Source organism: Spirochaetota bacterium, from assembly GCA_017999915.1.
Lineage (GTDB): Bacteria > Spirochaetota > UBA4802 > UBA4802 > UBA5550 > RBG-16-49-21.
The window spans coordinates 1-56,341 of sequence record JAGNKX010000025.1 but is presented as its reverse complement, the minus strand read 5'-3'; the positions used below and the strand labels follow the sequence as shown (position 1 = coordinate 56,341).

The following is a 56,341-nucleotide window of genomic DNA, read 5'->3' as shown; positions in this document are numbered from 1 at the left end:
TTAAATTTCTGCTTCTATTCCAAAAGAAAGAAAATATCTTTCTAAAAGATGACAATGGAGATACGGTTTTGGATTATTCCATCCTGGGTGGGAATATTGAAATAATAAAACTATTATTAAGTAAAGGTTTAAATGTCAACGGAACAGAAGACGGTAGATGGTCACCGCTTATGTCAGCAGTAAACGATGCATATTCAGGGAAAACATTCCGAAATGGAAGAGAGGAGATAATTAAATTTCTTTTAAAAAATAATGCATCTGTAAACTATCAAGATGAAAACGGGAATACAGCTTTAATGTTGGCCATAGATGGAGAAACCATTTCAATGGAAGTTGCAGAAAATTCATGTGACCTATTCAATGATTCAGAATGTCCAAACTTTGAAATTATCAAACTTCTTATTGAAACCGGTGCTGATGTTAATTTAAAAAACCGCGATGGAGAAACAGCGTTAGACATAGCAAAATCTAATGGAAAGCAAGCTGTGATCGATTATTTAATAGCTAATGGAGCAAAAGGAAAGGATAATAGGGACGATGAACTTTTTAATACATGGTTAAAATTACATGATAAATATCGTCAGGCTAAGAAAAACAAGGATTTGAAAGAGATTATCAATTATTGTGAACAAATAATTGAATTAGATTTAAAAGCTAAATCAATTAAAATTATGGTGCCAATTTTCCAAAAAGACCTTGGCGACGCTTATGCAAAACTTGGAAGAAATGAATTAGCAAAAAACTATTATCTTTATGCAATTGAAGGCCTCAAGAAGAAAAGAGAAAGTCCTTTGAACAAACCAGACGATTGGTTGAAAGATATCGAGGTATTACAAAAAATAATTAATAAACTGGTGTGACAAAAAATCAGCCCCCTCGCTTTAATAGTAGCCGTCGAGGATAAAACTTCTTTAAGGTAGGGAATAGAAAGCAGCTACTTTTGCGCGAACTTCACAACGGGGAACTCTTGTGAATCTTGCCGAGGACACCTGGAGAGAGGGTGAAAACCTTAGAAAACCTGATATTTCTGCAGAGAACTCAAAACAGCTCTATTTGACTAAGTGGCTACCTTCCCATAGCACGGAGGAAGCACGAAAATGAACAACGGACAAACAACGATGAAATAGTACAATCCGGGTAAGCCGTTTTTCTTATTTTCTCCGAGAGAAGGTGTGACCAAAAGTGTGACCAACTAAAAAGCACAGTAAAACATATCATTGCATTTTATTACTAAAACCTGAGCAATATACTAAAAAGTGTTGACGAACAAGCACAAAAATACCTCTCTATACATACAGAAGCACACGCGAAAAAGGGTTCCGCTTCTTCCCAAGCTGGACGTCGTGGGTTCGAGCCCCATCACCCGCTCATCACTTTTTCGCCATCCTCCGGTATCGCTCTTTCAGCCTGAAGAGAAAGAGCTGCAGGTAAAACGATATCCTCGTGCCGTACCCCATCGTCGTTATTACGAGCCCCAGCCCCACGAAGGTGACGGTAATAATGCTGAAGCGCCGCGGGAACTTATCCATCACATTCTTCGCGTAATATACGACCGGCGAGCGCTCCGCCGGCAGCTGTATGGAAACCTTCGCGACGTAGGGCTTTGTCCAGGCGTATGCTCCCGAGCCCCTGGCCCCCACGGCATACTTGCACTTCACGCCGATATAGTAGTCGCCGCTTTTCAGGCCCTTCACCTCGATAATCGAACCCTTGTGGTTGACGCGGTCCGCCGGCTGGATGTTGTCATCATTGATATATACCGAATACCCGACGATCGATTCAGGGCGGATATTGGCGGGCACTATGATCGCCTTGAACGAATTGCCGTCAAAAACCCTCCTGACGTCGAAGGGGAACTGGATCATCACGCCCGGCGTCCTCGCGATGACTGGAACCGGAGTCCCGTATTCCCGATAGAACTTGAAATGCTCCTGGTAGTATTTCTGGAATTTCTTCTCTTCCTCGGCGATCCGGTTGAAATAATCGGGATCGACGGCCCGGTCGAGGGGACCGATGATGAAATCGTACGTTGACACCCTGCTGATCTGGTTGGTCTTGTCCACGGCCGCCACGGTGAAAAAGTAATTCCCATCCTCGATGTCGCTGAACGCCGTCTTCAGCTCCGTGGTGAACTGGTCCGGCATCTTGATCGCGTCCCGTGACAGGCTGTACACGAATCCCTTGATGCGCTCCGGCTCATCGATGGCCCAGGAAAAGGCCGGCGCCATAGACGGGGACGGCTTGCCCTGGGGATGCGTCGGGGAAACGATGACGGGCCCCGGGAGCGGGTTGACCGCCAGCTGCAGCTTGTAATGGATGGTGCGGCTGAAATTGCCCGCCCCGTCGACTGCGCGGATATGATAATAGGATATGCCGTCGGTGATATTATCCGTGATTTTCTCCTGGGTGACATTCGGCTTCATGTTCACGACCGTGGGATTGAAGTCCGGGAGGTTGTTGCGAAGGGCCGCGTATCCCGCTATGCCGGATTCGTCCCGGGGAGGTCTCCACTGCATCACGATATAGGGCAGCCGTGACCATATCCCCTCGGGATTCGTTTCGGAAAAAACGACCGGGGCTTCGGCATACACGTCGGTCTGCTTGGCCATGATGACGTTCCGCTCTTCCCAGAAGACCACGAGGCGCTTCCCGAGGGACACCACGACCGGGTTCCGCGACTCGTACCGGGCCTCGGACACCTCGGCTTCGGGGAGGAAATTCCTTTCCCTGACCGAATACTTGCGGGAATAGATCCGCGCCTTCCCCTCGCGGGTGTCATACCAGAGCACCATGATGTCGTTGCCGGAAAGCCCGATGGCCGGGGAATAACAGTTTGCCATGGTGGAGGATGCCGCCAGCGGCGCATCTTTCCACGACCGTCCGCCGTCGACGCCCTTCTTCATCTTGATGGCCCAGTTTTTTTCATCGTTGTTCTGGTACGCCACGTAGAGATCGTTCTCATGGAGAATCAGGGACGGCGCGTCGTTGTTGCCTATGCTCTCGGTGATCTGCTTCTTGATGCTCCAGGTCCGCCCGTAATCGGCGGACTTCATGAAAAAGAGCTCATCGGAAAAATCCTCCTCCTTCCCCTGCCACACCATGAAAAAGTATTTTCCCGAAATCTGGATCGACGGGAAAAAGGCGCCCCGCATGCTGCTCGTCAGGCGGATCAGCGATCCCGTGGTCTTGAACTGTTCCCCGTCGTCGCTAATCGCGTGGAACAGGTTTATGTTGTCAGCCACGCTGCCATGGTAGAAAAGGTGGAGGCGGTTCCGGTCGTCATAATAGACGCGGGGCAGCATTTCGGTTTCCTTTCCCAGGGAAAGCTTTTTCGGCTCGCTCCAGGTGGCGCCGTAATCCTTCGACGTCGAGAAAAAGATCCTGTTCGTCGACTCGGTGTCGATATAGCCGTGCCACATGACCGTAAGGTGACCCGCCGGGGATATGGCAGCGTGGGGGTTCATCGATGTTTTTGACGTTACGCCGGCGACCCTCAGGGAAGGCAGGAAGGTCACGCCCCCGTCGAATGAAAGGGTCGCGTAGATGCCCTGGGCCCCGCCGGCCCTTCCCTCGTACACGGCGGCGATGATATTCCCCCTGGAAGCGACGGTGATATCCCGGGCCACGATGTTAAATGAAGATACCTGGAAGCTTTTCTCCCATCCTGCCGGGTTCGTCAAAACTTTGCTGCTCTGGAAAACAAGGGCGGCGGCGATGGAGAAAACAGCGAAGAGAAAAATCGCCCAGAGGCATTGCCTGACAAAGGCAATGCGAAAATAAAGATTCAATATGTAGGATCCCAGGTTTCTCATTTTAAAATAATTACTATGCTTGATAGTTTTCGGTGCATTCGTACATCTTCCGCTTTAAAGGGCAAGGAGATGCGGCACATTCTCCGAATAATTGTAAAGTACTATACAGCCGGGACCCCTGTCAAGGTATCCCCCTTTTATGATCGCCATTTTACTAAAAAATATTATGCAATTATATTTATTTGTATAAAAAAATATGGGGCAGGCGGCGGATACACACAGGGTCAGAGCCCCCAACGAGTCAGAGCAAAATGTAATTGCCAACCTTTCCTAATCATTATAAATGTGTTTTTTGTTAAAAATAATCAAAAAAGCGTAACAACAGGGCGGTTATCAAACCCTCTATATGGTTTGGGTGGATATGGAGATCAAAGACATAATCAAATCTGACAGCGACAGGCTCTTTATCGTCGATCCTGAATGCTATATAATTTTTACCGGGGAAACAACGGATGACATTAAGCCGTTCATCCGCATCGGCAACTGGAACGATATGCCCGTTGAGCTGATCCCACTGATCGAGAATATCATTATCACCGACAGCCTTATCGGCAACCCGGCCCATGAGCAGTTCAACATCGACGTGCGCCACCTCCCGGAAAACCGCTATATCGGCAGCAAGGCCGTGGTGCGGAAATACCTCGACTACCAGAAGATTTTCGGCCTTGATCTTACCAACGCCTCCGTGGTCGATATCGAGAAGGACCTGCCGGAGCTCTCAAAGGAGAAAAATATTTCCCACAAGGACCAGTTCATCGGCGTCTTCTACCGGGACGGCAACTTCAAGGTGCTCCTGAACAAGAACATCATCTTCGACCTGAACAAGATCATAGAAAAGCCCATAAGCTGGCAGAAATTCCATGACCTCCTTTCGGAAAGCAACCGGGGCACCGCGCGCTACAACGGCTCGGGTCTCGCCGTGATAGGCCATAATCCCTTCTTTTACAACAGCGGCCATTTCTATTCCTACCTTTTCCCGGCCGACTACCTGGGGCCTTTTTCGCTTCTCGGCATCGATCCGGGCAAGGTGCAGGCGATCCTCCATCCGTCACTCAACCTGACCAACATTTCGAAGCTTTTCAAGTGGCTGAACAACACGGGGAGAAAGATAACCATCTTCGCCAACAGCACCGATATCGATCTGGTGAAGCGTCTCTTTTCCCACGCCGTCATCAGGAAGGACGATTTCAGCGGCCTCGCGTACCGGGGCGACACGGGGATCGAGTTCCGGAATTATCCCGGCACCTTTAACATGAAAATAACCTTCTCCGGCGGCGGGTCCGGCGGAAAAGACCTCACCGCCGCCTACATCAAGGGTTCGGCCGGAGTTCGCGACATCATCAAAGAAAAGCCCGATCTCTTCATCATCTCCTACACGGCCTATGAGGACATTGTGATGCTCCTCAGGTCGACGGACATTCCCGTAGTTATTATCGACGACGGCAACAAGCATATCTCCAGACTCGGCGGCGAAGACAAGATCGTCCTCTCCCGGGGAATCCAGTACGAGTTCAGGGCCTTCACCGGCATCGAGGATCTCACCCGCTTGTCGGGTCTCGGCGACGACATCATTGCCCGGATCACCGGTTCGCCGGAAGAGCTGGCGTCGGAAACGGGCTCCCCCTCAGCCGAAGCCATGACCCCGGAACGGAGGCGGGAGCTCTTCAACCTGCTTTCACTCGTGCGGGTACACCTGTACAATACCGGCGACCGCAAGCTTTCATCACAGCTCAGGGGCATTGCCGGGACCCTCTCCCTTGCCGTGGGCCGGTCCTCCGCTGTCCAGGATCCGTCACGGCACAGCGTGGTCCTGGCCCTGTTCAACGGCGCCGTCTTTCCCTTCGTTATTGATTCTAAGGCCGATGCCGGCCTTCGGCTCTTCGACACCATCGGCCCGGACGGCGACTCTTCCGTACGGCCCGGCAACCCCGGCATGGGGGAGTATTATGACCGGATCATCGCGGACCGCGAGCGTCTCCGGTGCCTGATCGACATATATACGCGATCGGAGCGCTACCATGAAAAGAACATGCCGGAGATCGGCAAGCTCAAAGACGCCATCGGCGAGCGCAAGAGCCAGTACCGCGACGAATCGCTGAGCCTTGATAACGCCTGGTCGCGATCCATCGCCTCATCGGCCGTATTGTCATCGGACGAAGATGATACCGGGACCGGCGCCGCCGCCGCCGTAAAGGGACCGCGGAGCGGAGCGGCCGGATCCCGGCTTGACGCCGACGCCGCGGCCGACAAGGGGATGGAAGGCGCGGGAACATCAGCCCCCGCCATGGCGTCTTCCATAATCAAAAAAATAAAAAACCTTCCGGCTGCCGTGAAAATCGCGCTGCCCCTCGGCCTTATCCTTCTCATTGCGGCCGCGGTCCTTTTACTGCGCCATCCGGCGACGGAGGGAACTGACGGATCCGCCCGCGCAAAAAAACGAGTCGTCACCATCAAGGCCAAGGGGCCCGTGATCGAGAGCCGAGATATCGATACGCGGTACCGTCAGCTCGGGCTCCAGCTGAACATAAAGATCAGGGACAACGATATATACCATTACGCCAACGAGGTTGCCGTGAGAAACGGCTATCATAAAATCGCCGAAACGACCCTGAGGGAGCGAAACCCTGACTGGATATACCCGGAAAACGTGTTCATCATGCTGGACAGCCAGCCCGTGGTAGTGAGCAGGGGGGACACCCTCTGGAACCTTTCCAAGAACAAGCTCATTGAATCCACGATCAGGTTCAACGAGCTTTCGCAGCAGTATAATGCCGCCGACGCGAAGAACAAGGCCCGTCTTATCGGGCAGATGAAGCAGTTCGCATATTCAAAGGAACAGCGTGAGGCCCTGAAAAAGGCCGAAGAATCGCTGTCATCGGCCGCGCGCCAGGTGCCGGCGCGATGATAGTCGACAAAAACAAGCACTACTATGTGGAGCCCGTCGAGATCGAGGTATACCTGAAAAAGGCGGGCAAAGTCCGCACTGTCATCAAGGACCTTTTTGTGGAGCTGATCCCCGTGATCCCCACAACGGATAAAAGCAGGGAAATCTTCGAGCACTTCACAACCAAGGACGAGCCCATCGACCTGATGGAGGTTCAGAACGAGTTCCCCGAGCTGATCAAGGCGATATACGACTCCTATTACCAGAACATGGACCTTTTCGAAAAGCTGTCCATGCACTTCAAGTCCGGGGTGGCCGGCAGCACCGACTCCTGGCGGATGGCCCTCTATTTCACGGAGCTCCTGATGAAGTACGAGCCCACCGTGGCCTCGAAGCTTATCGGGGATTTTCAGACGTATAACCTGAATTACCTCATCATCAAGCTGAACCAGCTCAAGGAGCCCTTCCTGCTGGAAGACTCCACCGTCGCCTACCTGATAAAACGCCGGAACATGACCTACAGGGACCAGCCCCACGACAAGGAATTCGACAAGCTCGTCGAGCTGTGGGAGTACAACGTCAAGGAAAAATTCTATTAGGTGGGATCGTATCGCGGCCGGACTGTATTTAAAACGAAGCGATCGAGATGAAGTCCCCGTTGTTGAGTCCCACGAAGGCGGTATCTCCCACCACGGTGACGGGCGTATTAACGCCGGAGGGGAATCCTTCCCGCCAGTTCAGCTCCCCGGTTTTCACGTCGATTGAAAATACGGCGTTGCCGCAGGGCACGAGAATGCTGTCGCGGGAAACATCGGGCCCGGAGATGATGGGGCCCCTGGTGCTGAATTCCCACAGCTTTCCGCCATCATCCGCCCCAAGGGCATAGATCGTGCCGTCTTCGGAGCCGAAGCAGACCGTATCGCCGGCCAGGGCCGGGGCCGACAGGATCCCCTTTTTCGCCCTGAATTCCCACCTGAGGGAGCCGTCGCGGTTGATGGCGTAGAAGGCGCCGCTGTCGCACCCGGCATAGAGGACGCCACGGTGCGCCCTGGGAGACGCGGAGAATATCCTGCCGTCCGTGGCGAAGGTCCACCTGACGCTGCCGTCGCCTGCGTTGATGGCGTATATGTTCGATCGCGCCGTTCCCACGTACAGGACGCCGCCGTCGCAGGTCATGGAGCTGAAAACGCCTTCCTCCAGGTTCCGGCGCCACAGCTCGCCGCCGCCCCGGGAAAAGGCCTGGACCACGCCATAGCTCGTGGCGATAAAGACCCTCCCCCCGTCAACCACCGGCTCGGAGCCGTACAGGAGGGGCCCTTCGATCTTCTTCTTCCAATTGACGGCGCCGCTCTTCAGGGCGATGGAAAAGAGGAACCCGTTCACGGTGACGACGTATACCGCCGAATCATCCGCCGCCGGGGTCGACCGGGCAACGCTCCCCAGGGCAGTGCGCCAGAGCTGCCCGCCGTTCAGGTTCATCCCCAGCAGATAGCCGTTCCTGGTGGTCGCGACGATCATGTTGCCCCGGTGCACCGGCCGCGACATGACCGTTGACGCGAGATTGGTCCTCCAGCGCAGCTTCCTCCCCGGGCGCTTCTCCTTGAAATCCGCCGCGCCCGGGACAAGGCGGGCGTTGATATTTTTCTTTTCTCCGCTCCCCATGGTCAGTGACTGCTTGTATTCGCCATATCCGTCCGCCACGATGGTGATGACGAGCTTCTTGCCGGGAACGGGATTCAACCGAGCCGTGCCGTAGCCGACCAGCTTTGAATTGACATAGATGGCGCTTCCCAGCGTCCCCGAGGTAATGGCCAGCGAGGGCTTCTCTTGCCCGGGGGTCTCTTTTTTTGACGGCCCTTCCTGTTTTTTCTTCGCCGGCTCCTCCTGCCGTCGCCGGGCCATGTCCTCGCGCTTTATTACTGCCGGCTCATCCCGCTTTTTCTTCCCCGGCGTCTCCTGCTTCGTACGGGCGACCTCATCCTGTTTCTTCTTCGGGAGCTCCTCACGCCGGCGGCGGGCCGCGTCATCGCGTTTCTTCTGCGCCAGTTCTTCCCGCTTCTTCTTCGCCAGGTCTTCGCGCTGATGCTGAGCCGCATCCTCGCGCTTTTTCACCGCCGGTTTATCCTGATTGTTCTTCGCCAGGTACTCCCGCCGTTTCCGGGCTATATCTTCCCCTCTTTTCGCGGCCATCTCCTCGCGCTTTTTCCGTGCCTGATCATCCCCCCGCTTCCCGGCAAGGGCTTCCTTTCTTCTCTTTTCCAGCGCCGCCTGTCTCTTCCTGGCCAGCTCTTCACCGCGCGTCCGCCCCTGGTCAGCCTGTTTTATATTTACAGCTTCCTCCATGGGTTTTTTCTCAGGAAGATCTTCCCGCATCCCGGCCTGTTTCCGCCCCGGCGCCTCCGCCGTCCCTTCAACCGGCGCCGCTTCCTCTCCGGTGACGGCGGGCACACCCGGCGCCGGCGCGATCTCTTCGGCGGATCCGACGATTTGGCCGTTTACATTCACGAAGATACTGCGCGTCTCCCCTTCCCCGATCTGACTGCGTTCTTCGTCAAAGAGGCGCACCCGCCAGAAGTACGCGCCTGCCGCAACGCCCTCCATGACCGCAAAATTTTCCGAGGTGGCCACCGATCCGGCGCCGTCAAGGAATCCCCTGTCCCGGGCCAGCTCGATTGTCCTGACCCCCGTGAAATCCTTTGCCGCGCAGGGGAACCGTATATCCGCGCGTTTCTCTTCACCTCCGGAGCCGCCGGCGCGGATGACCCTGGGTAGGCCGGGGATCACCGTGCCCCCGGGCACCACCAGGAGAGCATTGGTGGCGGAAAAAAGCCCGCCGGTTTCGGCATCGGTTGCGACCCGCCAGTAATACCGCTTCGGCTCCAGGCGTCCGCGAAGGGCGAACACGTTCCCCTTCACTTTTTCCCGTATTACGATGTTCCGGAATTCCCTGTCGGTACCCACCATGAAATCATACAGGCCGACCTGGCTGTCGGCACTCCAGCTGAAAAGGACTTTCCCGGCCTTGCCGGTCATGGATGAGCTCAATCGCCTGCCATCGGGAGGCGCTATGAGGACAGGGGCGGTCAACGCCGCCATGCGTTCGATTTTGAATGATGAGACCGCGCTCACCCCTTTATAAGACACGATGCCGCTGTTATTCGACCTGACACGCCAGTAATAGGTCCCGGCCCCGAGGCCGTCCACCGAGATATCCAGGAGCGTCGTCGGGAGGGACCGCTCGATGGCGGAAAAGGCCGGGCTCCGGGATATCTCCACCGTGTAATCGGTCGCCACCCTGTTTTCCCGCCACCGGAAGTTGATGATGGGAGGCTTTACGCTGTATGATATGACTTCGTTATGCGCGGGATACAGAAGCCCCGTTGGCATGTCGCGAAGGATGCCGATCTTCCTTACTTCGCTGTATTCCTCGGCGCCGATTGCGGCGTTTCGCCCCCGGATCCGCCAGTAAAAGCTCCCCTCGCCGAGTCTTTCCGTCAGGCTGTTCCCGGCTGCGGCCCTGGCAACGGCGCCCCTGGAAAAACCGCTGTCCCGCGCGATCTCCAGGACGATCCCCCCGTCATAGCCCCGCGCGTCAGCCCAGGTGAACGTGACCGGCGCTATCGGGGCGGCGGTCACGATGATGCCGTTATGGGCCGGCGACAGGATCTTGAGATTCAGCTTGACTACCTTCGTCCCGGCATCCTTGGTAACAGTGGCCCGCTCATCCTTTTTGATTGTTTTTTCTTCGCTGCCGGATCTGACCGCGGCGCTCCCCTCGGTGACCGTCACATCCAATCCCTTTTCCCCGGACCCGGACAGCCTGACGCCGCCGCTGTTCATGGAAACAACGGCGTCCTTTGACGTGATGCTTATTTTTGAGGCGGCCTCATCGCCGGCCGCCTCTCGATTGGCCGCTATCGATCCGTGGGAAAAGTCGATATTCACGCCCTCCCCGCTCATCGCCAGGAGTATCAGGCTGTTCTCGTCGATGGCGATCGTGGTACCGTCATTGAGCCTGACGACGGCCTCCGAGAGCTCCGCCGTCCGTATCGAGTCGTTGTCGTAGACGGCAACGTTCCGGGCGAGATCCTCCCATATGACCTGGGAGCCGTACTTGCGCTGGACGACCTCTTGCTTGTAGGTTAGGGTGCCGATCCGCTTCGCGCCGCCCGCGTCCACCTTCCGCGCGTAATCCGCGTAGAGCAGCGCCGAGCACCCGGCGATGATCAGGACGCTGGCGCCGACCGCGATCAGATCGGCCCTGATGTTACTTGAGTATTTCATACTTCACTTCATCGGCCGGGGGAGACTCCGGCTTCCCCTTCATGTCGATGCCGAGGAGGCGCCGCAGCCCGTCGATGTTTTTCGGCGCTTCGGGATCGTCCCTCCTGCCGAGGACCGCGTAGATCTGCTGGGGCTCGGCCTTTCCCTTGACGCGTATTTTCTGCATCGGCTCGACGAGGAACTTGTGCCGTATCTGGGCGCAGGTCTCCTGCGATATGAGGATGTCCGTGCCGAAGGGCTTGTTCAGCTGCTCGATGCGGGAGGCCAGGTTGACCGTGTCCCCGATGACCGTGTACTCCATCCGCTCCTCCGAGCCGATCTGGCCCGCGAGGACCGGCCCGGTGTTGATGCCGCAGCCGATCCGTATGACCGGCTTCTTGGGGCCGCCGCGCCCCTTGTTGAAGCCCATCAGCTCGTTGCGCATCATGAGGGCGCCGTTGATGGCGTTCTCCACGTCGTTCCCGTAGGAAACCGGGGCCCCCCACACGGCCATGATGGCGTCGCCGATAAACTTGTCCACCACGCCGTTGGTGACCTCGACGCAATTGACCATCCTGGTCATGTACTGGTTCAGGAACTCGACCACCTCTTCCGGCTCGAGCTTCTCGGAGATGGAGGTGAATTCGCGGATGTCCGAGAAGAATACGGTCGCGGTCTTGCGCTCCCCGCCGAGCTTGACCTTGCCGCTCAGCACCAGCTCAGCGATGTCCTTGCTGACGAACTTTCCGAAGGTCTCCTTCAGCGTTTCGCGCTCCTCGAGGCCGCGCCCCATGGACACAAAGGACCGTGTCAGCTCCCCTATCTCGTCGCCCGACGTCGGCACGATGTCAACCCTGAAATTTCCCTTCTCGATCTCCTTGGTGGCCCCGACGAGTCGGGTAATGGGCGTGGTCAGGGTCTTGCTGAAAAAGTAGACGATGAGGATGCCGAGGTTGAGGACGATGATCATGATCAGTATATTGCGGCGCTGGATCTGATAGACCGCCCTGAAGGCCTTCTCCTCGCTCACGGTGGCGATGACGCCGAGTCCGCCGAAACCGATCTTCTTGAAGGAGCCCAGGCGGTACTCCCCGTCGTCGTCGCGGTAGCGCTTCTGGCCGTTGTCGAGCCTGCTCTTCAGCATCTCCTCGACGATGGGCAGCCTGATGAAATTTCCGTGTGAGAGGACGATCCTGCTGTCGGGATGGGCGATGACGTCTCCCCTGGCGCTCACCATGAAGGTCTCGAAGATGTCCCTGGTCCTGAAGGCCTGGAGGAACCGGTCAAGCTTCAGGTAGCAGACCAGGATGGACGCCACGGAGCCGTCGGCGTTCTTCTGGAACGGCAGGGCCATGGCCAGTGCCGGGGTATTGAAGCTCTTGGAAACGTTCTGTATGACGGCCTCGCCGCCGAAGGCGCCGAGAAACGCCGGGGCATAGGTTTCGCTGATGGCGTCCACGGCCTGGAGGGTCAGGCGGTTCTCATCGAAAAAAGCCCTGCTGTTGACGGACCTTTCGAAGCGGATGCCGCCACCCGCACGCGTGCCGATGCCGACGTAGATCATGTTACGGTCATTGGCGAAAAAAAGGTCGGTGAAAAGGGCCTTCTGCGGTATCTGCTGGATCATGGTGTTTCCCATGAGGTTGAGTTTTTCAACCAGGGCGGCGCAGTCATTCTGCATTTTCTGCGACGTAATATCGGCGATCTTGTGATTGAGCTCGTTGGCCCGTATCTCGTTGTCTGATTTGAAAAAGTAGGTGGCAAGAAGTATCATCCCGGCAAGGGAGACGATAAGTATCAGCGAAATTATCGATATCAGCTTGGTGCGGATCTTTAAATCAGAGAATAACTCTTTAAACCCGGCGAAGGTATCGGCATCGTTGTCCATAAGGCGGTTTCTATCCTTGTCGATTGCAAACTCCGTGGCGCAGGGGCACAGGCAGTGAACACGTTGAAATCAGTTGAAGAGCCAGTACAGGATATCCAGCAAAATAAACAGTGAAAAGATCGCGGAGAAGGAAAGGACGACGACGAAGAATATCTTCCTGGCCACCGGTCACTCCCCCCGCACCACGTCAAAGACCATCGTCTCTCCCTTCCTCTCAACGACGATGGTGACCTTTGTGCCCGAGGGGCCGCGGAGCATGCTATTGTAAATATGATCGTATTCCAGGCCTTCCAATTCCGCCCCGTTGATCTGCACGATGCGGTCATCCGGGCGCAGTCCTGCCCGGAAGGCCGGACTATCCTCGTAGACGCCGGTAATGACATAGGGCGCGTTTTTCCGCACCTTTTCCTGGCCCACGGGGACCACTATGCCCAGCAGTCCTTTCTGGTCGTTTTTCCTGCAGGAGGGGAGGCCGATGACAACGGCGACGCCCATGAAGAGCATGACCACCGACAATAACATTTTTTTCATAATTCCGGTACCTTCCAGCGCACAGGCTTGGGTAATATCCATGCTCCATCAAAATCATTCATCTCCCGTATAAATGCAACAATTTTTTGGAACATCCCGCGATTCAAAGACAAATCAGGCCACAAAAAAACATTCCCGCCTGGGCGGGAATGTCGGGATCGCGTGGTGATTATTGCGCTTGGTGTGAATATGCGTGTTATTGAATCTTTTTTTCCTCTTTCTTCTCTTCTTTCTTCTCGTCCTTTTTCTCTTTGTCGCCGCTTACGGTTTTATCCTCTTTTTTCTCCGGCGCGACCGTCTTATCATCCTTATGGGTCTCATCAACGCCGGGCCCCTCGGCGCCCTTCTCCTCCGCCTTGTTTTCCTCCACATTATCCTCGACTTTCAGGCTATCGAGGTAACCGTCTATCATCGACTGCTTTGAGAACCGGCCGTAGTTATCCATCAGGTGCACTTTATACTGGTTGTAATCGGTTTTTTCGACCGGGGCCTTGTTGTCAGCCGGCGCCTCCTTGCCGGCCGTACCTTCTTTTTCCGCCGTGGCGGACCCGGACAGCACCTCAAAGGTCGCCACGATGAGCTTGAAGTTGAAGTCGTCTATATATTCGCGCATAACATCCTCGGCCCGGTCGAATTCCCCGTCCAGGAGATACCGCGCGGTCTTGGTCTCGTTGCGGAACCGGACCCGCTTCACCACTTTCGCCTCGTAGCCCTGGACGGCTGCTTCAAAGGCCGCCTTGCCGCCGTCCGTCGCCGGCTCACCCTCTTTGGCCGGCTGGCCTTCTTTCGCCGGCTGCCCCTCCGGCGCCCGGCCCTCCTTTGACGCTTCTTCAGCCTGCTTTGAATCGCCATAGGCCTTTTCAAGCTCGTTGATATAATCCTTGTCGTTCAGGTCCACGAACCTGTTCATGTACTTGTTCTTCGCGTCGCGCTCGGACTTGCAGATCTGGTTGTATATCTTCCTCTTCGTTTCCCTGGTCTGGCTCTCGAACAGGGCAAGGAACGCGAAGCGCTTGGCGCGGCGCGCCATCTTGATGGCATCGACGTATTTGTACAGCTTATACGAGTAGAGCTTGGGATTCGAGGCGTCTCCCACGGTGTAATGTGTCCAGCTTACGGTCCTGTCGCGGTACCCCAGCGTCAGATAGAGGCGGGCCCTGGCGTTCTTCGAACGGATGATGCCGGGAGCGAACCGGTCGAGGATCATCTTCGAATCCTCAAGGTACCTGTTCTTCACCATTTCACGGTATATCTTCTCCATCTCGCCCTGGGACGCGTACACGCGCTTGTAGGAGCGCCGGTAATCCGACTGTAGATAGGCCACATCCGCGTTGAAATGCTTTTCATAGACCTTCCGGAAGTCTTCTTTTTTATCCTCGGCGAAATTGGTAACGCAGACATTGATGAACTCAACGAAGCGCTTGTTCTCCTTCAATATCCTCTCCGTGGTGGTCTGATCTGAAAAAGGAAAAACGGTTGAAGAGGCAAGGATGATCGCGGCGGCGATAAGCGCCGTCCTGATTTTACTTCCTTTTTTCATAATAACGGTTCCCCTGCTGGCATATATTCATACTATTAAGGTATAAATGCACTATTCAATATTTAACACGAAACAGTCTCGCCCTATCCCCCGAAACCGGATGAAGCGCTTCCCGCGCATAGGCTTATAGCAGACTTGTTGCGAAACTTAATAATTGAATACACTTGTTCCCCCCGCCGAAGGCGGGGGGAACATAATGATAATTATGCTTCAAGTCTACTATATATATCGTACGCAATCATTGCAAATCAAATACTTTTATTTTTTTAAGAATACAAAAGTCCGGAAATATTCAGCTTTTGCCATGTTAAAAATGTTTCATGAGACCTTGAGGTGTCCATAACCCCTCGTTTGCCGGGCAGAGCCAAGGCTCCTAATGATAGCAGTATAATTTTAGGGGGGGCATGGAGCCATTCCGGCAAGCAGGCGACACGGATGTCGCCGATTCCGCCGAGTCAACATGGTGCGCTGGCCAGGAGGGCCGAGTGCAGAGCCGCGACAGGATGTCGCATTTGGCTCTGCTTATACGAGGCGGACGAGCGGGATGGCCCATGCCCCCCTAATTTACGACTACTACCGCTCCTAATCGCCATGGAGGTAAAATTTTATATTGACACATAGGGGTTTTTATCTACTATTAACTTTAATCATAATCCCAATATCATTAATAATTACGGACAATCCCATGAGTCAGGATCCAAAGGATTTTAAAGATATCAGTGACAATATAATGATCGTTAAAGGCCGGTTCAAGGCGGCTTCCCAGAATCTGTATGGCCAGTTCCTTCTGATACTCAGGGACAATACTAATTTTGAATCATACAGTTCCGTGGTGTCCACCTATTCAGACCTCTACAACCTCGAACCCCACGAGGACTGGATGAAATACCGCGAGTATATCGCCAATGTAAAGTGGAAGGGGAACTTTAATGCCACCATGACATCCTCGATCATGGACCACTTCAAGCGGTTCTCCGAGGAGATGAACTCCATCAGCCTTTTCTATGACAGCGTCTGCGACTACGACTACAACGCCATGGACATGTCCCTCTACGATGTAATCAACCGCATCATCCATGACAAGAACCTGATCCTTGAAACGGCGATCCAGGAGATCACCCCGCAGGAATACCGCAACAGCATCACCGGGGCTGAAGAGAATGAGCCGCCGCCCGGCGACATCGCCGGCACCGATGATCGCTATTCCGTCGAGGACAACGCGGTCATCCTGCCGGTGAAGCCTATCGTCGCGCCGGTCAAGGGAAAACCGATATACGAGCTGAGGGTCGGCGACAAGCTGATGGTGTACCTTCAGCCCCAATCTGACCGCGCGAACTACTACATCGACATGCTGAACCTGCGCGGTGAGAACGAGATCCTTCCGACGATGGGCGAGGTAATCGACATCAAGGCCGGCTCGGGGAAGAACAATCCCACCGACATACTGACGCTGCTGGCGCCGGGCATATACGGGAAATTCACCGAGATCGAAAAGCAGGTGAAGCTGAAGCTGTACAACCCCGAAACGGACGGCCCCCTCCCCAAGAAAAAGATCGGGCCTGCCGCCGTGAAAAAGACCGTCGGCTCCACGGGAATGACGAAGGGCACCATCGCCATGCTGGTGCTGTTCCTGTTGATCCTGGCCCTCTTTGTCGTGCTGATATTTTTAAGCTGGTAACCGGGACGGTCAACGCGGCATGCCGCGCCGCCGCCGGCGGAGCGGACCGGCGAGGTGCCGCCGTCGCCATCCACACAGGAGTAGAGAATTATGGACACCGATCAGAATAAAGCATATGTCTTGAAGCTCGCCCATGACAGCAACGTGAAATTCATCCGTCTCTGGTTCACCGATATCCTGGGCTTCCTGAAGAGCTTCGCCATCACCATCGAGGAGCTTGAGGACGCCATAACCGAGGGGGTCCGGTTCGACGGGTCTACGCTCCAGGGCTTCATCCGGACGGACGAGCGTGAAATGATCGCGCTTCCCGACGTGTCCACCTTCAAAATCCTGCCCTGGCGCCCGCAGCAGGACTCGGTGGCGCGCATGATCTGCGATATCCACCAGATGGACATGACCCCCTATGAGGGTGATTCCCGGTATATCCTGAAGCAGAACCTAAAGAAGGCGGCGGCCCGCGGATTCACCTTCTACACCGGTCCCGAGATCGAATTCTTCTTTTTCAGGAACTTCAACCAGCCGGAAATACTGGACCGCGGCGGCTACTTCGACCTCACCCCGCTGGACGCGGCCACCGATTACCGGCGCGACATCGTGCTGACCCTGGAGAAGATGGGCATCGACGTCATATCATCGCACCACGAGGCGTCCCACAGCCAGCACGAGATCGACCTACGCCATGAAGACGCGCTCACCACGGCGGACAACATCATGACGTTCCGCCTCATCACCAAGGAGATAGCGCTCCTCAACAACATCTACGCTTCCTTCATGCCGAAGCCCCTGGCCGGACAGAACGGCTCCGGCCTGCACATTCACCAGTCTCTCTTCAAGGACGAAAAGAACATCTTTTTCGACAAGAACAACCCGCACTACCTTTCCAGGACCGCCGAGCACTACATAGCGGGGCTCCTGAAACACAGCAACGAATTCTTTGTCCTCACCAACCAGTGGATCAATTCGTATAAGCGCCTCCACAGGGACTTCGAGTCTCCCACGCGCGCCACCTGGAGCACCACCAGCCATAACGCCATGGTCAGGGTGCCCCACTGCAGGCCGGACAAGCCGAACGCCATGAGGATCGAGCTGCAGAGCCCCGATTCGGCCTGCAATCCCTACCTGGCGCTCTCCGCCATCCTCGCGGCGGGCCTGAAAGGGATCGATGAGAAATACAAGCTGGACCACCCCATGGAGGACACGGACCATCCGGAGCAGTACGATACCCGCGCCGGGCAGCATCTTCCGGAACAGCTCCATGACGCGCTGGCGCACTTCGAGTCGAGCCCCTTCATGAAGGAAATCGTCGGCGAAGTGCTCTTCAACAAGTTGATCGCCAATAAAAGGCTGGAGCTATCACGGTACAACCGCTATATCACCGACTACGAGATCCAGGAATATCTGCCGATTCTGTAATGTGAAAAAGCAAGACGTCAACATCGCACTGATCGGTTGCGGGAGGATAGGGTTCCTCCTTGAGAACGATCCGCTCCGCAACAAGCCCTGCACGCATTTCGGCGGCGCGTCGGCCGCCGGCCTATCCATCACCCACGCCTGCGACATCAGCGGGGAGCGCCTGTCGCGCTTCGGGAAAGCTGCGGGCATCCCCCGGGAAAACCTCTTCGAGGATTACCGGGCCCTGATCAGGGCGGCGCGGCCGCGCCTCTGCGTCATCGCCACCTGGACCGAAAGCCACGAGCGGATAGCCGTTGAGGCGTCCCGGGGCGGCGCGGCAGTGATCGTCCTGGAAAAGCCGATGGCCTCCTCCCTACCCGGCTGCCGCCGCATCATGACCGAGTGCCGGCACAACGGCACCGCCGTCATCATCAACCACGAGCGGCGCTTTGACGGCCGCTACCGGAAAGTGAAGGAGATGATCTCCCGCGGAACGATCGGCGCGGTGAAGACCGTGCACGGATCGATCCTCACCGGCGCCTACGGGGGTCCCTCGGACCCCGGCGAGGGCGGCGGGCCGCTCCTTCATGACGGGACCCACCTGGTGGACATGATCCGCTTCCTCCTCGGCGACATCGCGGCGGTGGAGGGAGAATTCCAGCGAACCGGGCGATCCCGGGGCTTCGAGGACCGCGCCTGCGCCTGGCTCAAGACCGCGGGGGGGATCGACGTGTTCCTGGAGGCGGGCGGCGGGAGGAAGTATTTCGTTTTCGAGCTTTCCATATCCGGCACCCTGGGCAAGATAGTTATCGGCAACGGGTACGAGTCCCTTTTCCTCGGCAGGGAATCGCAATTCTATACCGGGTTCCGCGACCTTGCCCCGGCGCCCTTCCCCAGGTACCGCGCCGGGAACTGCTTCCGCGAGCTCTACCGCGAGGCGAAACGGGCCCTCGGGGGGCATGAGGCCGCCACATCCACGGCCGAGGACGGGTACCGGGCCCTGGAGGCGATTCATGCCGTCTACCTTTCATCACACAAGGGCCGGAAAACCGTATCCCTCCCCGTCGCTCCCCGGTCGATCGACCTCGAAAAAATATTCGGTCTTGCGCAAAAAAGCCTTTGACAGACGATCTGCGCTGTATCAACCTTCCGCCCATGAGAGAAATGATCACCACCATACGATCGCCCCTCATTGATAATTTCATCCGAATAATCCAGAGCCTCGCCAAGCGCGGAAGAAATACCTATCACCGGTTCCTGATCGACCCGCTCTCCGGATGGTCAAGCTCAATGCCCGCCGAATCGCTGGACAGGCTCACGGAACTTCTGGCGAAAGCGCGGGTGGCCAGGAGCAAAAAGGTCCCCCTCCTTTACAAGATGTCCATCGTCAAGTCCGTGGCGCCGGACCAGTTCGACCTGTCCCTGCCGGGCAACCTCTCCATGAATTTCCTCAAGTCGATGAAGGAGGAGCAGCGCGTGGCCGGATCCGACGAGGCCATCGAGTTCGTCAATATTTTGAAAGAACCCTTCAAGGAATACTCGGACAGCGAATTCATCAGGGTGAACAAGAAGTTCGAACAGGAAATCGAGAGCGTCGACGTGGTGGAAGTTGAGAAGCTCATCAAGGCCCATGAAGGGGAAGAGGCGGCCAACAGGGTGGTGGATGAACAGGCCAAGCAGGCATTATCCCGGATACGGGACATGCTCAGGAGCGCCGAGCTTCCCGACATCAAGCGCCAGGTCATCGTGTTCCTCCTCAAATACGCGGATCCTTCGATGCCCAACCGCCACCTGGCGATACGGAACGTCATCGCCCCCCTGGAGCTGAAGAACAAGACCTTCATGAACGATGTGATGGACACGGCGGCGGTGATCATATACCACGAGATACTGAAGGCCATAACCGGGAATAACATGGTCACGGCGGTAAAGAACATAGGGAAATACGCGGTGTTGTTCCGCGGAAATCCCGAAACGCCGAACTACCGGGAAGTCGATTCATTCGAGAAAAAATTCCTGAAGATCATCGAAGAACGAAACCTGTGGGACCGGATACAGTAGCCTATGGAAATGACCATACAACACCCGACGGATACCGTCACCCTCATCAGGCTGAAGGGAAAATTCACCATCGAGGATATCAATCAGTTCAAGGAAAAGACCTCATCCATCGAGAAAGGGCCCGCCACGACGGTACTGATAGGCTTTACGGACCTGGAGTACATCGATTCATCCGGCATCGGTTCGCTCATCCTCCTGATGAACATGGCCAAGAACAGGGGGATCACCATCGTCATCTACGATCTCCAGGATGAGATCAAGAATGTTTTCAGGATATCATACCTTGACAAGTTCTTCAATATAACCACGGCCCCGGAGCTGAAAAAGGAGTTTCCGGGGATACACCTGTGACGGGCGCCGGCGCGGCCCCGATTGAATTCGCCTAAACGAATCCCTCTTCCATGAGTTTTTTCATCAGCGCCCCGTCATTGGAGCGGTCATCGGCCTTTCCGCTCCTGAGCATCCGCTCCACGTATTTCGCCAGGATGTCCACCTCGATATTCACCTCGGCGCCGGTCTTCCATTCCGACAGGACGGTGTTCTCCAGCGTCTCCGGAATGAAATAGAGCGAGAAGCCCTTTTCGTCAGCCGCGACAACGGTAAGGGACACGCCGTCTACCGCAACCGACCCCTTGGCCACGATGTACCTCGTCAGGTCCGTCCCGGCGTCGATGATCACGCCCCTGCCCATGGAATCCTTCTCCACGGCCCTGACGGCGCCGCGGCCGTCTACATGACCCTGGACGAAATGGCCGCCGAAGCGGGAGGACGGGGTCATGGCCCTCTCCAGGTTCACCTTCCTGTTCGCCTTGAAGGAGCCGAGGGTCGTGACCGACGCGGTCACGGATGAAACGAACACGGTGAAGGACGAGCCGTCAAGGGCCGTTACGGTCTGGCACGCCCCGTTGATGCAGATGGAATCACCGACGCGGGTGCCCTCCAGCACCCGTTCGGCCCGCACGGTCAGGCGGAGGCCGTCGCCGGCCCGGGACACTGCCGCGATCGTTCCGATTTCTTCGATCAATCCCGTAAACATTCAGGGCCTCCTCACATCATTTCAAAGTGATACGGTTCCCGGTACCCGGTGTAGATGATGTCATCCTTCACCGGCATCATCGAAACGTCGCGCAACACCAGGGCGTCGGCGATTCTCTCAACGCCGGTCCCGGCCAGGGGCGGCAGTCCCGCCCCGATGATCCTGGGCGTAATAATATAGAAGAACTGGTCAATCTCGCCGGCGTCGAAGAAGGAGCCGGCAAGCCTTCCCCCGCCCTCGAGAAGGACGAACATGACGCCGCGCCGCGCCAGCTCCTCAAGGACGGCCCTGATCTCGTCCTTCGGCGTCGCGGTGTCCACCAGGTGAAGCCTGCCGGCGGCAAGCAGTTCGGCGGCGGCCCCGTCGGACCGCGCGATGGCCTCGCCTTTTTCCCTGCGCTCGAAAAAGAGATAGTTATCGTCGGCCATGATGTTCCACGACGGGTCGACCTTTTCTGGAAGCCCGATGACCACCCGCAGGGGATTGCGCGGCTCCGGTTCGTCCACGGCCGCGAGGGATTTCAAGATAAAATTCTCCCGACCCGCCATGGCCGGCGGCGTCCCGGCGAAGTAGGCCGCCACATCGGCGTCGAAAGAGCCGAGGCGCACGTTCAGGGACGGGTTGTCGCACAGGAGCGTGTTCTTGCCGATAACTATCGCGTCCACCTTGGAGCGGAGCCTGTGGGTCAGCAGGCGGGAGTGCTCCGATGATATCCACTGCGAATTGCCCGTCCGTGACGCGATACGGCCGTCCAGGGTGACGGCGCTCTTGCTCATGACAAAGGGGCGGCGCCGCATGATGAACTTCCTGAAGGGGCGGATGATGTCCACGGCATGGCCGGCCATCTCCTCCATGAAGACTGTCTCGACGCCGGCCTTCGAAAGCTCGGCGATCCCCTTGCCTGAAACTAGAGGATTAGGATCAAGGACCGGCACAAAGACCCTCGCTATTCCAGCCCTGATCATGGCTGCCGTGCAGGGCGGGGTCTTCCTGAAATGGTTGCACGGCTCCAGGGTCACGTACATGTCGGCGCCGCGGCAGTCGCTCCCGGCCGCCGCGAGGGCCGCGGCTTCTGCGTGGCTTGACCCGTAGGGGCCCGTGCCGCCGGCGGCTATGACCCGGTCATCCCTGACGATCACGGCCCCGACCGGGGGATTGGGCGACGTTTTCCCCATGCGCTCGAAGGCTATCTTCAGCGCAAGCTCCATGTAGCGCCTGTCTTTCAATTGTGTCCTATCCCATGCCTGTTAAATATCTCGTCACGGTCGCGGTCGAACCTGAGCTTTTCCGCCATGGATGAACCGACTGATCCGCCCTGGCCCAGGTTGAATCGCTGGGCCGCGAAATATCCCCCGGCGATGCTCCCCGCGTAAAAAAACCCGCCGATGACCCCGGTGAAATAACCGATCACGTCATTGCCGGTGCGGAAGGCGAAATAGGTCATGATGACATCGATGGATATAAGGAGAAAGGCGAAGACGCCGGTGGCATACTGGCCTGCATACATGTAGCCGGCGCCGGGTATGATCCCCAGGACCGCGGCAAGCCACGGCTTTTTGTCGCGGGAAAAGCTTTCCCGGGCCATTCCGATGAGCTCCCGGCAGGCGCTGAAATCGGCCCCCGGCAGGGCTTCGCATAAGAGCGACGCCTCGTTGTAGCGCCGCGCCGCTAGATAGGAAAAAAGCCTCCGCTTCTTCAAGCACCGGTCAAGAAACGGCTCGGAAGCAGGGCTCCATGCGGCAAGAACGGCTTCAGCCTTTCCATAGTCATGGAGCGCCACGGCCGCGTCGTACCGGAACAGCGAGACCGCGGCCGCCTCCAGGGGCGAGTTTGGACGCGACGGGCCGTTTAATATGTCCTTGTACTGTTTTCCCTGGAAGAGGAGGAAGTTCTCGGTAACGCTGAATGCGAGGGGGGAGATATGACCCGGCGCCGTCGACTGGAGCCGCTTCAGCTCCACAAGGGCCCGGTAGTATTCCTTATGACCGACAAGGTAGCGGGTAAAGTCGGCGATCTTACGGCCGCCGTATTCCTGTGCCGATATGGATCCGATACAGGACACAAGCATGAGGAATATCAGCAGCGGGACGCACTTTTTCAATCTGAACGCCTCCTCGTCGGCGGGCGGACCGGTGCCGATCCGCTCCGCATTCAGGCACGCATACCGGAATAAAGCGCCTCGAGACGCGTTATGACCGCACCCTTTGCATCAGTTTTTCCCAGGACAGCACGACCGGCGAAGCGATGTAGATCGTCGAGTAGCACCCGACTATCATGCCGAAGAGAAGGACCTGGGCAAATTCGCTGATTCCCTCGCCGCCAAGGAGGAAGAGGGCGAATACGCTTAAAAGGGTCAGGAACGAGGTAAGGATCGTCCGGGACATCGTCACTGTTATCGAGCCGTTCACGATATCCACCATGGATATTTTCGTTTCTATCTGCGTGTTCTCCCTGATCCGGTCGAATATGACGATGGTGTCGTTGACCGAGTAACCGAAAATGGTGAGCAGGGCGGCGACGACCGAGATGTTGATTTCGATGCCGGCAAAGCCGCAATAGGCGACCGACAGAATGACGTCATGGAGAACCGCGGCCATGGCGCCCACCGAGTACCTGAACTCGAAGCGGTACGCGAGATAGATGGTCATGAGGATGATGGACACGATGATGAGCTTTAAAGCCGACTGCCTGAGATAGCTGCCGACCGCGGGACCGACGTTCTCGGTGCTGAGAACTGACACCTTCTTGAAATTTTTCTCGAGATGGGCCTTGATCCGGTCGGATTCGTCGACGACGATCTTGTATATTACATAGGTCGGCTTCGCCGCGGTATCGACCTTCAGGGCCGAGGCGTCGTACTTTTTCGCCAGGCCGCTCATCTCGTCATCCATCGGCTTGTCGAAGACGATGGGAATGGATATGCCGTTAATGATCTCCGCGCCATCGAAGGTTCCGCGCACCAGGTTTTCCACCTTGTCGTCGGTGTACACGGATTTCTTTTTTTCAGCCGCCTCTTTTGTCTCCTTTTTGAAAATGATATATTCATTCCTGCCGGGGTCCCCGATCCTGCGCGCTTCCGCGTCAAGCCCCGCGATGGCCGCGTTGAGCTTGGCCTCGTCCACCCCCTTCAGGGCGACGAATACGGCGGCGCTCTTCTGCAGCCGGGCCTTCGGGTATTTCTCCTCCAGCGTTTTTCTCATCTTCTCGGCGTACATGAAGGCGGAATCTTCCTGGAGCTTGGTCGTGATGATGAATTCATGGTTGTCGAGTTCGCCGATCTGCTGGACCATCGGGTTGTAAGCGCCGAGGACCTTCCTGATCTTCCCCTCGTCGACTCCCTTCTCGAACCTGGCGATGATCTTCTGCCCGCCGACGAAATCCACGCCCAGGTTCAGCCCCTTGGATATGAGGCCCCACACCAGGAACACCACGAACAGGGTTATCGACAGGCCGTAGGCGAAATATCTATATTTAAGAAATGGTATTGTCCGTTGTTTCAACATGAGCCCCCTTAAATGCTGAGCCGCTTGATTTTTTTGTTCAATGATATCAGCTCGTAAACGAATCGCGTGATATACAGGGATACGAACATGCTGACGATCAGACCGATGGTCAGGGTAACCGCGAAGCCCTTGATGGGGCCGGTGCCGAACTGCGCCAGCACGAAGGCCGAAATGAGCGTTGTCAGGTTACCGTCGAAGATGGCCCAGAAGGCCCGGTCGAAACCGAGGCTCACGGCCATGCGCACCGATTTCCCGTTCGCCAGCTCCTCCTTCATGCGCTCATAGATGAGGACGTTCGCGTCAACCGCCATACCGGCGGTGAGGATGATACCGGCAATGCCGGGCAGCGTCAGGGTGAACCCGAGCCATGAGAGCAGAGCCATCTGGAATATGGCGTTCAGCACAAGGCCGGCGCCCGCGATTATACCGGCCAACCGATAATACAGCATCATGAAGATCAGGATGCCGGTAAAACCGAGGATCGCCGCCTTGACGCCGGCCTCGATGGAGTCCTGCCCCAGGGAAGGACCGACGGTGCGCTCCTCGATGATGTTCAGGTCGACGGGCAGCGCCCCTTCTTTTATGATGCGGGTCAGCGTGTTGACTTCCTCGTAGGTGAAATTCCCGTTGATCATGGCCGATCCGCTGGTGATCTGCACGTTCAACCGCGGCGCGCTCCGCACCTTGTCGTCAATGACGATGGCGAGCTTCTTGCCCCAGTTCTTCTTCGAAGTGACGTCGGCGAACTTGGTGGCGCCCTCGGCGGTGGTCGTGAAATGGACCGCGAGGCCGCCGTATTCATCATTGCCGATCCAGGCCTTGTTGATGTCCGTACCGGCAATTGCCACTTCTTTCTTCAAAACAACCGGGTATTGGGGGATTATTTTTTTGGAGTCCTTCACGCGTTCCCAGTTGTACAGCACCTCGAGATCCCTGGGAAGCTGTATCCCCGCCGTTATATCGGCCAGGAGCTTGTCCTGCTGCTCGACATCTTCAGGCAGCGCCTTCTCCTTGTAATTCTGCCGGAGCCATTCCCCGGCCTTCGCCGTATAGGCGTCATCCACCAGGCGGTACTCCACCTGGCCCGTGGTTCCGATCGCCTTCTTGACGGCACGGGGGTCCTTGACACCCGGAAGCTGTATTTCGATCGCTTCATTGCCGCGCGGCCGAATCGATGGCTCGGCAACGCCGAACTTGTCGATCCGGTTCCGGATCAGCTCGAGGGCCTGCTGGGTCATTTCGGTTTTTTCTTTTTCGGTAAGCTTCTTTTTGTCGACGGACTTGCTTTCGATCTTCGCGAAATCGGCCTGGAGCACCAGGTGCATCCCGCCCTGGAGGTCAAGACCAAGATTCACCTTTTTCGCCAGGACCGCGTCTTCGGCCCAGTGTTTCCGGATCACGGCGTTCCTGACGCCCGGGAAGGTCCTCACGTCGTTCATGACCGCGTCGTTGAGGTTCCTGCCCGTTACCGTAATGGTATTCTCTTTTTGGGTGAGAACATAGGATTCCGGCGGAAACTTCTTTTTGACCGCCCCGATCTGTTCAGCCGTGGCGTCGCCGCTCATCAATATCCGCATCGTGTTCTCGCCCACCGTCGGCAAAATCAGCACGATCGAAAAAGCGATTATCAGCAGGATAAATATCAGTTTATATACCATTCCCCTGGTCATGCAAGTCCCCTGAATCTGTTTATCGTTTAGTTATTATCCGAGAGCCCTTTCTTCGGGATTTCTTTGCTCTTGCCTTGTAAATTATGAAAATCACAAAAAGGAAAATCAACAGGCCCCAGCGGGCGATCGTATCGGTCTTGGCCCCGAAAATACCGCCCCCCTTCGGCTTTTCCTTTTCCTTCGCCGTTATCTTATCATCGGGGATCCTCACCAGGTCCTGGCCGGGCTCTTCCGCCTTGATGGTGATGTCCGGGATCCGGTTGTACTTAATCCCTTCATGATCGATCATGAGGAGGCTGTCGCCGCTCTCCCGGTCAATGTTTCCCTCCGGGATATCTTCCTTTGGCTCTTCTTTCCTGACCGCCTCTTTTTTCTTTTCTTCCGGCTTCTTGTCGGGCTGTTTTTTTGCTTCCTTTTTTTTCGCGGCCGCTTTTTTGGCTGCCCCTTTTTTCAGATTATCGGCGGCTGCTTTTTTATCGGCAGCGGCAGTCCCCTCTTTTCCCTGGATTTTCGCATCCTTTTCCGATGCCGAATCGGTCCTGGCGCCATCGCGCTTTTCAATGGAAGTTGATTCCTTGCCGGACGGGTCGCCTGCGCTCTCCTGCGCCATGGCGCCGACGAACAGGCAGACCGGTATCGATATAATCAGCAGAAGATACGGCAGGTTTTTTTTCATGGCAGTTAGTCTTCTTTAATATTTTATGGAATTTTGTTCTGTATGGCGCTCTTCAGGAATTCGACCTTGGTATTGCCGGATATCTTAAGCACCACGATATCTCCTTCCTTGAAGCTGTCAATGATTCCATACATCCCTCCGGCCGTGATAACCCTGTCCCCTTTCTTGAGGGCGGTAATCATTTCCATCCGCTCCTTTTCCTTTTTTTTCTGCGGACGGATCAGGAGAAAATAAAAGATGGCGATGGTCGCCACCATGAGAATGATGAAGCTGTAATTGCCCAACGCCGATTGCATCCCCTGTCCTCCCTGGGCCGCGCCTTCGGATGCGGCGTATGCTATGCCTGTTAATTGTAACACTATGGTCCTCCCTAAAAAAATTCAGCGACAGTATTCATCAGCAGCCGGAATAATGTCAACAGAAAAAATTGATGTATGGGCGCGGCATGCCGCGCTCCTGCGAGGGTATCCCGTTATTCCGCCAGAATAATGACCGGCGTTCCCAATTGGATATACTGCTCCAGCTCCACCGCGTCCCGGTTGAACATCCTGACGCAGCCGTTCGACGACAGGTGCCCGATGGCGTTCTCATCGTTATTGCCGTGTATGGCGATGCCGTACCCGATCCCCGCCCTTTTACCCTTGACGGCCGGTACGGCGCCTTTGTGCAGGGCCGCGCGGTACCGCTTGCGGTCCTCCCTGTTGGGATAATCTATGCCGTAATAGCGGGGACCATAGGCGTTGTCTCCCAGGTCGACATCCGGCTCCCCGAACCTGGGGTGCCCTTCCTTTGCGCGGAAGTACTTTTTATTCATGTCCCGCAGCACGCGGTAGGACGGCGATTTCGGGTCCGCGTCCATGCTCAAAATCTCGTTTACCGCGTAGACTCCCTCCGGAGTCCTGTTGTCGCCCTCATAGACTTTCCGCTTCATGTCGGGATTGGAGCCGTAACCGACGGTATAGGCGGCGACGACCGCCATGCGCCTGTCGTACACTTCCAGCCTGAAGTTCTTTTTGCTCACGAATATGACGTAACCGCCCTTAAAGGTGGAAAAGGCCTTTCTGACAAGATCTTCCTTGCCGGCGCAGGCGGGCGCCGCCACGATTGACAGCATCGCGAAGACCGGCAGCAGCATACCGCCCATCAATCGAAGGCCCGGACCGCCCGCATTACCGCGCTTCCGGAGCCCTGCGCTCATCGAGTCTCGTGATTTCAAGGATGACATCCTCCGTGACATCGTATTCTTTTCTGGCATAGATCAGCTCATCGCCTATATTGATGATAAAATCTATCTCTTTTTTTTTCGCGACGTTCTTCACGGCCCGGTCGATCTGGGTCAGGAGTATCCCCTTGTAATACCTGCTTTTCCCCCTGAGCGCTGCAAGGTCAGCCGCGAGGGCCCGGTATTCATCCAGGATGGCGACATGGTCGCCGGAGGGCTCATTCAGGTCGCGCTCGATCTCCTTCATCCGGGCCAGCTTCTGGTCCAGTTTTTTCTTCACGTACAGGGCGTCACGGTTTTTGCCGAGGGCGTAGGAATAGACCGCCTTCAGGCTCATGTAGCGCACGACCGGGGGCGGACCGATGTCGCCCTTCTTCTTGAAGTATGAGCAGGAAGAAAAGACCGCTACCGCGGCGGCGACCATGACCGCGGCGTAACGCATCAGAACCTCATGTCGCCTATGGCGAACTGGAAGGTAAGGCCGCCGACGCTCTTGAAGCTCCCGCCGCTGTAAATAAGCTTCCTGCCGAACCAGAAACGCAGCGGCATCATCGGTATCTGGACCCTGAACCCGAAGCCGTAGGAATACCTGAAATAGCTCAGGAGATTGATTTTCCCGAAATTCTGGATATGGTGCAGTTCTTTCGTATAGAGGTCCTGGTACACGATCTTCTGGTTATCCACCGACAGCTGCTGCTCCCAGAAGGGATCGGACCAGAGGGACCCGGCGTCGAAAAAGACGGCGAACCAGAGCATCTGCGGGTGAATGGGAACGCGGAACTCGGCGCCGTAGAGGATGCGGTGGAAGAGGCCCACATTCTGCCACGATTCCGGAAATCTCTTGTCATAGTAGTCCCAGCCGCGCAGCGTTTCGGGCCCGCCGATGCTAAGGCGGTCCTCGGTTTCAAGCCACGTGTCGCGGAGATCGACCGTTCCATTGCTCATATAATAGAAATTCGAGTGCCTCGGCTGTCTTCTGTCGACCTGGCCCCAGCCCATGGGTCTCACGATAAAGGAGCCGCTTGCCCTGAGCTCGAAGACGCAGGGATGGCTCTTCAGGAAGGGGATATGGAACGGCGAAAAATAGAAATATATCTCGGGGTTAATCTTTATGTAGTGGTCAGAGCCGCCGAGGACGTTGCCGCCGGTGAAGTTCGCCGAGAGGTCGATGTTGAACCCCTTCGTCGGATTCAAATAATTATCCCGCGAGTCATGGGCCAGGAAGACGGTGATGCTCCTCTTCTCCTGGAATCCCAGCCTCTGCGAATAGAAGACCTCTTCCGAGCTGTTGCCGGTCGGGTCCTTGACCCTGGTTAACGCGTGGGCCCAGCTGGTGCCGATCGTGTAATGATTCAGGAACCGGTAGCTCAAGCCCAGGGCGTAGCCGACGGCTTCGCGCTTGTAGCTCGCCTCGTTGTCGATGCTGGTGAACACCGTCTGGGTCGACTTCACGTTATAGAGGTTGTAGAAAATGGATGTGTTCAGGCCGATGGGCTGGTTGAAGAGCCACCGTTCCGCGAAGGAGAGGGTTATGGAGGTGCGCTCGGGCCCGTACTCGAACCTCACACCCACCCGCTGGCCGTTGCCCAGGAGGTTGTTTTCAGCCACGTCCGCGAAGATGGAGAACCCCGATGTCGTGCCGTACCCGCCTCCCAGGGAAATGGTCCCGGTGGGCTGCTCCTCCACATCGACTATCAGGTTCATGTATCCCTCGCGGCTCCCCGGCCGCACGTCGATATTGACCTGCTTGAAGAACCCCAGGTTATAGACCTTTTCGCGCGACAGCTGCAGCTTCCGCGAATCGAAGAGGTCGCCCTCCCTGATGATCAGCTCGCGCCGGATGACCTTGTCCTTGGTCTTCTTATTCCCCTTGATGATGATCATGTCAACGTAGGCCTGGCTCCCCTCCTCGATGGAGAAGTCGACGGCCACGAACTTGCGCTTGACCTTTTTGCCCTTCACGACCACTTCGCGCTCCGTCACGGTCCGGTTCGGGACCACCCGGGCGAAGATGTATCCCCGGGACGCATACTTGAAGCTGATGGTCTGCCGGTCCATCTGGAACGTGGTGTCGTTGAACACGGCGCCGCTCCTGGTCTGCTCGAAATCCTTCATGAGCTCCTTGGACGTAAAGACCGTCTCTCCCGGCTTGCCCTGGATCTGCACCGTGTACCTGTCAAAATAATAGATGTCGCCCTCGCCGATCTTGAGGGTGATAAAGATGCCCCGCGTGTCCTTCTTCTCGGGGTTCACCCACTCGTACTCGACGCTCTCCTCGAGTATCTGGGCGTCGAGATAGCCGTACTGGCGGTAATAGGCCAGGAGTTTGGCCTTGTCCTGCTCCCACACGTCCCGCTTGAAATCGCCGTCCTTGAAGAGGCTCTTTTCCGATGTTTCCATGACCGCGAGAAGCTCTTTCATGTTCAGGGCCTTGGGACCGAGGACAGTCAGCTTCCTGACCTTAATCTCTTCCCCCTCGTCGATGATGAACTTGACCACGACGCTGCTGTCGTCGCCGCCGCGCGCCGGCTTGACCTCGTAGCGTACGACGGAATTGAAGAGCCCCTCGTCCTCGTATTTCTTCTTGATGGCCGCGACGCTCTTCTCGAGGTAATCCTTCCGTATGGTCGATCCCTCCTTGATAGGGATGGCCGTTGTCAGGTCGGACTCGGACACCTTGTCGATCCCCTTGAACCGTATCTCCTTGACGACCGGGCGCTCCTTGCAGACGAACCTGAGGCGGACGCCGTCCATGTATTCCTCGACCTCTACGACAATGCTTTCAAAATTGCCTTTCTTGAATATCTTCTTGATGTCCTCGCGGATTTCCAGGGCCTTCAGCGGGTACCCGACCGTGGTCTTCATGATATAGAGCAGGTCGTCTTCGTTGGCGTTCTTCAACCCCTGGAACAGGATTTTCTTGACCATCTTCCCTTCATATTTTGAAGGCTGGGAATAGAGGGCCTGGAACGTTGCAAGCAAAACGAACAATGATAGTATGATCGGGGATATTTTTCTCATTCAAAACCTATTATTCCGGCAGCAGGGCCCGGCTGTTTTCCTGTGCGCAGGTTCATTCGACTGTTGTGCACAGATAGTATGTCAATCGTTTAATGTCAAGAATATATAAGACCGGCTGCCAAATATAGGCACACCATCATGTTTCTATGTGTCAACCCCGATTTATTGGTTACAGAAAGATGCAGCCATACCGGGGAATATCGACGCGAACCTCTTAAGAGTGAGACCCAAGCCCTGGGCTGCCCTCTTATATAATAATCCTCAGTCCGCCGATGACGCTGCGGCCCTGCTCGGGATAGATATAGACGGTGCTGTACCGCGTGTTGTATATGTTGTCGATCCGGCCGAACAGGAAAAACGAGTCGAGCACCCGCACCTGGAGATAGAGGGAGCCCGTCAGCGCGGGGCTCAATTCCACGCGGTAAAAGGGGCTGGTGTGCATCCTCCCGCGGTATCCGGTGCTGAACTCGGTTTCAAACCGGTACACGTTCAGGCGGATGTAACCGTTCCCCTGATGAACCGGCTGGTACGTCACGTAATCGCTGGCGTACGAATAGGTATATTCATATTTTCCGCCCAGCTCAAGGGAGCTTGAGTATATGGCGAAACCGATGGAGGTCTCGCACCGCGCTCCAGCCTGTTCGATCTTCATCCGGTGGGTGGACAGCACAAGCTCGGGAAGGGAAAAGTACGCGTAATACCGGTCGTTGGTGACAAAGGTTCCGGCAGCCTTGATCCTGAACGTCTTCACGTAAAACGGCTTTTCACTGCTGGTCGACACGTCGATGCCGAGGTTAAGCTCGGCGTGGTGGCCCTTGCCCGGCATGAGGTTGTACGCCGGCTTGACATAGCGCCGGTTAAAATAGAAGTTTTCCGGGGTGAACGGAACGAGCTCGTACACGTAGGAGGCGCCCGCCGAGAAATACCTGACCTTCACGGTCGACGCATCGATCCTCCCGGAAACGAAATGCCCGCGGTCGCGGTTGTAGGTGTACTGCGGCCCGAGGCCGAACTTGAAGTATTCCGACAGGTTGAAGTTCCATGTGAACTCGTTGGCGACCCATGAATCGTAATCATAGGGCGCTTTGAAAAAATAATGGGAAAACTTCGAGTTGAAAGCGAGCCGGTTCGCAGCGGACCAGATATACTGCCATCCGAATTCGGCGTTGATCTTGTAAAAATCCGCGGAATGATACGGTTTCAGTGTAAAGACATCGGGAACCTGCGTCGAGTCGAGGCGATGGGTGAAATAGGCGCCGCCGAGATTCAGGTTCCATCGCGTCGGCATCGGCTTGAAATCGTTCTTGATCTTCAGCTCGACCCTGTCCTTTTCCTCCCTGCTGTAGAAGGGATTATTGAACATGCCGTGGGATTCGTTTTTCACCTCGACTTCCGGGGTCATCTTCCATTTTTCGGTGATGTCAGCCTCCCCTGTAAAGCCGATCTCGTTGTCGTAATAGCCCGAATTCCGGTACCCGAAATCGTTGGACCGGTTGAAATTCGAGTTCAACTGGTAGGTGAAATTTTCAAAGCTCTGGGTGAGGCTGCCCAGCCAGAGCATGCGGTTATACTGTCCATAGAGAACCATGGCATCGACATTGAAATTGGCAGGCTTCCGGTCGTTCTTCTTTTCGGCCCTGTCGGAAGAGGCTTTTTTATCCTGCTTCGTATCACCGGTTTCAATCCGCGCCCTCTCTTTTTCGGCGGCTTCCTGCGAATGGAGAAAGGCCGGCGCGGCGATGGCGATGGCGCACAGTAGGATTACCGTTCTTTTCATTACCTGGCACGCAGTAGTTAACAATGGGTTCCCTGAGAAGAATGGCGACGCGGGGCGCTTCAGAGCTCCTTGCGTTTTATGACGGAGCTGCATATTCTGCAAGAGTACGTTTCCTGGGGCGTCCCGGAATCGAGAAAAACTCTCACCTCATACCCGCATGAACACCGGTAGGCATAGCTTCTCAGTTTGATCTCTTTCATAAAGGCATCCTCGTGACAATTAACATATCATTAATATTATCGGAAAAAAGCGGGGATACCTTATCACTTCATATGAAAATGGGGCTGTTTGACACAGCCCCATTCATTTCAATAAAAAACCCTGAAAGGATCAGCCCTTCAGCGCAGCAGCCTTGTCCGTTTTTTCCCAGACAAATCCCGCGTCTTCCCTTCCGAAATGCCCGTAGTTGGAAGTGGACCTGAAAATGGGCCTGTAGAGGTCGAGCATCTGAATGATGCCGGCCGGCTTAAGGTTGAAGACCTTCCGCACCCGCTCGCTGATCTTTTCCTCGGAGATCGTGCCGGTCCCGAAGGTGTCGACAAGGACTGAAACGGGATCGGCGACGCCGATGGCGTAGGCCAGCTGCACCTCGCAGCGGTAGGCCAGCCCGGCAGCCACGATGTTCTTGGCGATGTACCGCGCCATGTAGGCTGCGGAGCGGTCGACCTTGGAGGGGTCCTTGCCGGAAAAGGCGCCGCCGCCGTGGCGGCCCATGCCGCCGTAGGTGTCGACGATAATCTTGCGGCCGGTGAGGCCGGTGTCACCGTGGGGACCGCCCACAACGAAGCGCCCCGTGGGATTGACATATATTTTCGTGTTCTTGTCTATGAAATCGGCCGGGATGATCTTCTTGATGGTCGTCTCGATTACGCCCTCGGTGATCTCCTTGTGGCTTGCCTCCGGTGTATGCTGCGTCGAGATGACGACCGCCTCGACGCGCTTCGGCTTGGCGTCGACGTACTCGATGGTGACCTGCGACTTGGAGTCGGGACGGATGAACTTCAGCTCGCCGCTGCGCCGCACGTCGGCCAGCCTCTTCACCAGCTTGTGGGCAAGGGATATCGGCATAGGCATCAGCTCCGTGGTCTCCGCCACGGCGTATCCGAACATCATGCCCTGGTCCCCGGCGCCCTGCTCGGAGTAGAGGCCCTGGCCCTCGGTGACGCCCTGGGAGATGTCCGGGGACTGGGTATGCACGTAGATCTCGCATTTGCAGGTCTTGGCGTCGAAGCCGATGTCCGCGTCGGTGTAGCCGATATCGGCGACCACCTGCCGCGCCGCCTTGTCGTAATCAACCGCCTGCGACGATGTTATTTCGCCGGACAGCACGATCCTGTCGGTGGTAACCAGCGTTTCCATGGCCACCCTTGATTTCTTGTCGCCCTTGATATGCTCGTCAAGCATGGCATCGGAGATCTGGTCCGCGACCTTGTCAGGATGCCCCTCGGATACCGATTCAGACGTAAAGATATAGTCTTTGCTAACCATTCTACAAACTCCTTTAATAAATATGGGCAGACCTCAACCTCGGACGAGGTCTGTTTTTATTGAGGAAACTTTTAAAAATAAAATCCGGATGTTCCCCCATGGGCACGTTCATGATACAGCCGGAATTATCAAAGCTCGCACTATGATAATTCCCATGTTCAGAGGTGCCCTCGATAATCTCCAGTGGATGCGAGATGTATATTCGTTATTTCTTTACGGGCGTGCCTTTATCGGCATTGCTGTTCAGATCGGGTTTCTTCTCTTCGCCTTTTATCAGGCCCTTGTTCTTTGACTCTGTTTTAAGAAGATCTTTTTTAAGCGAATCCATCCTCGCCGATTCCAGCCCGGCCAGTCCGAGAGAACCGATCATGAAGAGGCCGATCATTATCCCGGTGGCCTTGGTGATGACATCGGCGGTCGAAGATCCGAAGGCGGACTGGCTTGAACCGCCCAGGATGCCCATGCCGGCGCTTTTATCCGACTGGAGCAGAATGAGCACCACCAGCAGGACGCAGAGTATCAAGAATAAGACCGATATGACAGTTATGATAATTCCCATAGAGCCTCGCTACAATTATTTAACACGTATGATGTCCAGGAACGAATCCGCCTTGAGGCTCGCGCCACCCACCAGGACGCCATCTATGTTCTCCTTGATGTGAAGACCGGCGATGTTGTCCGGCTTGACAGATCCGCCGTACAGAATAGGGAGGGCGTCCGCGGTTTCCTGGCCATACAGGTCCTTCACGATCTGGCGGATAAAGCGGTGCGCATCGTCGGCGATCTCAGGCGTGGCGACCTTGCCCGTTCCTATGGCCCAGACCGGCTCGTAGGCAATGACGACTTTTTTCATCTCCGCCGCGGAAACGCCCGCCAGGGCCTTTTCCACCTGCCGCTTTAACACCTCATTGGTCAACTCTTTTTCGCGCTCCTCCAGGAGTTCACCGACGCAGATCATCGGCTCGATATCGTTCTTAAAGGCGGCCCTGACCTTTTTATTCACTTCCTCGTCCGTCTCTCCGAAAACGTGGCGCCGCTCGGAATGGCCGATAAGGATATACCGGCACCCGGCATCCTTCACCATGACCGGCGAAACCTCCCCCGTAAAGGCCCCTTCCTGATCGAAATACATGTTCTGCATCCCCACGGAAATCTTCGATCCGCGGCAGAGCTGCGCCACCTCCTTCGCCCAGGGAGACGGGGGGAAAACGACGACTTCCCGGCCGCCGATCCCGTCAATACCGGCGAGGAGGCCCTTCACCAGGTCAATCGCCTCGCCGCTTTTTTTATACATTTTCCAGTTTCCGGCAAATATTTCACGTCGTGTCATGTGCGCTCCTTTATATGCCCCTCTCCCCGCGGGAGAGGGGTTGGGGTGAGGGTTTTACTTCATGATATACTTGATCAGGTCGAGGACGCGTGTCGAATATGCCCACTCGTTATCGTACCAGCTCAGGACCTTGACGAGGTTCCCTTCGATGACCTTGGTTGACGCCGCGTCGACGCAGGACGAATGGGCGTTTCCGAGGAAATCGACCGATACCAGCTCCTCTTCACAGAAGAGAAGGATCCCCTTGAGCTTGGTGTTCGCCGCTTCCTTGAGAGCCGCGTTGACCTTGTCCACGGTCGTGTTTTCTTTCACAACAGCGACGAAGTCCACCACCGATACGTTGGGGGTGGGGACGCGGATGGCAGCGCCGTCCAGTTTGCCCTTGAGCTCCGGCATGACCAATGACACGGCCTTGGCCGCGCCGGTCGTGGTCGGGATCATGGATAGCGCCGCAGCCCGGGCCCTTCTCAGGTCCTCGTGCGGGAGGTCCAGCAGGCGCTGGTCGTTGGTGTACGAGTGTATGGTGGTCATGTGGCCCTTCTGGATGCCGAAGTTGTCGTGGATGACCTTAACGACCGGCGCCAGGCAGTTTGTCGTGCATGAGGCGTTGGATATGATATGATGGTTGTTCTTGTCATACTTATCCTCGTTGACGCCAAGAACGATGGTGATGTCCTCATCCTTGGCAGGCGCGGTGATGATGACCTTCTTCGCCCCTGCGCCGATGTGCTGGGAGCATTTCGCCTTGTCGCGGAAACGCCCGGTGGACTCGACGACGACGTCGATGCCCTCGGCCTTCCAGGGAAGGCTTGTCGGGTCTTTCTCGGAGTGGATCTTGATATTCTTGCCGTTAACGACAATGGAATCAGCGGTGCTCGAAACCGTCCCGTCGAAAATGCCGAACACGGAATCATATTTAAGCAGGTGCGCGAGCGTTTTTGAGTCGGTGAGATCATTGATACTGACAATTTCGATGTCGCCATAGGCGGCGGGATTGCCGTATACGGCGCGCAAAACGCAACGTCCGATTCGTCCGAAACCATTAATAGAGACTTTGATAGCCATACTTTTCCCCCGTTGGTTTTATTAGAATGGTACCCATGCTGAGAGTGGGATTTTGGAATACGGATTAAACGCTTATGATAAATTGTTAAATAATATCGGATTTGTCAAGTATTTCATTCATTTAAATGGCTCCGGCCGGTCATTTAAGGCAATCGGCGAGAAAGGCGTCCACCGCATCGTTGAAGCCATGGGGATTTTCGAAAAACGGAACGTGACCGCTATGGTCAAAGACGACCACCCGGGCATTGGGGATACCCGAGGCAAGGGCCGTCGTGGAATCGCAATTGATGACCTTGTCACCCCTGTTGGCTATGACCAGAACCGGGATATCGATATTTCCCAGGATCCCGGTGTAGTCCATGCCCCTGCAAATCTCCATGTCGGTAAGGATCACGTTCCGGTCCATTTCATGGAGGCCTTTCCGGGCAAATCCGATAAGCACTTCCATCTTCCGGCTGAACACGGCGCCGACGATCATGTCGGCCAGGGCGTTCATGTCGTCGCGCTCCATTATATCCACCAGCACATCGGATATGGGGAGCACCGCGGAGGTCGACACCAGCACCATCCCGATCATGCCGGAGAGACGGCGGCGGCACGCCTCGAGGCACACGCCTCCTCCCATGGAATGGCCCATGAGAACGTAGGAGGAAATGCCTTCCTCCTTGATGATATCCTCGATGGCATAGATGAAATCGTCAAGGGAGGGCTTCACGCCGTTATATGAATTGCCGTGCCCCGGCAGGTCCAGGGCTATGGTCTTGAACCGGTGGCCGAAATGCCTGATCTGAAAACGGTACAGGCGGGAGTCCCCCACGGCGCCGTGGATAAGTATGATGGCCGGGCCGGGGAAATCTCCCTGCTTGCGGTACGACAGGGTTCCCCAGCGGGACGATGTTGTCAGCTCGTTCTTTCTCATGGATGGTCTATAAAAATGTATGGGATACCTTTGCGGGGAGATTTTCCCTGTCAATCCAAAAAACAGAAATTCCCGCCATCAATGGACGGGAATCGATAACAATGGATGAAACATGCGTCAATCCCATTACCGGTAAAGAGAAACAGGAATGATTAGATTTCTATTAATGCTTTTCCATCATGCTGGTTGCGGGAGGATAAATCCCCATATGGCGTCTCCACACTGCTATGCCAAAGCGGATGCAGCCGCATATGGCCACAAAACTTCCGGCAATGACGCAGATCCAGACAGTGTGATGTATGGCTGTGGGATAATTCCTGACAAAATTCAATACTATCTGATCCATCGAAAGGCTCCTTCACATACAAAATGGATACAACCCTGATGGATGTAAACTAAAATCATGGGGAATTTATGTCAATAGTAAATTTTTGCCGGCAGGAATATTTTGACTCTTGGTTAGTAATGAATTAACTCTGGCACCGTGATTCATTATAACTCATAATTCCGAATATAAATAAAATATAGTAATTCATAAATATGGAAGAAATTTAAAACTATCCTGATATAATGAAGGATCTCAAGGAAATTGATAGGAAGGTTAAACATACATAGGAATTAATATAGAAAAAATATTACATACCGCATGGACGGTTTGTTGATTTTTTTGTTTACCGATAACTATCATTTGGGAAGTCCCTCTGAGCCCCATTATTACCGATAACTATCGGCATCATCCAGACATAAAAAATGATCAAAGTGGAGGATAAATCATTAATGTTATCAAGAAAAGTTGGCCCTGTATTTGTAATCTGTATCCTTATTTCAAGCCTATACTGTCAGGAAGACAAGGGAGGATCAATGATTCCCTTCCTTCTTGGCACAACGTCCTCTGATAATAAAGGTACAGCGGAAACACAGGATTGCACAATGCAAAAGATACCCACCGAGACGGTCATTGATGGCCTGATTGTGGACGAGGAAAGCCGTGCTGCATCAACAACATCATCAGCAAATGCATCTCCTTCCGTCGTTAAGATCGAGACCCTTATCAAGCTGGTCCCTGACGCTGAAAATGCCTTCTTCACGGACACGGGGCGGTTGTTTGTCACGGACGGAACATGCATCTGTGAAATAACGGACCGCGGCACTGTCACCAAGCTCTTTACCGACACCCAGGGTCTTTTTGGCGGGATCGCCCAGTCAGGCAAATGGCTCTACGTTGTCCATGCCTCCATCAAGAATACCCTTCCATCATTGGACTTCAATTCATTATTAGCTTCCGGAGATATCGTGACCATCCTGAAGGCTCTTACCGATGCCATGATGAATAAAGAGATACTGAGGGCGGACATCAGCGTGGCGGGTCCCCCCGTTTTTGAATCCCTGTGCGTCATTGAGGGCGCACTATTGCCCAACGGCATGGCTGCCGACGTTGAGGGAAACCTGTATGTGGCTGACCAGACATTCCTGCCCCAGGGAGGCATCATCAAGTTCACCATTACCGGAGACGAGACGCCCGTAGTATCGCAGGAACGATGGATATACCACAAGGACGGGTGCCTGTCGCCCAACGGAGTCGCCATCAGCGGAAGCACTCTTTACTTCACTGATTTTGCCCTCACCTCTTTAAAACCGGCCAAGGTGAAGAAAGTCGAAATAATAAACGGCAAACCCGGCACGATCGAGGTCGTGCATTCGGCCCTCAGCTTTTTTGATGATCTGGACATCGGCGTGTATAAGAATCGGACATACATCGCCGTTGCCGATTATTTACTGAGCTCCATCATCATGATAAACCAGAATGATGGCGCTAAAACAAGGCTGGGAAGCGGCAAGCTCGCCAATCCATCATCCGTTCATTTCGGCAAAACTCCCCAGTTCAAGGCGAACGAGCTCCTTGTCACCGAAAAAGGGATGCTCTACGAAATGTATTCCAGCTACGGGAACAAGCTGAGCTGCATCACCCTTCCTGAATAAGACCGCAATCCCTGCGGTGATGAAACCCGGCATTGCCGCAGGGGAATTCAATCCTGGAAACCGATCAGCAATCCTGCGCCTCGACGGTTCGGCAGGCTTGTCCTGGGCGACGTCGAAAGTCTCACCCACCGCCTGTCGAAGGGCGCAGCCGCCCATAACCGGAAATTTATTTGACCGATACCGGTGGTATTATTATTTTTGTCTCAAGGGACGCAAACATATGTACGCCTTTGAAATAGTAGCGGAGCGCAAGATCGTCGAAGCAATGGAGCGGGGCGAATTCGACAACAATCCCCTGGCGGGGAAGCCCCTTCCGCCGGACGGCCTGGATAACGTGTCGCCGGAGCTCCGCATGGCCATGAAGATCATGAAAATCGCCGGGATCGTGCCTGAGGAGATCGAGCTTCGAAAGGAAATATCATCCATCAACGAGCTCCTCAGGATCTGCGCGGCCGACGAGGACAAGGTCAGGCTCAGGGTAAAGCTGAACGAGAAGCAGCTCCGCTACAACATGCTGATGGAAAAGCGGACCGGCAAGGTCTTCCTCCCCGAATACCACGAAAAGATAATGGAAAAGCTCGGAAAATCCTGATTTATCGAGAAGGCCTGGTGGCGGCTTCCAGGGACGCCAGATACGAAAGTGCCTCCTCGAAGGTATCGCCGCACATCTCTTTTGACGCCTTGAGGGCGTTACACACGGCGGGACGATCATCCCGCCCGAAGATCCCGCACAGGTTATTGGATGTGAGATGGACGCACCGGACGCCGGCGGGCTTTCCACCGGTCATGCCGGGTATCGGCGATGATATGGACGGGGCTATGCAGCAGGCGCCGCATCCGGCCCTGCACCGGATCTCTATCATGTGATGCTCCTGTTAAATGACGAAGCCGTGTCATGGACGGCCATCATGACTATCCCACAATCGCATCGCCCTATGGGCAATCATTTTTCCGTCAATGATTAAGAGAAATATTTCCTGATAAGGCCGAACCTGCCACGCTTGATGAGACGCATCCCGGAATAGCGCATCACTTCCCTGATCCTGTCGCGGTACCCGGGGCCATAGCAGTGGGACGGGCATTTCTTGCAGGCAGGTTTCGGGTCGAAGGGACAGAGGACGCGCTTTGACACAGCGTAGAGAAGGAGCCTGCGGCATTCTTCGCAATAGGAGTAATCGATCGATTCGAGGCAGCGACTCACTGCGCCGGCGGTAACAACCGGGGCCTTATCACGGTCCCTGTGGTTGTCGCTGCAATAAATATTGATAAATTCTGCCAGCACTTCAGAATCGCTGATCATTTTTTTTATTTTGTCGTCTTTTTGTTCCATCAGATTCACTCTGGCACCTGAAAAAATACTGTTCAACCGATAACTATCTGAAGTCATAAATTCTTTAAAAATTTATGATTTACTCTGACACCTCGATATAAGCCGGTATAGAAATCTTAACAAGTGTTCACCGATAACTATCGGCTCGAAAAACCAGCGGCTCATCAGATACCGATAACTATCGATTCAAACCGCCATCAGTGTATCAAAAATCCTCCCGAACAGCTGATTGCACTCTCCAAAAAATAGATCAGCGGCAATATCCTTCTCACCCTGGACAAACATGGTCCCGTCAAGCTCATCCAGGCAATTATCCAGGAGGGCCTTGACGCTTTCCGGGGTCGCTTCCAGGTGAAACTGCAGTGCCACCACCCTATCATCATACACGAATCCCTGGTTCCTGCAGGCATTGCTTTCGGCGATATGGACCGCCCCTGCGGGTATATCGAAGGTATCGCCGTGCCAGTGAAAGGCTGTGAACCGCTCCGGGAGAACCGCGCCAATGACGGATGCCACGGCTCCGCCGGTTCTCGTGACCGGAAACCAGCCGATTTCACGGTACCTATTCTTATACACGGCCGCTCCCATGACATCGGCAATGAGCTGGGCACCCAGGCAGATGCCGACAATCTTCTTCCCGCCTTTGATCGCTTCCCCGATGAATTTTTTCTCCTGCTTCATCCAGGGGTATTTTCCTTCGTCATGAACTCCCATGGGACCGCCCATGATCGCCAGGAGGTCATACTCGGTGGGCCCCGGCAGAGGCTCCCCGTCGAAGAGCCTTGTCACGGAAATCTCAGCCCCCCGGGAACGGGCAACCGATTCAAGATATGCCGGCCCCTCAAAGGGCACGTGCTGCAGGCAATGGATCCTCATGAAGTATGTTCCCCCTTATTCCGATAACCGTCTCCCGAACCGGCACTTGTTTTCCCGCCTTCGCCATCGCCCGCTCAAGGACCACATTCACGCCGCCGCAGCAGGGAACTTCCATACGGGCAACGGTTATTGATTTTATCTCATGCATTGAAAAAATCGCCGCGAGTTTGTCAACGTATTCTTCGATATACGGATCCAGCTTGGGGCAGAACATTATTACGATCCTGTTAAAAAGGAAATCCCTGTGAAAATTGCCGTACGCAAAGGGAACGCAATCCGCCGCCAGGAGCAGATGGGCGCCGTCGAAATAGGGGGCGGCCGGGTTGAGGAGCTTCAGCTGCACCGGCCACTGGCGGAGCTCCGACTCCACTGGCGCCTGGAGGCCTCCGGCGTCCTTCTGCGGATTCCTCTCCCTCATGTCCATGGCCGCCGATCCGGGGCATCCGCAGGGCTGCCCGGCCTGTGACGCTTCCTCATGGTGCGGAATCGGGATCCCCTTTTCCTGAAGATATTCCACCGCTTCACGGAGATATTTTATCTCGCCATGTTCCTTAAGATGATGGAGATGCGCTTTTATCACATTGGCTCCGTGCTTCACCACGTTCTCCATGACCCTGCGCTCGCTGTAGGGCTCGGCCTCGCGCTCCTCAACGGTCAGCGCACCCTCGGGACAGGTCTTAAGGCAGGCTCCGAGGCCGTCGCAGAAGAGATCGCTCACCAGTCGGACCTTACCGTCGATCACCTGGAGGGCCCCCTCCGGGCAGTCAGGCACGCAGAGGCCGCAGCCGTTGCATTTTTCCTCGTCTATTGTTATGATGCTTCGTTTCATGATATCCTCCCGGTTGAATGGTTTAATGTCATATCGATTTGTATCAATCAATGCAAATAATATACGACAACCTCGCATTTATCGCATTGACGCAGGTCAAGAAACATGTTTTTTCGATATTTTCCCGGCCAAGAACGCACATTAATTGTTGACTTTCCAACAAAGACGGATAACATACATCAGGATTTCTAATTTTGATGGAAAGGCTCAATAATATGAACGATTCCCTTATTTTAAAGATGGTATCCGCATGCATCGTATTCGCATCAGTAATCATGATTATCGCCTGTGATAACGATAAAAAAAAGGACAGTACATCGCAATTACTGCCCCTGCTTCTATTTTGTCCTGCGACTACGAAGTATATCCTCTACGATGGCTCGACATCTGATGGATTTATGGTGCCTACATTAGTTACACAAGATAACATGTGCAAAGCATCTTCAAATAAGCCTGTAGGTGCAACTAAAGTTCATGCCTTTATCTCACTGGGACAACCCAATTCAATATCCAATATGCCAAATAATTATAATTATAACCGGTGTGGTAAAATCTATGGGCCTGATGGTAAATCACTTATCGCAAACAACTGGAACGATTTACTTGACGGTTTTATAAATATGACATTATATGCTGCCGGTGTTCTTCCGGATGAAACGGAATGGTGGTCCGCATCAAAAGAAACAGGAGACGCTGATACCGTCAAAGACTGCAATGTATTTCAATCTAACGATATCGCTTATAGAGGCATCTGCGGTATATCAAATCGAACAGATGCAGGTTGGATCAGATACACCGTACCCACATGCAATAATACACGACATATTCTCTGCATCTGTGAAATAGCAGAGTAGTTCCAATTCTCACTTGATTTGCAGGGTACGGCATACCGTACCCCTATCTCAAGTATATTTTATTCACAGGGGTGTCAGATGATACAGATGACCTTGAAAAAGTATGCCATCGGCGCCGGCGCCCTTGTCATTCTCGCCCTCATCGCCTTTTCACCCCACGGTCTCCTTGACCAGACATCGAAACCGGCTTTCTGCAATGCCTGTCACCCCATGCATGAGCAATACGAGGTCTGGTTCCTCACCGGGGTCCACCGGAACATCAAGTGCGTCGACTGCCACCTTCCCAACAACAATGAAGTCAATCACCTCATCTGGAAGGGAATCGACGGCACCAAGGACGTCGTCTCATTCTTCAGCGGCGTTTATCCGGACTACATCACCGCCACGGGACACGCCCGGAGAGTCATCAAGGCCAACTGCGTGCGGTGCCACGGTGAAATGGTTTCGCGCATCAGCACCGACGGACAGAACTGCTGGTCCTGCCACCGCAGAATAAATCATAAGCTCAACGAATTCAGCTATTCCGATATCAGGTAGGAGAACACCATGAAACAGTACTGGATGATCTGTATCGCCTTCGGGCTCTGTGTATCTTTAATGGCCGGGTGCGCCCCGGAACCCCAGCCGATCAAGGCCGGGCTCGTAAAAGACGGCGAATTCGATCCCGAGGAGTGGGGCAAGGTCTATCCCCTCGAATATGAATCGTGGCTCAAAACAAGGGAACCGAAGCCGACGGGCAAGACAAAGTACAAGCGCGGCTGGGATACGGACAAGATCGTATACGACAAGCTGAGCGAGTATCCCTACACCGCCCTCCTCTACAACGGCTGGGGCTTCGGCATTGAATACAACGAGCCGCGGGGCCACTACTACGCGGTGATCGACCAGATCGAGATCGACCAGTCCCGGACCAAGGCCGGCGGCGTGTGCCTGGCCTGCAAATCGCCCTACCATAAAACCTTCACCGAGAAGCACGGCATGAAATACCTGACGGCGAAATTCAAGGACGCCCTCGACATGTTGCCGAAGAAAATGCGCGAAACCGGCCCTTCCTGCATTGATTGCCACAAGAACAGCGACATGGGACTCATAACAAACAAGCCCCATATCACCCGGGGCCTTGAGATGATCGGGAAGAAGGACCTCACCCGCCAGGAGGCGCGTGTCATGGCCTGCGCCCAGTGCCACATGACCTACTACGTGCCGCGGAACCAGGAAATGAAAGTATCCGGCGACGTCATGCCGCCCTGGACCGGCGGGAAATGGGGCGACATATCCATCGAGACCATCATCAAGGACCTGCTCACCGATTATCAGCGCATCGAATGGAAACAGAAAGTCACCGGCTTTGCCTTGCCCTACATACGTCATCCCGAATTCGAGTTTTACAGCCGCGACAGCGTCCACTGGAAGGCGGGCGTGGCCTGCGCAGACTGCCACATGCCCTACAAGCGCAGCGGCTCCTACAAGATATCCGATCACAACGTGACGAGCCCGCTCAAGGCCGACATGCGGGCCTGCTCGCAGTGCCATACCGAATCCGCGTCATGGCTGAAGGACCAGGTATTCGCCATCCAGGACCGCACGATCTCCCTTCATAACCGCGCCGGTTTTGCCGCTGCGGCCGTGACAAAGCTCTTCGAGCTGGTCCACGCCCAGCGCGACGCCGGGAAAGCCATCGACCAGGGTCTCTACCAGAAGGCGAAAAATTTCTACCTGCAGGCCTTTTTGCGGATCGTCTTCGTGGGCGCGGAGAACTCCTGCGGATTCCACAATCCTCCGGAGGCGGGTCGTGTCCTGGGAGACGCAATCGCCTTTTCGTTCAAGGCCGAGTCTGTCCTTCGGCAGATCCTTTTAAAGGCGGGAGCGGAAGCGCCCGATCCGATCAACCTCCAGCTGGCCAATTACCTGAACAACCGCGGCGAGAAAAAGCTGGGGTTCAAGCGCGACCAGATGTTCAAGGACCCCTTCGACATGGAAAGTTATTTTACGCCTGAAGGGGCCAAGGGGTATTGATAGTGAACCATGAAAGCCGGGGAAGCGCCTCCCCGGCTTTTTTAATATTTTTTATTAATCGCCAAAGGCGACCTGCAAGAAAGAGATATTACCCAGACCGGGACAAATGGACTGCCACAGACCTGCTTCTCTCATAAGATGCTTCCATGTTATATCTTATTGGACCGCCGCCATATCTTCTGCTTTTCCGCTGCCTTGATGAGGTCGTCGCGGAAATCGGGATGGGCGATGCTGATCAGCTTCTCCGCCCTCATCCACACCGCGTCGAGCTTCAGGGTGACGCAGCCGTATTCGGTGACGATGAACTGCGGCATCTGCCTCGGGATCGTCACGATCGTCCCCGGCTTGAAGAACGGCTGGATACGCGATATGACCGTTCCGTCGCGCATGGTATAGGTCGACGGCAGGCAGATGAAGCTCTTGCCTCCCTTTGAGCGGTAGGCGCCAAGAACGAAATCCTGCATGCCACCGTTTCCGGAAATCTGGTCGAACCCGTTCGATTCAGCGTTCACCTGCCCGTACAGGTCAACCTCGATGGCCTGGTTGATGGAAATAAAGTTGTCAATGCTCTTGATCACATCGTAATCATTCACATATCCGACATTATATGATGCAAGGGCCGGATTGTTATGGATCCAGTCGTACAGCTTGCGATTTCCCAGGGCGAAGGTGTACACGGTCTTGAAGCGGTCCACATCCTTGAGGGAGTTGTCCATGCGGCCCGACATGTACATCTCGTAGTAGGCGTCCACCAGCATTTCGGTGTGGCCCCCGAGGTGCTTCAGGTCGCTCTCGGCGATCATGTGGCCCAGGACGTTGGGCATGCCGCCGATGCCGAGCTGGACGCAGCAGCCGTCCTTGAGGTGCCTGAACACATGGCCCGCAATCTGCCGTTCGATATCTGTGGCCTCGATGGGCGGAAGCTCGAAGATCGGCTCGTTCTCGCCCTCGACAACATAATCGACCTGGGAGATGTGAACCGATTCGCGGGCGCCGCCCAGGCCGCGGGGAATGTTGGCATTGGTCTCGACGATGAGCTTCTTGGCCATGCACCAGCTTAGCATGCAGGCGTTTGATATGGCGAAATTGAAATACCCGTTTTCATCCATGGGTGAGGCCCTCAGAATGTGGACATCCTGGAGCCGCAGGCCGGTCTTTGTCGGGTCATATGCGGGCCCGTAATGGTGGGCGCAGCCCCAGTCCGTTTCCCCGAACACGATGGAGCAGTAATTCACCGAATACGGGTTTTGCATCTTCATGAGCCTGGTGAGGAGGGAAAAATGCCAGTCCACATAGGTGAATGTTTTTCCCTCGGGGTCTCTGGATACGACCTCCGGTATCGGCGGGATGGTGACCGCGCCGCCGACAAGCACATTGTCCAGCTCATCCTTTCTCGCGGCAAGGGCCCTGTCGCAGGCCATCGGCCTGCCGTTGAAAAAGCCGTAGGTGACCCAGTTGCCCGATTTCACGCATCGTGCTGCCTCTTCCGCGGTGCGGAGCTTGCTTTTATACTGTGCTGCGATATCCTTTTTTGAATCATAGCTCATATCGTATGCCATTGTCCTTTCCTCCCGTATGTCATATGTAAATATTATAATTATCGATTGAGGCGCGGGCTGGTAATCCGGGGCGGTTCATATACTGATTGTCAATTCCGGTTATATTTTCCATTTTACCGTCTCGCCGAACAGCATAGAAAGTGAACACCATTAAAAAATAAAAATCATTGAACATGGAGTTGCCGGTCATTTTCCATGAATCATCGGTATCACCATTGATAATATAAGTGGAACGTGGGGTAGAAACAATAGCGATTTTCAACAATAATTGTCATCGCCTCAGGTCACAGGCAATGGTGTAATCCTTTATATTTAAATAACAAAATCGAGGGAAGAATATTGGGAGAGCCACGTAAAATCGAAGCAGGACGTTCCCTCATGGATACGCAATCAGCATCATCCGTGAAAGAACCGGCCCACCGCCCACCATGCAGCCGCGCCCAGGCGGGTCATCCCCACGAGAGGGACAAGCCATTCAAGGGAGTTAAATATGAGAGAAAGAATCCTATTCAATATGGCAAACCGCACCACAATCGAGAAATAATATCATCGAATTGCACAAATTCCCTCAACATTTGATACCATAGTGTCGCTGACGCACAATAGCAAGAAAAAAATGCGTACCGATCTACCATGGTTCACGACTTATTACGGTATCCCAAAAGGATCATTTTTACAGCGAGAGGGTCTTTCATGAAAAAATTCAATAATTACCAGATGCTCTGGATCCGGTATTGGCTGCAGCGGCTGGAACATGGGACCATAAGCAGGGATGAATTCGAACATCAGATTTACAAAGAATGCCGGCTGCAGAACGAAAATATCACGTACAAGGAAGTGCAACATCTTGTTCGGAATATCCTTTCACAGCGCGAAGGAGCATTTTCAATGCAATCGCCCCCCAGGTTCTCATAAACCATTGCCATTGCCCTGTAGAAAAACCGTGAATGCATGCTCCGCCGAAAACAGAAAAAGCCCACCGAGGGGCTTTTTTCTGCAACGCGCCATGGCAGCCATCGCACGAACCTGCCGCACCCACGGGCCGTACCGTCAGCGGTACTTATCAATGACTTTATTGATCTCAGCCGTTATGGATTCAAAAGGGACTCCCCTGTCCTTTAGGCAGCCGACCGTTTTGCCGTAACTCACGTAAAACTTCGTCAATTCTTCGGTGGGCAGCGTCGTGTTGGCCTTTGATCTGATGAAGCCATCGTAAACATCGATGAGGTCCTTGAAAGCTCCATCGGCGCAGCCTTTATCCGCGCAGGCGCACGCCTTTTTCTCGACTTTTGCCATTTGATCGACAAAAGACTTCTTGCAGCCGAAAGCAATCAGAATGATAAAACCGGCCATCAGAAAAATTGTCGCATTTCGAATGATGTTCATCCCCGTGTATCTCCTAATTGGATTTTAACGACGATTGTCTTCCGCAATTTTGGAGAATAGTCGAGCAAATGAATTAGTCAAGAACTATCCGGCCCGCACTTCAGCGTGATTCTTAACAGGCAAATATTTCACTGTAAATTCATTGACATTACGGCTAAAACAGGGTATGTTTGTTATACTCGTTTTTCAATCCAATCAGATTGGGAACGATAAAATGCCCCTATAATATTTTATTAAAAGGAGTAACTACCATGAAAAAAGCATTCCTTTTATGTATTACCGTATCAGCAGCAATCGCCCTGGCTTCCTGCGGAGGGGAAAACATCAAACCGACGGGCAACAAGACCGTGGACGAGCTTAACAAATCGCTTTCAACGGTTACCATTACGGGATTCCCCTCAGGTAAGGATTCATCAAACGCGACCTGGGACTTCAAGCTCACCATTGCCATCCCGGTCGTGAAGGAAGTTCTCCCCAAGGTGCCCGGGGGCTGGGTCCTCCAGGTGACCGGCCATTCCGATGCCGAGGGCGGGATAACCGCGCCCCAGAATTACAACCTGAGCGCAGCCAGGGCCAAGATGGTATTTGACAGGCTCAAAGAGAAAGGCGTCAGGGACCCCAAGCTAACACAGAAAGGCGTAGCCGGGACGATGATGAGCGGTAAATGCGGCAAGATGGGCGACTGCCAGCGCCGCGTTTCCTTCAGGGTCGTTCCGAAGTAACGCACGGTTTATCAGCATCATTTTTCACGGGTAAAACGAATATCATTGCGCAGACCATACCGGCGCCCGGCTCAGGCTGAGCGCCGGTTTCTGTATCCTGTCGAAGCAGCATCATATCAATAATCAAAAATCCCTATATTCCGTACTCATCCGACAAATCACACCGAGGCTGATTAGAAACGGGTCCATGCCATCGATGATTGAACGAGAACAGGCCGGGGCCCATGGTTACCATAACGATCTTCATTATCTAAGTCACATAGACATGATCTGTTTGACAGCTCATGGAATGCATGATACCCTTTACTTGAAAAACTTAAAATGAAATCAACCGACAGGGAGGGTAATGACCCATGGGCATAATGGACCTTTTCAATAGGGATGCAGCCATCCCGCGAATCGATCTCGTCTGGCTTAACAGGGCGGCAAAACTCAAAGGCGCCGCTGACTACCTGGCAAAAAACAAAACAGACCTATGCGTTGCATGGTTTGAGGAGACACAATTGATCTTCAACCGCTGTTTTGAAGAGAATCACATTAACATACCGATACGAATGGCCGATTCACTGGGGCTCTACGATCTCAACAACAAGATTGCGGTTTTCCTGGAGCACTATCCCCTTTACTCAAGGGAGGCGCATGTCTTATCAAAGAACATGCCCGCCGGCATCTGTTTCATGAATTCCCTCGACGACACCTTCTTCCGGCTCTTTGGCGGTAAAATAGAAAAACTGATGCGGACCATGGGGGTTGGGGAGGACGAAAACATCGAAAGCCCGATGATCAGCGCCACGGTGATAAGGGCGCAGAAAAAACTGGAGAAAAAGGTCCGTGACGACTTCCATGCCCGGTCAGGGGAGGAGTGGATGGAACGATACAGGACCTACTGGCAGCATCACCTGCGGTGAATGTCAAGGCCCGTAAAACCGCTACTGTACGTACATTCCATCCCGCCGATGCAGGGGCAAGAACAGAACGTATTGCTACGGGAGGGTGACGCCCGCGGCGGAGCACCCTCCCCTCAATAAACGCGTATCCCGCTCTTTATCTGCCGTCAATTTTCCTGATATACGCAAGGATCTTATCAGTCATCGGTAATTTGGAAACTTTTGTTGCTGCGGCTGCGGGCTTTCCCTTGACCGCTTTTCGCGCTGTTTTCTTTTTTACGGTTTTCCCGACGGCTTTCCCGCCGGCCTTTTTAACAGCTTTCTTGACAGCTTTTTTCTTAATTACTTTTTTCTTAACAGCTTTTTTAGCGGTTTTTCTGACCTTCTTCAAAGCTGCCTTCGGCTTTTTCGCTGCTTTCTTCTTAGCCTTTGCCTTTTTTACTGATTTCGCTTTTTTCTTCATAGTGCCTCTTCCCCATTATATAATATCACTTTCAAGGAATTTCTTCCCTTTATGTGCTATTCGAAGGATGCAATAAGCTTCCCCGTCAATGATTCGGGGTCCAGAGGCACACCCCCATCATAGACTACCGGCAGAGCCTGACATCTCGCCGGCAGGGCGTGGGTTACATTGATAAATCAGAGAAGCAATCCAGCCTCCCTTTGATGAATAATAACAGAAAAAATAACCGCAAGAAGTACAATCAAATGTCACCCATAACCATGTTCGGAAGATTGAGTATTATTCTTGATAAAAAAGCGCCATGGCCACGGGGAATGTAAAAGCGAAGGGAATGACATCTCCATCATTCCCTTCGCGGTGGGGGGGGTGGTTCCTGAAACCGGCGGATTCCGGCGCCAATTCAATCCTACCCCTTTATCATAACCAGCATCATCTTGAACTTATCAAGGGCCTTCAGGCCATGGGGCTGGTTCGCGGGCATGATGATCATCTCCCCCTTCGTCAGCAGATGGGGCTTCCCGGATATGGTTATTTCCGCCTTCCCGTCAAGGATATGGACGAGGGCGTCGAAGGGGGCCGTGTGCTCCGAAAGGCTCTGGCCACTGTCAAAGGCGAAGAGGGTGACTGTGCCGGAGGGATTGTTTATCACGGTGCGGCTCACCACGGAACCGTCCTGGTATGCTACAAGACCGTCAAGGGCCAGGCCTTCTTTTGTGTATTCACTTGCCGGATTATCTTTCATGGATATACTCCTTGTATTATATAATATCATTACCGGGGCTGTTCGCGGCTCCCAGGGCACGATTGCCTGCAGCAGTACGGCGTGCCTATCGCGACACGGCGTGCCGTGCCGCTACTTATAACTTAACAAACGCTGCTCCCCCTCGAGCTTCTTCTTGTCCGTCAGGTCCTGGGACACCTCCATGGTTCCCAGGTAGGTCCCCTGCTCGTCGCGCATGGCGAAGTATTCGATGAGGATGAAACGCCCCTTGTGGGTTATCCAGAAGGAGGCGCTCTCCTGCCGGCCGGCGCGGAAATCGTCGATGATCTTCTGCACCGTGGCGACGCTCGCCGGCGGATGGCACTGCTGTACCTTGCGGCCGATAATGGCCTTGCTCCTGGTGAATATCCGGTCCTTCCCCTGGGAAAAGTAGCGGACGGTGTCGTCCGCGTCGACGAAGGTGATGTCCACCGGGACCGTGTCGAGAAGCGCGGCGAGCTCCCTGACCGACAGGCTGCCCGTGGGCAGGATTATCCTTCCGCCGGCGCTCTCCCCTGCCGGGGAACCGGAATCATCGGCCGCAACCCCTGCCGGCCTCCATTGGTCCACAGGGTTGAACAGGCAATACCCGATCTCGGGACCCTGGCGGTACACGTCGTACCACTCCGCCTCGGTGAGGGAATCCAGGCACATGGGGAAGAGGATGTTGTCCTCCTTGACGATCATGTCCGTGATGGCTTGTGTCGCGGCCTGCAGCTCCGGCATGAGCCAGCGTATTTCGGTTTTGTTCCCGAGCCCGGCATGAAGCACCTGCAACGCCTTTTTCATCAGCCCCCGCGCCTCGTCATGCTTGGCCCACATGACCGCCGGCGGCCCCGTGATCCCGTGCTTTTCCAGGAAGGGAAACACCAGGTTCTCCTTGCGCTTGTAATGCTTATCCACGTCCATGAGCCTGTTGAAATGCTGGATGATGGCGTAGTAAATGTCCTGGGTGGGTTCATGATCGGCGCCGCCCGGGGCGCCGTGATAGAATTTCTCCAGTTCCGCGATTTCTCTTTCGAGGGCCCGGTTCTCCTCCTTGAAGGTATGGACCGGGTGTCCCGGCAGCACGGTCTTCGCACCGGACTGGTCGATGCTTCCGTCCAGCACCGCAGTGTGGACATCGCAGAGCTTCACCACATCCTCCTGGGGAAGCCCCTCGGCAATCAGCTCCTGCTCGACCCGCACGACGTCATCGTAGGGGATCTTGCCAAGGGCCTGCCGCAACTCCGCCTTCACCTGCTCCGGATTTTCCCCCCGGTGGAGCTTGAGGATGAGCTCCTTCAGGGTCCTCCGTTTTTGCTCAGCGTTATTGATGATTTCACTCATGATTTACTCCCCTCCTGGGGCCGTACCCCTCTCAGAGCGAGTAGCAGCCCGTTATGTTTTACATGATACACGATAATGATACCGACATCATTGACCCAGGTCAAGAGAGAAAACGATTTCTCATAGGTACCAGGTGCCTTCAGATATGGGGATCACATTGCCACCGACCGATACCGCCGTCCCGCCGGAATCGGTTTCATGGGCCTTCAGCATGAGAAGCGACGGCCTGCCGATCTCATGGCCCTGCCCGGCCCTGAGATCAACCCGGTCCGATCCGAAAAACCGATGATGGGACAGGTACGCGGCCAGGCAGCCGTTGCCGCTCCCCGTGGCGGGATCCTCGGCAATTCCCAGGTAATCGGCAAACATGCGCACGCTCACGCCATGGCTCCCGTCACGTCCCTCGGGGCAGAATATCAACACGCATTTTGCCGGAACGTCCCTGATAATCGCGAAATATCGCTCTTTGTCCGGCGACGCCTCTTGCAACGCTTCCAGATTACGCAAGGGGACTATCATGTGGGGCAGGCCCGTGGAAACTTCCTGGACCGGAAAGCGTCCATCGATGGCATCCGCCGGAAGGCGCAGCATTTCTGCTGTCGACGCTGCATCGAAGACCTTGCCGAAACGGGGCTCCGCCTGATCCATCCAGAGGGGTCCCGAACCATCGCTTCCGGAAAACGATACCGGTATCCGGCCGATCCTGAGATTGAGGACAACCGCATCCGCATGATCCCTGATCAGATGTCGCCGGATAATGTAGGCCGTGCCGAGGGTCGGATGACCGGCGAAATCGATCTCTTTTCCCGGAGTGAATATCCTGACGGCATATCCCCCGCTTTCTTTCTTATCCGACAGGACAAAGGTGGTTTCCGAAAAATTGAACTCCCGCGCGATCCGCTGCATTTCCCGCTCCGTCAGCCGCCCGCCGTCAAGAAAGGTCGCGAGCTGGTTGCCGGAGTATTTTTCGCCGCCGAACACATCGGTCATGAAAAACCGTATCCCATTCATGGCGCGGCCTCCCCTAGGCAAGCGCTATCGCTTCGATCTCGACACGGGCGCCGAGGGGAAGATTTCCCACGGCATAGGCGGCCCTTGCCGGTGGATCCTTCGTGAAAAACGTCGCATAGACCCTGTTAACCTCGGGATAGTCGGCGATATCGGCCAGGAGTACCGTGCATTTCACGACCTTGGCCATGTCGCTGCCCGCGGCCTCAAGGATAGCCCGGATGTTTCGCAGCGCCGCCTCAGCCTGGGCCGCCGCGCCGCCGCCGCTCAGCGTGCCGGACCCGGGATCCAGGCCAAGCTGCCCGGAAACAAAGATAAACCCGTTGGCCTTGACGGCCTGCGAATACGCCGCGACCGCCGCTGGCGCCTTATCGGTCTTAACAATAGTTCTATCCATAGTCATCTCCTCATGAATGATCGGCAAGATCTCAGCTATTAACGGGCCGATCGAATATCGCCATATATCTCTTTCTCAACGGCGGGGTTCCAGAAATGCACCACGCATCCCTTGCCCACCGGTGATTGAGCGACCAATCCTATCCTTATCTGTTTTTCCATTTCCATGAAAAAATACCGAGACATCTTCCAGTCACGGCCGTTCGACGAGTGGTGAAGGCACCACATGTTATCCTTTCGGACTATCTGCAGCCAGAGGCTCTCTCCCTCGATCCTTTCGCCGTTGCAATCGTCCGATGTCGAATCCGTTACCACGGTCACAACGGATTCATAGCCCAGGTCGGTTCTCTCAAAGGCCAGCTTTATCCATCGGTCAGGCGATTCATAGGCGCAGATACACCCCGCGTCATAGGTCTCAAGAAATAACGGCTGCACCCGGCACCGCAGCACGAAATCGCCCTGGACCTCCCGGTGATAGAACGGGGCGTTTGTCTTTGCGACGCCGGTACCGCCATCAATGAAAAAATCGCTGCCGGCGGACGCCTCGATAACAATATCATCTCCGCTGACATCAAGCTTCGCCGCGGTATTCATTAATTCATAAGCCATGGCCGCCTCTTAAGCAATTTGATGCGTCATGCGACTTCAAGATAAACATTCTCTTGACATATAATCGATATTCTTTCAACAATAATTAATATTTGAGTCGGGCTTTATTACTATAGTATGATATTGGCGAATCCGACATCTCGTTTTTTCCCGGTTCCGTTTGTCAGTTATCAATCTAATGGAGGCGCCATATACAATGGCACAAATCGAATCGCTTCTAAAAGAATCTGAGCTCTTCAGCGGCATGAGCGACGCCTCGGCGAAAAAGATCGCCTCCATGGGGAGGATCATGAAAGTGCCGCAGAACACGATGATATTCCTGGAAGGCGAGAAGGGTTCGTCCTTTTTCATCATGGTCGAGGGAAGCGTGCGTCTCTTCAAAAGCGCGCCGGACGGCAGGGAGGTCACCGTCAAACTCCCGTCGCCGGGAGAGATCTTCGCCGAGGTGATACTGTTCGAGAAAGACCGCTATCCCGTCAGCGCCACGGCCCTCTCCGAATCGGTGCTCTTCTCGATGGACCGGTCAGCTTTTGAAACTCTCCTCGGCAACGCCGAGTTCCGCGATGATTTCATATCCGTGCTCATGAAGAAGCAGCGGTACCTCGCCGGCAGGATACTATACCTTGCCGCGTACGACGTCGAAGAGCGCTTCTTCCGCTTCCTGGCGGACCATTACGGCAAGAAGCAGGTCTATGAAATAACCCTGTCCAAAAAAGACTTCGCCTCCGCCATCGGCACCATACCGGAGACCTTCTCGCGGCTCCTCCAGCGACTCGCCGGCCGGCGCATCATTCAATGGGAAGGGAACAGGCTCTCGCTTTCGGACAACTTCTGGGACGGGCAGTACGAGGATTAGCGACGGCGATTCCCAGCTCCCTGCCGAAGAGGCTCGCTCCTCCCTCGTCGTCGGCGTGAACGATGACATGGAGCTCGTCCCGGGCCCTGGTGCAGGCGACGAAGAGGAGCCTCCGCTCCTCCTCGATGTCGTTGTCCCCGTCCGGCAGCACCGAATCGCACACCCCTGAGATGACGACCCTGTCGAACTCAAGTCCCTTGGACGCGTGCATGGTCATGAAAAAAACGCCGGCGGCCCCTTCCCCGCCGAGGCGCTCTTTCAAGAACCTCCCCTGCCAGTTGTTGCGGTAGAGGACCGCCAGGGTCCGGTCCGGGGCATGGCCCGCAATGATCTCCCTGACGGCGTCAGCTTCCCCGTCAAAGTCGAGGACCCTGTAAAACCGGACCACCCCCCCCTTACCGCGGCTCGATATAAGGCGCTTCCTGGTGCGGTGATTGTTATGTTTGATGAATCCGCTGGCGAGGGATACGATCTCCTTCCGTGATCGGTAGTTTACCGTGAGGCGGTGTATCCGGGCATCGGGGAAATGACGCCTCATGTTCAGGATGTATTCAACGGCTGCGCCACGAAAGCCATAGATGGACTGCCAGTCGTCGCCCACGGCGAACTCACCCCCATCATTCCCCAACCTAACAAAATCTCAAATTCGTCCATTTCCCCCTTAACCGCCAAAGACCGATTCAACCTCAAACACCCAGAGATAAACATCCAATACTTCACCGACT

The 56,341-nt window shown here is 54.8% G+C and carries 52 protein-coding genes; 17 read left to right on the top strand and 35 right to left on the bottom strand.

What is annotated here, in order from left to right; all coding sequences use genetic code 11:
- Nucleotides 1–860, top strand: an 860-nt coding sequence (locus KA369_23695; GenBank protein ID MBP7738995.1) for an ankyrin repeat domain-containing protein, incomplete at its 5' end; no start/stop codon positions are given.
- 510 nt (nt 861–1,370) lie between these two features.
- On the opposite strand, the gene KA369_23690 is transcribed toward KA369_23695, so the two are convergent.
- Nucleotides 1,371–3,788: an exo-alpha-sialidase gene (locus KA369_23690; GenBank protein MBP7738994.1), complete on the bottom strand. Its 2,418-nt coding sequence runs from the start codon at nt 3,786–3,788 to the stop codon at nt 1,371–1,373.
- Between the two features lie 385 nt (nt 3,789–4,173).
- On the opposite strand from KA369_23690, the gene KA369_23685 reads away from it, so the two are divergent.
- Together KA369_23685 and KA369_23680 are read left to right on the top strand one after the other, a co-directional pair.
- Complete coding sequence (locus tag KA369_23685) at nt 4,174–6,717, top strand: hypothetical protein (protein ID MBP7738993.1); 2,544 nt, start codon at nt 4,174–4,176, stop codon at nt 6,715–6,717.
- Nucleotides 6,714–7,295 (top strand): hypothetical protein, encoded by a 582-nt coding sequence (locus KA369_23680; protein MBP7738992.1) that lies wholly within the window; start codon nt 6,714–6,716, stop codon nt 7,293–7,295. The genes KA369_23685 and KA369_23680 overlap by 4 nt, the downstream gene beginning before the upstream one ends.
- Before the next feature lie 28 nt (nt 7,296–7,323).
- Here KA369_23680 and KA369_23675 read toward each other — a convergent pair whose 3' ends face one another.
- The 4 genes from KA369_23675 to KA369_23660 all read right to left on the bottom strand — a co-directional run bounded on the left by KA369_23675 (nt 7,324) and on the right by KA369_23660 (nt 14,918).
- Complete coding sequence (locus tag KA369_23675; GenBank protein MBP7738991.1) at nt 7,324–10,980, bottom strand: PQQ-binding-like beta-propeller repeat protein; 3,657 nt, start codon at nt 10,978–10,980, stop codon at nt 7,324–7,326.
- Entirely contained in the window at nt 10,964–12,847 is a 1,884-nt protein-coding gene (locus tag KA369_23670) for a HAMP domain-containing protein (protein MBP7738990.1), read from the bottom strand. The genes KA369_23675 and KA369_23670 overlap by 17 nt, the downstream gene beginning before the upstream one ends.
- A 168-nt stretch (nt 12,848–13,015) precedes the next feature.
- The gene (locus KA369_23665) at nt 13,016–13,378 is read right to left on the bottom strand and encodes a PDZ domain-containing protein (protein ID MBP7738989.1); all 363 of its coding nucleotides are present in this window, start codon (nt 13,376–13,378) and stop codon (nt 13,016–13,018) included.
- 196 nt (nt 13,379–13,574) lie between these two features.
- Complete coding sequence (locus KA369_23660; GenBank protein MBP7738988.1) at nt 13,575–14,918, bottom strand: hypothetical protein; 1,344 nt, start codon at nt 14,916–14,918, stop codon at nt 13,575–13,577.
- Between the two features lie 685 nt (nt 14,919–15,603).
- On the opposite strand from KA369_23660, the gene KA369_23655 reads away from it, so the two are divergent.
- From KA369_23655 to KA369_23635, 5 genes are all read left to right on the top strand, one after another.
- Entirely contained in the window at nt 15,604–16,596 is a 993-nt protein-coding gene (locus KA369_23655) for a hypothetical protein (protein ID MBP7738987.1), read from the top strand.
- 90 nt (nt 16,597–16,686) lie between these two features.
- On the top strand, nt 16,687–18,009 hold the full coding sequence (locus KA369_23650) for a glutamine synthetase (protein ID MBP7738986.1): 1,323 nt from the start codon (nt 16,687–16,689) through the stop codon (nt 18,007–18,009).
- A gap of 1 nt (nt 18,010) precedes the next feature.
- Complete coding sequence (locus KA369_23645) at nt 18,011–19,111, top strand: Gfo/Idh/MocA family oxidoreductase (GenBank protein ID MBP7738985.1); 1,101 nt, start codon at nt 18,011–18,013, stop codon at nt 19,109–19,111.
- Complete coding sequence (locus KA369_23640) at nt 19,108–20,049, top strand: hypothetical protein (protein MBP7738984.1); 942 nt, start codon at nt 19,108–19,110, stop codon at nt 20,047–20,049. Before KA369_23645 ends, KA369_23640 begins: the two co-directional genes overlap by 4 nt.
- A 3-nt stretch (nt 20,050–20,052) precedes the next feature.
- Nucleotides 20,053–20,400: an STAS domain-containing protein gene (locus KA369_23635; protein MBP7738983.1), complete on the top strand. Its 348-nt coding sequence runs from the start codon at nt 20,053–20,055 to the stop codon at nt 20,398–20,400.
- A 31-nt stretch (nt 20,401–20,431) separates the two neighbouring features.
- Here KA369_23635 and KA369_23630 read toward each other — a convergent pair whose 3' ends face one another.
- The 17 genes from KA369_23630 to KA369_23550 form a co-directional block, all read right to left on the bottom strand.
- Complete coding sequence (locus tag KA369_23630) at nt 20,432–21,085, bottom strand: riboflavin synthase (protein ID MBP7738982.1); 654 nt, start codon at nt 21,083–21,085, stop codon at nt 20,432–20,434.
- 11 nt (nt 21,086–21,096) lie between these two features.
- Entirely contained in the window at nt 21,097–22,311 is a 1,215-nt protein-coding gene (gene ribD / locus KA369_23625) for a bifunctional diaminohydroxyphosphoribosylaminopyrimidine deaminase/5-amino-6-(5-phosphoribosylamino)uracil reductase RibD (GenBank protein MBP7738981.1), read from the bottom strand.
- Entirely contained in the window at nt 22,308–23,186 is an 879-nt protein-coding gene (locus KA369_23620; GenBank protein ID MBP7738980.1) for a hypothetical protein, read from the bottom strand. Before KA369_23620 ends, ribD begins: the two co-directional genes overlap by 4 nt.
- Nucleotides 23,187–23,274: 88 nt before the next feature.
- Entirely contained in the window at nt 23,275–24,585 is a 1,311-nt protein-coding gene (gene secF / locus KA369_23615; GenBank protein ID MBP7738979.1) for a protein translocase subunit SecF, read from the bottom strand.
- Between the two features lie 11 nt (nt 24,586–24,596).
- Nucleotides 24,597–26,258 carry a protein translocase subunit SecD gene (secD, locus tag KA369_23610; GenBank protein MBP7738978.1) on the bottom strand — a complete coding sequence of 554 codons (1,662 nt, stop codon included), beginning with the start codon at nt 26,256–26,258 and terminating at the stop codon, nt 24,597–24,599.
- Between the two features lie 19 nt (nt 26,259–26,277).
- Nucleotides 26,278–26,934 (bottom strand): hypothetical protein, encoded by a 657-nt coding sequence (locus KA369_23605; protein ID MBP7738977.1) that lies wholly within the window; start codon nt 26,932–26,934, stop codon nt 26,278–26,280.
- Between the two features lie 23 nt (nt 26,935–26,957).
- On the bottom strand, nt 26,958–27,230 hold the full coding sequence (gene yajC / locus KA369_23600) for a preprotein translocase subunit YajC (GenBank protein ID MBP7738976.1): 273 nt from the start codon (nt 27,228–27,230) through the stop codon (nt 26,958–26,960).
- A gap of 176 nt (nt 27,231–27,406) precedes the next feature.
- On the bottom strand, nt 27,407–28,150 hold the full coding sequence (locus KA369_23595; protein ID MBP7738975.1) for a L,D-transpeptidase: 744 nt from the start codon (nt 28,148–28,150) through the stop codon (nt 27,407–27,409).
- Entirely contained in the window at nt 28,104–28,598 is a 495-nt protein-coding gene (locus KA369_23590; protein MBP7738974.1) for an OmpH family outer membrane protein, read from the bottom strand. Before KA369_23590 ends, KA369_23595 begins: the two co-directional genes overlap by 47 nt.
- Nucleotides 28,598–31,177 carry an outer membrane protein assembly factor BamA gene (bamA, locus tag KA369_23585; protein MBP7738973.1) on the bottom strand — a complete coding sequence of 860 codons (2,580 nt, stop codon included), beginning with the start codon at nt 31,175–31,177 and terminating at the stop codon, nt 28,598–28,600. Before bamA ends, KA369_23590 begins: the two co-directional genes overlap by 1 nt.
- Before the next feature lie 247 nt (nt 31,178–31,424).
- A complete protein-coding gene (locus KA369_23580; protein ID MBP7738972.1) occupies nt 31,425–32,954 on the bottom strand; it encodes a hypothetical protein in 1,530 nt (509 codons plus the stop codon).
- A 59-nt stretch (nt 32,955–33,013) separates the two neighbouring features.
- Nucleotides 33,014–33,154: a hypothetical protein gene (locus KA369_23575; protein MBP7738971.1), complete on the bottom strand. Its 141-nt coding sequence runs from the start codon at nt 33,152–33,154 to the stop codon at nt 33,014–33,016.
- A 130-nt stretch (nt 33,155–33,284) separates the two neighbouring features.
- Nucleotides 33,285–34,442, bottom strand: a complete 1,158-nt coding sequence (metK, locus tag KA369_23570; protein MBP7738970.1) for a methionine adenosyltransferase — start codon at nt 34,440–34,442, stop codon at nt 33,285–33,287.
- Between the two features lie 205 nt (nt 34,443–34,647).
- Nucleotides 34,648–35,001, bottom strand: coding sequence for a preprotein translocase subunit SecG (secG, locus tag KA369_23565; GenBank protein ID MBP7738969.1), 354 nt, complete (start codon nt 34,999–35,001; stop codon nt 34,648–34,650).
- 15 nt (nt 35,002–35,016) lie between these two features.
- On the bottom strand, nt 35,017–35,772 hold the full coding sequence (locus KA369_23560) for a triose-phosphate isomerase (GenBank protein ID MBP7738968.1): 756 nt from the start codon (nt 35,770–35,772) through the stop codon (nt 35,017–35,019).
- Between the two features lie 54 nt (nt 35,773–35,826).
- A complete protein-coding gene (gap, locus tag KA369_23555; GenBank protein MBP7738967.1) occupies nt 35,827–36,837 on the bottom strand; it encodes a type I glyceraldehyde-3-phosphate dehydrogenase in 1,011 nt (336 codons plus the stop codon).
- Between the two features lie 139 nt (nt 36,838–36,976).
- Nucleotides 36,977–37,756 (bottom strand): alpha/beta hydrolase, encoded by a 780-nt coding sequence (locus KA369_23550; GenBank protein MBP7738966.1) that lies wholly within the window; start codon nt 37,754–37,756, stop codon nt 36,977–36,979.
- 930 nt (nt 37,757–38,686) lie between these two features.
- Here KA369_23550 and KA369_23545 point away from each other — a divergent pair.
- Nucleotides 38,687–39,736, top strand: a complete 1,050-nt coding sequence (locus KA369_23545) for a hypothetical protein (GenBank protein ID MBP7738965.1) — start codon at nt 38,687–38,689, stop codon at nt 39,734–39,736.
- Nucleotides 39,737–39,956: 220 nt separating this feature from the next.
- Nucleotides 39,957–40,328, top strand: coding sequence for a DUF1992 domain-containing protein (locus KA369_23540; protein MBP7738964.1), 372 nt, complete (start codon nt 39,957–39,959; stop codon nt 40,326–40,328).
- A 1-nt stretch (nt 40,329) separates the two neighbouring features.
- Here KA369_23540 and KA369_23535 read toward each other — a convergent pair whose 3' ends face one another.
- The 4 genes from KA369_23535 to KA369_23520 all read right to left on the bottom strand — a co-directional run bounded on the left by KA369_23535 (nt 40,330) and on the right by KA369_23520 (nt 42,771).
- A complete protein-coding gene (locus KA369_23535) occupies nt 40,330–40,599 on the bottom strand; it encodes a YkgJ family cysteine cluster protein (GenBank protein MBP7738963.1) in 270 nt (89 codons plus the stop codon).
- Nucleotides 40,600–40,697: 98 nt separating this feature from the next.
- Complete coding sequence (locus KA369_23530; protein ID MBP7738962.1) at nt 40,698–41,066, bottom strand: nitrous oxide-stimulated promoter family protein; 369 nt, start codon at nt 41,064–41,066, stop codon at nt 40,698–40,700.
- 186 nt (nt 41,067–41,252) lie between these two features.
- Nucleotides 41,253–41,942, bottom strand: a complete 690-nt coding sequence (locus KA369_23525) for a type 1 glutamine amidotransferase (protein MBP7738961.1) — start codon at nt 41,940–41,942, stop codon at nt 41,253–41,255.
- On the bottom strand, nt 41,908–42,771 hold the full coding sequence (locus tag KA369_23520; GenBank protein MBP7738960.1) for a 4Fe-4S binding protein: 864 nt from the start codon (nt 42,769–42,771) through the stop codon (nt 41,908–41,910). The genes KA369_23525 and KA369_23520 overlap by 35 nt, the downstream gene beginning before the upstream one ends.
- 197 nt (nt 42,772–42,968) lie before the next feature.
- On the opposite strand from KA369_23520, the gene KA369_23515 reads away from it, so the two are divergent.
- The 3 genes from KA369_23515 (at nt 42,969) to KA369_23505 (ending at nt 45,641) form a co-directional block, all read left to right on the top strand.
- Nucleotides 42,969–43,625 carry a hypothetical protein gene (locus KA369_23515; GenBank protein MBP7738959.1) on the top strand — a complete coding sequence of 219 codons (657 nt, stop codon included), beginning with the start codon at nt 42,969–42,971 and terminating at the stop codon, nt 43,623–43,625.
- 78 nt (nt 43,626–43,703) lie between these two features.
- Nucleotides 43,704–44,162: a cytochrome c nitrite reductase small subunit gene (gene nrfH, locus KA369_23510; protein ID MBP7738958.1), complete on the top strand. Its 459-nt coding sequence runs from the start codon at nt 43,704–43,706 to the stop codon at nt 44,160–44,162.
- A 9-nt stretch (nt 44,163–44,171) separates the two neighbouring features.
- Complete coding sequence (locus tag KA369_23505) at nt 44,172–45,641, top strand: ammonia-forming cytochrome c nitrite reductase subunit c552 (GenBank protein ID MBP7738957.1); 1,470 nt, start codon at nt 44,172–44,174, stop codon at nt 45,639–45,641.
- 149 nt (nt 45,642–45,790) lie between these two features.
- Here KA369_23505 and KA369_23500 read toward each other — a convergent pair whose 3' ends face one another.
- Nucleotides 45,791–47,188 (bottom strand): hypothetical protein, encoded by a 1,398-nt coding sequence (locus KA369_23500; GenBank protein MBP7738956.1) that lies wholly within the window; start codon nt 47,186–47,188, stop codon nt 45,791–45,793.
- 705 nt (nt 47,189–47,893) lie between these two features.
- Between KA369_23500 and KA369_23495 the strand changes: the two genes are divergently transcribed.
- A complete protein-coding gene (locus KA369_23495) occupies nt 47,894–48,115 on the top strand; it encodes a hypothetical protein (GenBank protein MBP7738955.1) in 222 nt (73 codons plus the stop codon).
- Nucleotides 48,116–48,250: 135 nt separating this feature from the next.
- Here the strand turns inward: KA369_23495 and KA369_23490 are convergent, their stop codons facing one another.
- Nucleotides 48,251–48,586, bottom strand: a complete 336-nt coding sequence (locus tag KA369_23490) for a hypothetical protein (GenBank protein MBP7738954.1) — start codon at nt 48,584–48,586, stop codon at nt 48,251–48,253.
- Nucleotides 48,587–48,837: 251 nt separating this feature from the next.
- Here KA369_23490 and KA369_23485 point away from each other — a divergent pair, with 251 nt between their 5' ends.
- Nucleotides 48,838–49,308 carry a hypothetical protein gene (locus KA369_23485; protein ID MBP7738953.1) on the top strand — a complete coding sequence of 157 codons (471 nt, stop codon included), beginning with the start codon at nt 48,838–48,840 and terminating at the stop codon, nt 49,306–49,308.
- A gap of 353 nt (nt 49,309–49,661) precedes the next feature.
- Nucleotides 49,662–50,216, top strand: a complete 555-nt coding sequence (locus KA369_23480; protein MBP7738952.1) for a hypothetical protein — start codon at nt 49,662–49,664, stop codon at nt 50,214–50,216.
- Between the two features lie 136 nt (nt 50,217–50,352).
- On the opposite strand, the gene KA369_23475 is transcribed toward KA369_23480, so the two are convergent.
- The 6 genes from KA369_23475 to KA369_23450 all read right to left on the bottom strand — a co-directional run bounded on the left by KA369_23475 (nt 50,353) and on the right by KA369_23450 (nt 54,760).
- Nucleotides 50,353–50,658: a hypothetical protein gene (locus KA369_23475; protein ID MBP7738951.1), complete on the bottom strand. Its 306-nt coding sequence runs from the start codon at nt 50,656–50,658 to the stop codon at nt 50,353–50,355.
- Nucleotides 50,659–51,064: 406 nt separating this feature from the next.
- Nucleotides 51,065–51,400, bottom strand: a complete 336-nt coding sequence (locus KA369_23470; GenBank protein MBP7738950.1) for a cupin domain-containing protein — start codon at nt 51,398–51,400, stop codon at nt 51,065–51,067.
- 111 nt (nt 51,401–51,511) lie between these two features.
- Complete coding sequence (locus KA369_23465; protein MBP7738949.1) at nt 51,512–52,747, bottom strand: DUF438 domain-containing protein; 1,236 nt, start codon at nt 52,745–52,747, stop codon at nt 51,512–51,514.
- Between the two features lie 120 nt (nt 52,748–52,867).
- Nucleotides 52,868–53,758: a PhzF family phenazine biosynthesis protein gene (locus KA369_23460; GenBank protein MBP7738948.1), complete on the bottom strand. Its 891-nt coding sequence runs from the start codon at nt 53,756–53,758 to the stop codon at nt 52,868–52,870.
- A gap of 13 nt (nt 53,759–53,771) precedes the next feature.
- A complete protein-coding gene (locus KA369_23455) occupies nt 53,772–54,152 on the bottom strand; it encodes a Rid family detoxifying hydrolase (protein MBP7738947.1) in 381 nt (126 codons plus the stop codon).
- A 38-nt stretch (nt 54,153–54,190) separates the two neighbouring features.
- On the bottom strand, nt 54,191–54,760 hold the full coding sequence (locus KA369_23450) for a DUF1349 domain-containing protein (protein ID MBP7738946.1): 570 nt from the start codon (nt 54,758–54,760) through the stop codon (nt 54,191–54,193).
- A 196-nt stretch (nt 54,761–54,956) separates the two neighbouring features.
- Between KA369_23450 and KA369_23445 the strand changes: the two genes are divergently transcribed.
- Nucleotides 54,957–55,616, top strand: a complete 660-nt coding sequence (locus KA369_23445; GenBank protein ID MBP7738945.1) for a Crp/Fnr family transcriptional regulator — start codon at nt 54,957–54,959, stop codon at nt 55,614–55,616.
- On the opposite strand, the gene KA369_23440 is transcribed toward KA369_23445, so the two are convergent.
- A complete protein-coding gene (locus tag KA369_23440; protein MBP7738944.1) occupies nt 55,549–56,217 on the bottom strand; it encodes an ATP-binding domain-containing protein in 669 nt (222 codons plus the stop codon). The genes KA369_23445 and KA369_23440 overlap by 68 nt on opposite strands.
- Nucleotides 56,218–56,341: the final 124 nt, after the last annotated feature.

Excerpts from the sequence above, each read along its gene's own strand:
- KA369_23475 (MBP7738951.1), bottom strand. The coding sequence starts at position 50,658 with ATGAAGAAAAAAGCGAAATCAGTAAAAAAGGCAAAGGCTAAGAAGAAA.
- KA369_23630 (MBP7738982.1), bottom strand. The coding sequence starts at position 21,085 with ATGTTTACGGGATTGATCGAAGAAATCGGAACGATCGCGGCAGTGTCC.
- KA369_23515 (MBP7738959.1), top strand. The coding sequence starts at position 42,969 with ATGGAAAGGCTCAATAATATGAACGATTCCCTTATTTTAAAGATGGTA.
- KA369_23495 (MBP7738955.1), top strand. The coding sequence starts at position 47,894 with ATGAAAAAATTCAATAATTACCAGATGCTCTGGATCCGGTATTGGCTG.
- KA369_23635 (MBP7738983.1), top strand. The coding sequence starts at position 20,053 with ATGGAAATGACCATACAACACCCGACGGATACCGTCACCCTCATCAGG.
- gap (MBP7738967.1), bottom strand. The coding sequence starts at position 36,837 with ATGGCTATCAAAGTCTCTATTAATGGTTTCGGACGAATCGGACGTTGC.
- KA369_23680 (MBP7738992.1), top strand. The coding sequence starts at position 6,714 with ATGATAGTCGACAAAAACAAGCACTACTATGTGGAGCCCGTCGAGATC.
- KA369_23530 (MBP7738962.1), bottom strand. The coding sequence starts at position 41,066 with ATGGAACAAAAAGACGACAAAATAAAAAAAATGATCAGCGATTCTGAA.
- KA369_23540 (MBP7738964.1), top strand. The coding sequence starts at position 39,957 with ATGTACGCCTTTGAAATAGTAGCGGAGCGCAAGATCGTCGAAGCAATG.
- KA369_23450 (MBP7738946.1), bottom strand. The coding sequence starts at position 54,760 with ATGGCTTATGAATTAATGAATACCGCGGCGAAGCTTGATGTCAGCGGA.
- KA369_23520 (MBP7738960.1), bottom strand. The coding sequence starts at position 42,771 with ATGAAACGAAGCATCATAACAATAGACGAGGAAAAATGCAACGGCTGC.
- KA369_23660 (MBP7738988.1), bottom strand. The coding sequence starts at position 14,918 with ATGAAAAAAGGAAGTAAAATCAGGACGGCGCTTATCGCCGCCGCGATC.
- KA369_23665 (MBP7738989.1), bottom strand. The coding sequence starts at position 13,378 with ATGAAAAAAATGTTATTGTCGGTGGTCATGCTCTTCATGGGCGTCGCC.
- KA369_23580 (MBP7738972.1), bottom strand. The coding sequence starts at position 32,954 with ATGAAAAGAACGGTAATCCTACTGTGCGCCATCGCCATCGCCGCGCCG.
- secD (MBP7738978.1), bottom strand. The coding sequence starts at position 26,258 with ATGACCAGGGGAATGGTATATAAACTGATATTTATCCTGCTGATAATC.
- KA369_23605 (MBP7738977.1), bottom strand. The coding sequence starts at position 26,934 with ATGAAAAAAAACCTGCCGTATCTTCTGCTGATTATATCGATACCGGTC.
- KA369_23590 (MBP7738974.1), bottom strand. The coding sequence starts at position 28,598 with ATGCGTTACGCCGCGGTCATGGTCGCCGCCGCGGTAGCGGTCTTTTCT.
- KA369_23650 (MBP7738986.1), top strand. The coding sequence starts at position 16,687 with ATGGACACCGATCAGAATAAAGCATATGTCTTGAAGCTCGCCCATGAC.
- secG (MBP7738969.1), bottom strand. The coding sequence starts at position 35,001 with ATGGGAATTATCATAACTGTCATATCGGTCTTATTCTTGATACTCTGC.
- KA369_23460 (MBP7738948.1), bottom strand. The coding sequence starts at position 53,758 with ATGAATGGGATACGGTTTTTCATGACCGATGTGTTCGGCGGCGAAAAA.
- metK (MBP7738970.1), bottom strand. The coding sequence starts at position 34,442 with ATGGTTAGCAAAGACTATATCTTTACGTCTGAATCGGTATCCGAGGGG.
- KA369_23500 (MBP7738956.1), bottom strand. The coding sequence starts at position 47,188 with ATGAGCTATGATTCAAAAAAGGATATCGCAGCACAGTATAAAAGCAAG.
- KA369_23525 (MBP7738961.1), bottom strand. The coding sequence starts at position 41,942 with ATGAGGATCCATTGCCTGCAGCACGTGCCCTTTGAGGGGCCGGCATAT.
- KA369_23505 (MBP7738957.1), top strand. The coding sequence starts at position 44,172 with ATGAAACAGTACTGGATGATCTGTATCGCCTTCGGGCTCTGTGTATCT.
- KA369_23575 (MBP7738971.1), bottom strand. The coding sequence starts at position 33,154 with ATGAAAGAGATCAAACTGAGAAGCTATGCCTACCGGTGTTCATGCGGG.
- KA369_23490 (MBP7738954.1), bottom strand. The coding sequence starts at position 48,586 with ATGAACATCATTCGAAATGCGACAATTTTTCTGATGGCCGGTTTTATC.
- KA369_23560 (MBP7738968.1), bottom strand. The coding sequence starts at position 35,772 with ATGACACGACGTGAAATATTTGCCGGAAACTGGAAAATGTATAAAAAA.
- KA369_23545 (MBP7738965.1), top strand. The coding sequence starts at position 38,687 with ATGCAAAAGATACCCACCGAGACGGTCATTGATGGCCTGATTGTGGAC.
- bamA (MBP7738973.1), bottom strand. The coding sequence starts at position 31,177 with ATGAGAAAAATATCCCCGATCATACTATCATTGTTCGTTTTGCTTGCA.
- KA369_23445 (MBP7738945.1), top strand. The coding sequence starts at position 54,957 with ATGGCACAAATCGAATCGCTTCTAAAAGAATCTGAGCTCTTCAGCGGC.
- KA369_23465 (MBP7738949.1), bottom strand. The coding sequence starts at position 52,747 with ATGAGTGAAATCATCAATAACGCTGAGCAAAAACGGAGGACCCTGAAG.
- yajC (MBP7738976.1), bottom strand. The coding sequence starts at position 27,230 with ATGCAATCGGCGTTGGGCAATTACAGCTTCATCATTCTCATGGTGGCG.
- KA369_23655 (MBP7738987.1), top strand. The coding sequence starts at position 15,604 with ATGAGTCAGGATCCAAAGGATTTTAAAGATATCAGTGACAATATAATG.
- KA369_23455 (MBP7738947.1), bottom strand. The coding sequence starts at position 54,152 with ATGGATAGAACTATTGTTAAGACCGATAAGGCGCCAGCGGCGGTCGCG.
- KA369_23675 (MBP7738991.1), bottom strand. The coding sequence starts at position 10,980 with ATGAAATACTCAAGTAACATCAGGGCCGATCTGATCGCGGTCGGCGCC.
- KA369_23485 (MBP7738953.1), top strand. The coding sequence starts at position 48,838 with ATGAAAAAAGCATTCCTTTTATGTATTACCGTATCAGCAGCAATCGCC.
- nrfH (MBP7738958.1), top strand. The coding sequence starts at position 43,704 with ATGATACAGATGACCTTGAAAAAGTATGCCATCGGCGCCGGCGCCCTT.
- KA369_23670 (MBP7738990.1), bottom strand. The coding sequence starts at position 12,847 with ATGGACAACGATGCCGATACCTTCGCCGGGTTTAAAGAGTTATTCTCT.
- KA369_23535 (MBP7738963.1), bottom strand. The coding sequence starts at position 40,599 with ATGATAGAGATCCGGTGCAGGGCCGGATGCGGCGCCTGCTGCATAGCC.
- KA369_23550 (MBP7738966.1), bottom strand. The coding sequence starts at position 37,756 with ATGAGAAAGAACGAGCTGACAACATCGTCCCGCTGGGGAACCCTGTCG.
- KA369_23685 (MBP7738993.1), top strand. The coding sequence starts at position 4,174 with ATGGAGATCAAAGACATAATCAAATCTGACAGCGACAGGCTCTTTATC.
- KA369_23470 (MBP7738950.1), bottom strand. The coding sequence starts at position 51,400 with ATGAAAGATAATCCGGCAAGTGAATACACAAAAGAAGGCCTGGCCCTT.
- KA369_23480 (MBP7738952.1), top strand. The coding sequence starts at position 49,662 with ATGGGCATAATGGACCTTTTCAATAGGGATGCAGCCATCCCGCGAATC.